Source organism: Streptomyces sp. NPDC055400 (assembly GCF_053644375.1).
On sequence record NZ_JBSHLM010000001.1, the window covers coordinates 632,037 to 686,557 of the forward strand.

Genomic DNA, 54,521 nt, shown 5'->3' on the forward strand with positions numbered 1-54,521 from the left:
ACGAGGCCTGACGCGAGGGTCCAGGACGGGATGCAGTGGGCCATGCCGATCCACAGGGCCACGAAGTTGTAGGTGGTCCAGCGGCGTTCGGCGAGGGGGACGGGGCGCAGGTCGTCGTTGGCGTAGCGGCTGTCGGAGGGGTAGGCGTCGGCGCTGAGGTCGATGCCGCCGCCCGCGGGCAGCGTGGGTGGCGCGGTGTCGGTCATGAGCAGGCCATTCGTTCGGGAGCCGGAGGAGTTGCGGCTCAGTCAGCGGGGAGGTGCGAACGGGCCGTGCGGGTGCGGGCGGTGGGGACCCTGGCGGGGAGGACGGGGTGACGGGGGTGACGGGGTGTACCGAGATGGGGTTCAGGCGTTGCCCACGGGATCGCCTCAGGCGTTCACCGCCGCAATGATGTGCTCCCCGTACGCGTCGATCACCTCCTCCTTCGCGTCGTGCATCGCGTAGAGGGCGAACTGGTCGACGCCGAGGTCCCGCAGGGCGCGCAGCTTCTCGACGTGGTCCTGTGCGGTGCCGATGACGCAGAACCGGTCGACGATCTCGTCCGGTACGAAGGCCGTGTCGGGGTTCCCGGTCCTGCCGTGGTGGGCGTAGTCGTAGCCCTCACGGGCCTTGATGTAGTCGGTGAGTTCGTCGGGGACCATCGAGGAGTGCTCTCCGTACTTGGTGACGAGGTCCGCGACGTGGTTGCCGACCATGCCGCCGAACCAGCGGCACTCCTCGCGCGCGTGGGCGAGGGCCTCGGGCGAGTCGTCGGCGGTGACGTAGGCGGGCGCCGCCACACAGATCTTCACCTCGGACGGGTCGCGGCCCGCGCCGGCGGCCGCGTCCCGCACGGCCTTGATCATGTACTGGGTCAGATACGGGTCGGCGAGCTGGAGGATGAACCCGTCGGCCTCCTCGCCGGCCATCTTCAGGGCCTTGGGCCCGTACGCGGCCATCCAGACCGGCAGTTGGGCACCGTCCCGCACCCACGGGAAACGGATCACCGTCCCGCCGAGGTCGGCCTCTTCGCCCCGGGCGAGCGCCCTGATGACCTTCATGGCCTCGCTGATCCGGGCCAGCGTGTTGGGCTTGCGTCCGGCGACGCGCATCGCGGAGTCGCCGCGGCCGATGCCGCAGACGGTGCGGTTGCCGTACATGTCGTTGAGCGTGGCGAAGGTGGAGGCGGTTACCTCCCAGGTGCGGGTGCCCGGGTTGGTGACCATCGGGCCGACGGTCAGGTGCGACGTCTCGGCCAGGATCCGGCTGTAGATGACGAAGGGTTCCTGCCACAGCACGGCCGAGTCGAAGGTCCACCCGTGGGTGAAGCCCTCGCGCTCGGCGCGCTGCATGAGGGAGACGACGCCGGAGGCCGGGGGGTCGGTCTGGAGGACGAGTCCGAAGTCCATGGGATCCACCACGTTTCTAGTTCAGGTACTGGCAGGCGGAGCGCGCGGTGTACACGCCGTGACCGGCGCGACCCGTGAACTCCCGCTCGGAGATGACGAGTTCACCGCGAGAGAGCACGGTCTCGACGCGGCCGGTGATCCGCTTGCCCTCGTACGCCGAGTAGTCGACGTTCATGTGGTGGGTGTCCGCGGAGACGACCTGCTCGGCATGCGGGTCGTAGATGACGACGTCGGCGTCGGCGCCGGGCGCGATCGTGCCCTTCTTCGGGTAGAGGCCGAACATGCGGGCCGGTGTGGCGCAGGCGATCTCGATCCAGCGGCGGCGCGAGATGTGCCCGTCGACGACGGCCTGGTGCAGGAGGTCCATCCGGTTCTCGACACCGGGCATGCCGTTGGGGATCTTCGAGAAGTCGCCGCGGCCCAGCTCCTTCTGCCCGGTGAAGCAGAAGGGGCAGTGGTCGGTGGAGACGACCTGGAGGTCGTTCGTGCGCAGGCCTCGCCACAGGGCCGCCTGGTGGTCCTTGGGCCGCAGGGGCGTGCTGCACACGTACTTGGCGCCCTCGAAGTCCGGCTCGGCGAGGTTGTCCGTGGACAGGAAGAGGTACTGGGGGCAGGTCTCGCCGAAGACGTTCAGTCCCTCGTCGCGGGCGCGCGCGATCTCGGCGAGCGCCTCCTGTGCCGAGACGTGCACCACGTACAGGGGCGCGCCCGCGACCTGGGCGAGCTTGATGGCGCGGTGGGTCGCCTCGGCTTCGAGGAGCGCCTTCCTGACCTCGCCGTGGTAGCGCGGGTCGGTCTCGCCGCGCTCCAGGGCCTGCTGCACGAGGACGTCGATCGCGATGCCGTTCTCGGCGTGCATCATGATGAGGCCGCCGTTGTCGCCGGCCCGCTGCATGGCGCGCAGGATCTGCCCGTCGTCGGAGTAGAAGACGCCGGGGTAGGCCATGAACTGCTTGAACGACGTGACCCCCTCGGCGACGAGCAGGTCCATCTCCTTGAGCGTCTCGTCGTGCACATCGGAGACGATCATGTGGAAGCCGTAGTCGATCGCGCACTTCCCGTCGGCCTTGGCGTGCCAGGCGTCCAGGCCCTCGCGCAGGGTGTGCCCGACGGACTGGATGGCGAAGTCGACGATGGTGGTCGTGCCGCCCCAGGCCGCCGCCCGGGTGCCCGTCTCGAACGTGTCGGCGGCGAAGGTGCCGCCGAAGGGCATCTCCATGTGGGTGTGAGCGTCGACGCCGCCCGGGATGACGTACTTCTGGCGGGCGTCGATCGTCCGGTCCGCGGTCCAGGATTCCGCGGCGTCGGTGCCGGCCGCGGCGAGGGCGGCGATGCGCCCGTCCTCGATGAGTACGTCGGCGTGGATCTCGTCGGCGGCGGTGACGACGAGTCCGCCGCGGATGACGGTACGGCTGCTGCTCATGCTCCCTCTTCCGTGTCTACGCTGCCTACGGGTTGGTCAGCGGCGTGTACGCGCCCGGGGCGCGGTCGCGGTAGAACTGCCAGCGGTCGCGGACCTCGCGCAGCTTCGCCATGTCGAGGTCACGGACGACGAGTTCGGGCTCCTTGTCGCCCGCCACCTCTCCGACGAACCGGCCTTCCGGGTCGACGAAATAGCTCGTCCCGTAGAAGTCGTTGTCGCCGTACTCCTCCTGGCCGACGCGGTTGATCGCGCCGACGAAGTACTCGTTCGCGACGGCGGACGCCGGCTGTTCCAGCTGCCACAGGTAGCCGGACAGGCCGCGCGAGGTCGCCGACGGGTTGAAGACGATCTGCGCGCCCTCGAGGCCGAGCGCGCGCCAGCCCTCGGGGAAGTGCCGGTCGTAGCAGATGTAGACGCCGATCTTCCCGACGGCCGTGTCGAAGACGGGCCAGCCGGAGTTGCCCGGCCGGAAGTAGAACTTCTCCCAGAATCCCTTCACCTGAGGGATGTGGGTCTTGCGGTACTTGCCGAGGTAGGTGCCGTCGGCGTCGATCACGGCGGCCGTGTTGTAGAGGACGCCGGGCTGCTCCTCCTCGTACATCGGCAGCACGAGGACGATGCCGTGCTCGGCGGCGAGCGCCTGGAAGCGGCGGACGGTGGGGCCGTCGGGGATCGCCTCGGCGTACTCGTAGAACTTCGCGTCCTGCACCTGGCAGAAGTACGGGCCGTAGAACAGCTCCTGGAAGCAGAGGACCTTCGCCCCCTGCGCGGCGGCGTCGCGGACGGCCTGCTCGTGGACCTGGATCATGGACTCTTTGTCGCCCGTCCAGGCGGTCTGGAAGATCGCGGCGCGGATCACGGTGCTCATCGGGGACCTCCGGTCGCTCGGTGTGCCGTGAGCCTAGGAAGTCCGCGCCGCGTACCGGAGTTGCACCGTGTCACGTCTGGAGCCGTACGGCGTTCCACGCTGTCACCCTCTCTGCGCGTCGTGGGCGAGGAGGGCGATGTGGACGGACGCGGCCTGCTCGAAGTCGTCGAGGTCGAGCCCGAGCAGCGACTCGATGGCGTCCAGCCTGCGGTAGAGAGCGGGGCGGCTCATGTGGTGGAGCTGCGCCGTGCGCGACTTGTTGCGCCCGGTCGCGAGGTAGGTGCGCAGCACGGGCAGCAGGCCCGGGTCGTCGGCGTACAGGAGCCCGTCCAGCTCGCGTTCGGCGAAGGCCTGGACGTGCGGGTCGTCGCGCAGGAGCCGCACGAGGCCCCGCAGGCGTACGTCGCGCAGGCGCACGACGGGCGGGACGTCCGGGGTGCCGGCCGCGGCCTGGGCGATGTGCAGGGCCTCGCGCAGCCCGGCGGGCACGTCGTCCCAGGCGGTACAGGGTTCGGCGGCCGCCACGACGACCGGCTCCCCTGCCCCGGTGCGCAGGCGGGCCGCGAAGTGTGCGGTGAGCGGTCCCGGGGCCTGGTCGCGGGCGAGGCTGAGCAGGACGGCGGTGGCCCCGTCCGCGAGTTCGGCGGCGAGTCCCGGCAGCCCCAACAGGCGTAGTGCGCGGTCGAGTTCGGCGGGGTCGCCGTCGCGGACGACGAGCGGGGCGAAGGTGCGACGGTTGACGGGCAGCCCGGCGGCCCTGGCCCGCGGCAGGAGCTGGCGGGCCGGTACGACGCCCGAGACCAGGTCGGTGAGGATGCTCTGCGCCGACTGCTCCTCCCAGGTGCGGGCGGCGCCGCCGAGCATGCGGTGCAGGACGAGGGCCTCGGCGGCGCGTTCGGCGAGGAGCCGTCCGGTGGGGCCGTCGCCCCGGTAGCCGCACAGCACGACGCTGCCCCAGCGCTCGCCGCGCCCGTCGAGGTCGGCGCGGTACCAGTCGGCGCCGTCGGCGCAGCCCGCCCGGCGCGCGATGCGTTCCCAGTCGCGCAGCACGTCGTCCACGGCGGACCGCTCGCCCGCGGTGGCGAGGACGCGATGGGCGAGGTTGGCGACGACGACGGGGCAGCCGCTGTGCGCGGCGACCTCGTCGAGGAGCCGTTGGAGCGGGGCGCCCGCCGTGATGAGTCCGGTCAGCGCGGTGCGGATGCCCTCGGAGAGGCTGACCGCCGCGAACTTCCTTCTCACGAGCCGGGACTGGACCTCCTCCGTGAGTTCGGCGAAGGGGAACGGGCGGTGCAGGACGACCATAGGCAGGCCGTACCGCTCGGCCGCGCGCCGCATGTCCTCGGGCGGTGACGGGAAGGCACGGCCGAGCCCGAGGACGACGGCCGCCGCCTCGGCGCGGTGCAGGGACTTGATGTACTCGGTCCTGGCGTGGGCGTTCCCGGCGAGGAGGACGCCGGTGGTGAGGACCATCTCGCCGCCGCTGAGCATCACCCCGACGTCGGCGGCCTCGGCGACGTGCACCCAGCGCACGGGCCGGTCGAGATGACCGGCCCCCGCGACCACCTCGGGGTCCCCCGCCGCGATTCGCTCCAGGGCGAGTATCTGCCGTACGGACAGGGCGTGTTCGGTGTCGGTGACGGTCATCGGGGCCCCTTCCTCACCACCACTGCCTTCGGCCGGCAGACCCGCTGCCTCGGGCTAACAGACGCTGCGCAGGGCCCGTTCCAAAATGGCCGCGCCCTCTTCCGCCTCGGCGACGGTGAGGGTCATCGGCGGCGCGATGCGCAGCACGCTGGTGTTGTGCCCGCCGCCCTTGCCGACGAGGAGTCCGCCCTCGCGGGCCGCCTCGATCGCGCGCGACGCCGCGTCCGGGTCGGCCTCGTCCGTGCCGGGTTTCACCAGCTCGATGCCGATCATCAGGCCCCGGCCGCGCACTTCTCGTACGCACTCGGTGGTGGCGCCGACGGCCCGCAGCCGCTCGATGAGGAGGCCGCCGACGCGGCGGGCGTTGCCCTGGAGGTCGTGTTCGAGGAGGTAGATGAGGTTGGCGAGGCCGGCGGCCATCGTCACCGGCGAGCCGCCGAACGTCGAAATGGAGTTGGAGTCGAGGCAGTTCATGACCTCGGCGCGCGCGACGACGCCCCCGATGGACATGCCGTTCCCGATGCCCTTGGCGAAGGTGAGGATGTCGGGGGGACCGTTCTGCCCGTGCGCCTGCCAGCCCCAGAAGTGCTCGCCGGTGCGGCCCCAGCCCGTCTGCACCTCGTCGGCGATCCACAGGATGCCGTGCTCCTGCAGCACCTCGCGGAACGCCGCGTACAGGCCGTCGGGCGGCGAGGTGAACCCGCCGACGCCCTGGATGGGTTCGGCGATGAGGGCGGCGACGCCGCGGGTCTGGCCGAGGATGTCGCGCAGGTCGTCGACGCAGGCCTCGATGAACTGGGCGTCGGTCAGCTGGGCGTACGGGCCCCGGCTGCGCACCCCGCCGTGGACGTACAGCGTCTGGAGCGGGGAGAGGCTGGTCGGGGACCAGCCTCGGTTGCCGGTGATGCCGACGGCGGAGAAGGACCGGCCGTGGTAGCTGTTGCGCATCGCGAGGATCTGGTTCGAGCGGCGGTACGCGGTGGCGAGCAGCAGCGCCGTGTCGTTGGCCTCGGTGCCGGAGGTGGTGAAGAAGACGCGGGCGTCCGGGATGCCCGACAACGAGGCCACGCGCTCGGCGAGTTCGACCATCTGCCGGTTGAGGTAGAGGGTCGAGGTGTGGATGATCCGCCCGGCCTGCTCGCTCACCGCCTTGGTCACCTCGGGCAGGGCGTGCGCGGTCATCGTCGTCAGGATCCCGCCGAAGAAGTCGAGGTACTTGTTCCCGGCGGCGTCCCAGACGTGGCGGCCCTCGCCGTGGGTGATCTCGATGGGGCGGTCGTAGTACAGGGCGAGCCAGTCCGGCAGGACGGCGCGGTGACGGGCGTGGAGGTCGGGGGTCATCAAGGTCGCACGGGTCCCTTCGTCGGCTCCTTCGCGAGTGACAGTGCTCATGGCTGCACCAGCCCTTCGTAGGCGTCGGGCCGGCGGTCCCGGTAGAAGGCCCACTGCTGGCGTACCTCGTCGATGAGGCCGAAGTCGAGGTCCCGTACGAGGAGTTCCTCGTCCTTGTCGCTCGCGGCGTCGCCCACGGTCTGCCCGCGGGGGTCGACGAAGTAGCTCGTGCCGTAGAAGTCGTTGTCGCCGTACTCCTCCACGCCGACGCGGTTGATCGCGGCGATGAAGTACTCGTTGGCGACGGCCGCGGCGGGCTGTTCCAGCTGCCACAGGTACCCCGACAGGCCCCGGCTCGTGGCGGACGGGTTGTACACGAGCTGGGCGCCGTTGAGCCCGAGCTGGCGCCAGCCCTCGGGGAAGTGCCGGTCGTAGCAGATGTAGACGCCGACGCGGCCGACGGCGGTCTCGAAGACGGGCCAGCCCAGGTTTCCCGGCTTGAAGTAGTACTTCTCCCAGAAGCCCTTCACCTGCGGGATGTGATGCTTGCGGTACTTGCCGAGGTACGTGCCGTCGGCGTCGATCACGGCCGCGGTGTTGAAGTAGAACCCGGACTGCTCGACCTCGAAGACCGGGACGACGACGACCATTCCGGTCTCGCGGGCCAGCGCCTGCATCCGGGTCACCGTCGGCCCGTCCGGCACGGGTTCGGCCCACCGGTAGTGCTCGGCCTCCTGCACCTGGCAGAAGTAGGGAGCGTTGAAGACCTCCTGGAAGCCGATGATCCGCGCGCCCTGCCGGGCGGCCTCCCGCGCATGTTCCTCATGCTTGGTGATCATGGATTCGGTGTCGCCCGTCCAGGTCGCCTGGACCAGCGCGGCGCGTACGACGTGGGCCATGTGCCGCTCCTTTGCCTGTTGCCCCCGCCGGGGGACGTCAGAGAGCCTCTACGCCCGTAGACAGGCCGTAGAGGGACGAACGTAAGCCTCACCGGCGGCCTTGCCAAGACCATCGCCGTTAACCGGCGGAATCGATCATGTTTCGCACCCGTGCGGGTGAGGAGTGAGCGGGCTACGTGTGGAACCCGGCGACTCTGAGGGCGTGCACGACATCCCAGTACCGCTCGTCAGAAACGCCGCGCGCCGCCTCGACGAGCAGCGGGACGAGGCGGCCCGGGTCGTCGTGCACGCTGCGGGCGGCCTCTTCGGGGGTGCGTACGCGGACGTACGCGTCGAGGAGCGCCCGGGTCTCGCGGTGGCGGCCCTCGCCGGTGAGGCGGAGCACGGACGCGCCGATCTCGGTGGCGGGGCGGGCCACTCCCTGGCGCAGGATGTGCTGGGCGTCTGCGGTGCGCCCCGCGGCGGCGAGCGCGTCGGCGGCGGCCACGAGGAGGTCGGCCGGGAGCGAGGCGGTCTCCCAGAGCAGGGTCGCCCAGTCGGCGCCGAGGCCCGCGCGGCTCAACTCGGCGGCGAGCAGCGGGAATCGGGCGGCGGGCCAGTGGGCGGCCTCGACGAGCACGCCGTGCGCCTCACCGCCGCGGCCCTCGGCGCGCAGCCGCAGGAGGGTGGCGACGCAGGCGGCGGTGGCGCCGCGCGCCTCGCTGTCGAGGCGCTGCGGGGCGGGCGGTGCCGCCTCCTGCCCCTCGGCGGCTCCGGCGAACCGGGCACCGCGCGGGCTCGCGGCGGAGTTTCCCAACGGGCCTTGGGCGGCTGGGGGCGTGGGGTCGACGGTCGGCTGGGTCGCACTGGCGACAGGGTCCTCGGCTTCGTCGAGCATCCCGGCGAAACGAGCGCTGCCACGGGGGCGGCGCTTGCGTTCCTTGGGCGGCCTGGAGCGTCCCGGGGGGTCGGGAGGTGCTGACTGCGGGCGCTGCTGCGGTACGGGGAGGGGTGACGGCGGCGGCGGAGGTGGCCGCCGGTCCAGGTCCGCCATCCTCCGGCGGAGCTCCGCGCAGCGGGCCGTCGCGCGTTCGTGGTCGTCGCGGGCCCAGGCCAGGTCGAGGCGCATCGCCTCGGCCTGTTCGCGCGTGGCGGCCGTGTTCAGGAGCTGGGCCAGCTCCACCTGGCGTTCCGCGGCGTACCGCTGCTCACGGAGCATCACGTCGAGCCGGTCACCGAGCAGATCGCGGCCGCCGGGCCGTGCGTCGAAGGCGGTGAGCGAGGCGCGGTGCAGGGCACGGGCCCGTACGGCCTCTGCCCCTGCTCCTGCGTCCACCTCTGCCTCGTAGGACCCCCCGCCGACGCCCAGATCCTGGAGCAGGGCCTCCACGACATCCCAGGGAGGCACCTCGGCGCCGGTGACGCAGGCCCGCATCCCGTCGGGGTCGCGCTGCCAGAAGATGCCGCACCAGCCGGCGTCCTGGTCGAGCCGGGCCAGCAGGTTCCGCAGGTACACCGCGAACTCCCTGACCTGGTCAGGGAGTTGTTCCACTTCCATCACACGCCGCCCGATCCCTCCGCAGAGTGGAGTCTTCCGGTTCGGAAGAAAACACCCTCCGTGTTTCGAGGGCGCTACGGGCGCTTTTCCGGGGCGGCACCGTCCTCACTCGCCGCAGCTAGACCGTCACCAGCGAGCACCTCGCGACGATCTCGTCCATGGAGAGGCCGAGAGTCCGGGCGAGGGCCGCGACCGTGAAGAACGCGGGCGTGGGCGCCCGGCCGGTCTCGATCTTGCGGAGCGTCTCGGCGGACAGACCCGCGCTCGCGGCGACCTCCACCATGCTCCGCCCGCGCCGGGCCTCGCGCAGCAGGAGACCGAGCCGCTCGCCGCGCTCGCGCTCTTCGGGGGTCAAGGGGGTTCGGACCATGCGTCCAGTCTACTGGCAGAACCCCCATTCAAATACCGGTATTGTAATTGGCATGGTGGAACTCAAGACAGACACATCGATCGACCAGATGCGGGAAGCGGGCCGGGTCGTGGCCCAGGCGCTCGCGGCGGTCCGCGAGAAGGCGGCCGTAGGGGTCTCGCTCCTGGAGCTGGACGCGGTGGCGCACGACGTCCTGCGCGCGGCCGACGCGGGCTCCCCGTTCCTCGGCTACCGCCCGTCGTTCGCCCCGACCCCCTTCCCCGCGGTCCTGTGCGCGTCGGTGAACGACGCGATCGTGCACGGCATCCCCGACGGGTACCTGCTGCGCGACGGCGACCTCCTCTCGGCCGACTTCGGCGCCGAGCTGGGCGGCTGGGCGGGCGACTCGGCGATCAGCTTCACGGTCGGCACGGCCCGCCCCGAGGACCTGCACCTCATCGAGACGGCGGAGCGCGCGCTCGCGGCGGGCATCGCGGCGGCGGTCGTCGGCAACAGGATCGGGGACATCGCCCACGCCGTCGGCAAGGTGTGCCGGGCGGAGGGATATGGCATCCCGGACGGGTTCGGCGGGCACGGCATCGGCCGCAAGATGCACGAGGACCCGCCCGTCCCGAACGAGGGACGGGCGGGCCGGGGCATGCGCCTCAAGCACGGCATGGTGCTCGCGATCGAGCCGATGGTGATCGCCGGCGGCATGGACGACTACTACGCGGCCCCGGACGGCTGGACCCTGCGCACAGGAGACGGCACCCGCGCCGCCCACGCCGAACACACGGTGGCGATCACGGACGCGGGGCCGCGGATCCTTACGGCGCTCTGAGCCGGTCGCCCCGGCTCCGGTTCAGTTGGCCTCGAGGAACTTCTTCGCCAGGGAGTCGCCGGGGGTCACCGCCGCGCGGTGGCTCTCGATCGGGGACGTCTGGTTGTTCTTGAACACGATGTACGTGACGCCGGAGTCCGTGCCGCCGGTCTCCGGGTCCGGGTCGACCCTTCTGTTAGGAAAGTTTCCTTACCTTCGGCCCAAATCTGGCGCCGCCACAGGTACCTGTCAACCCCTCGAATACGCCAAGGGGCCCGCGTTTCCCGCCGGCTGACGTCGATCCCACGTCAGCCGGCGGGACCCACGGGCCCCTCACCGCACGTTCGGTCAGCCGCCGGAGGCGGGCGTCACCACCATCGCCGAGCCGCCGCCGCGCCGCACCTTCTCGGCCGCGGCGAGCCACTTGCCGTTGTTCAGGCGCTGCACGCCCGTCGCCGCGCCGATCTCCGGGTTCTGCTTGAACACGTGGCCGAGCGCCTCCAGGCGCGCTCTCGCCGGCGAGTCCCACAGGCCCGGTTCGAGCTCCGTCGCCGCCGCGTTGCGCTGGCTGGCGCGGGGCGCCGCGATCGCGTCCACCAGGGGCAGCCCGCGGTCGACGAAGCCGGTCAGCGTCTGCAGGACGGTCGTGATGATCGTCGCGCCGCCGGGCGAACCGAGCGCCACCACCGGCTGGTTGTGCCGGTCGAGGACGATCGTCGGGGAGATCGACGAGCGCGGGCGCTTGCCGGGCCCCGGCAGGTTCGGGTCGTGGACCGCGGGGTTGGCCGGCGCGAACGAGAAGTCCGTGAGCTCGTTGTTGAGCAGGAAGCCGCGGCCCGGGACGGTGATGCCGCTGCCGCCCGTCGACTCGATCGTCAGCGTGTACGCGACGACGTTGCCCCACTTGTCGGCGACCGTCAGATGGGTCGTGTTCTCGCCCTCGAAGGTCGTCGGGGCCGCCTTGTCGCCCGGCACACCGCACGTGCCCGGGTGCCGCGGATCCCCGGGCGCCAGCGGGCTCGTCAGGACCGCGTCGTCCTTGATGAGGCACTCCCGCGAGTCGGCGAACCGCTGCGAGAGCAGTTCCTTCGCCGGTACGTCCTCGAAGCCGGGGTCACCGACCCAGCGCCCGCGGTCCGCGAACGCGATCCGGCTCGCCTCGATGTAGCGGTGCAGATACTGCTCCTGCGTGGCCTTCGACAGGTCCGTGCGCTCAAGGATGTTGAGCGCCTCGCCGACGGTCGTACCGCCCGAGGACGACGGCGCCATCGAGTAGACGCCGAGCCCGCGGTACGAGGTCTTCGTCGGGGCCCGGAGCTTCGCCCCGTACGCCTCGAGGTCCTTGACGGACAGCTTGCCGGGCCGCGCGACCCGGCCCGACGCCGGGTCCACGGGCGGCTTGTTCACGGTGCGTACGACGTCTTCGCCGATGTCGCCGCGGTAAATGGCGCCTGCGCCGTCGCGTCCCAACTCCTCGTAGGTGCGGGCGAGATCGGGGTTCTTGAACGTGGAGCCGACCACGGGGAGCGCGCCGCCCGGCAGGAACAGCTTCGCCGTGTCGGGGAAGTCCTTGAACCGCGCCTGGTTCGCCTCGGTCTGGGAGCGGAACGTCGGGTCGACGGTGAACCCGTCCCGCGCCAGCTTCTGCGCGGGCCTCAGGACCGAGCCGAGCCGCTCGCTGCCCCAGGTGTCGAGCGCGGTCTGCCAGGTGGCGGGCGTGCCCGGCGTCCCGACGCTCAGGCCGCTCGTCACCGCGTCGTTGAAGCCGAGGGGCTTGCCGTTCTCCAGGAACAGGCCCGAGTCGGCGGTGAGCGGGGCCGTCTCGCGGCCGTCGATCGTGTGCACCTTGCGGGTCTTCGCGTCGTAGTAGACGAAGTAGCCGCCCCCGCCGACGCCCGCGGAGTACGGCTCGGTGACGCCGAGGGCCGCGGCCGTGGCGACGGCGGCGTCGACCGCGTTGCCGCCCTTGCGCAGGACTTCGATGCCGGCGGCGGACGCGTCCGCGTCGACGCTGGAGACCGCGCCGCCGTAGCCGACGGCGAGCGGCACCTTCTGTGCGGACGCGTCGTGGGCCTCGGACACGGGGGAAGCCGGGGGCGCGGCAGCGCCCACCGTCACCAGCGTGGCCACGACGGCCAGTCCCGAGAGATTCCGCAGACTTCGCGGACCTCGCCGATTCCGCGCAACAGGACGTCTCATCCGTACCTCCAGTCAACAGCCGTCTGCGCAGCGTAACTTCAGTTCCGCGAGCCGTCAGGACCCCCTCGAACAAGGATCCGTCCGCCCGCTAGCATGCGCCCCCATGACTGAAGACGTGCGCAACATCGTCCTCGGCGTGATCGCAGCCGGGATCAGCGCCGCCCTTGGCTGGCTCGCCCGCACCTACTTGTGGAAGCGCAAACTCCGCCGCAGGCAGGCCTTCTTCGGGCTGCCCGACAACTCCGAGTCGCTCCTCGTGGTCAACCGCGACGCGGGCGGCCCCGAGCTGACGGTGAAGCGTCACGACGTCTTCGCTCTGCTCGAACTCTCGGCGATCATCAAGGACTGCGGGGCGCACGCGCAGGTCGTCGCGCACGACACGACCCAGCAGGGCTTCGGGGAACGCACCGAGTTCTGCGTGGGCGGACCGGCGTCGAACCGCCGGATGGCCGCCCATATGCACAGCCTCCTGCCGGGCATCCGCGTCAACACGGACCCGGAGCCCGGCCCCGACCGCGGCGCGTTCGAGATAGGCAGCGAGCGCTACCGCCTGGAGCCGGGGATCACGGAGTACGTGCTGCTCGCCCGGCTGACGGCGGGCCAGGGGCAGGGCTCGCGCCCGGTCTTCCTCTTCTGCGGCCAGCTGCCGGTCACCAACCAGGCGGCCACCCGCTATCTCGCCCGCCACCACGAGCGTCTGGCCCGCAAGCACGGCGGCAACGCGTTCGTGCTCCTTCTGAAGGTCGTCAACTCCCAGGCGTACGGCCCCGACGTGGTCGAACTGGTCGGCGACGTCACCCGCGCCGCCCAGGCGCCGGCTCCCGCGGCCACGCCCCGCGCCTCCTCGCACCGGGCGAAGTGACCCGCCCCTGACCTGCGGCGCGGCGACACCGTTGAACAACAAAACATCGTTACCCGTACGTAACTTACCGACGGGTTACCTACGGTAAGACGCCACGGTTACCGTCGGGTCACTTTGCACTGACACGAGTGAGGAGTGACCCGTGGGACACCCGCGACACCCGCGCAGAGCGCTGCGTACGACCACTGTTGGTGCCGTGTCCGCGACCCTGATCGCCGGGGCGGCGCTGGGCCTGGCCCCCGCCGCGCAGGCGGCGCCGGGGCCGGGCGTGCGCTTCGTCGACATCAGCGGCGCCGGCGGAACGGTCCTGAAGGCCAATGTCGTGGCCCCCTCCGACACCTCGCGCCGATACCCGGTCGTCGTGCTCCCCACGAGCTGGGCCGTACCGCAGGTCGAGTACCTCGCCCAGGCCAAGCAGCTCGCCGACTCCGGCTATGTCGTGGTGAGTTACAACTCACGCGGGTTCTGGCAGTCCGGCGGCGAGATCGAGGTCGGCGGCCCCGAGGACATCGAGGACGCCTCGAAGGTCATCGACTGGGCCCTCGCCAACACCCAGGCCGACCCGGACAAGGTCGGGATGGCGGGCGTCTCCTACGGCGCGGGCATCAGCCTGCTCGCCGCGGGGCACGACCAGCGCATCAAGGCCGTCGCGGCGCTCAGCGGCTGGGGCGACCTGATCGACTCGATCTACTCGGGCCGCACCCAGCACTTCCAGGCCGCCGCCCTGCTCTCCGGCGCCGGCTATCTCACGGGCCGCCCGAGCCCCGAACTCCAGCAGGTCATGAAGGACTTCCTCGGCTCGAACCTGGCCAAGGAGGACGACATGATCGCGTGGGGCAGGAAGCGCTCCCCCGAGACGTACATCGACAGCATCAACAAGAACGGCGCCGCCATCCTGCTCGGCAACGCCTGGGGCGACACCATCTTCCCGCCCAACCAGTACGCGGACTTCTACGAGAAGCTCACCACGCCCAAGCGCCTGGAGTTCCGCCCCGGCGACCACGCCACGGCCGAGGCGACCGGACTGCTCGGGCTGCCCAACGACACGTGGCAGGACACGCACCGCTGGTTCGACCACTACCTCAAGGGCGACGACAACGGCGTCGACCGCGAGCTCCCCGTCCGCATCAAGTCCCGCTCCACCGGCGCGTACGAGAGCTACCCCGACTGGAAGTCGGTCGGCGCGACGAAGAAGAAGATCGCCCTCGCGGGCACGACCACGATCCACACGAACGTCGACTCGGGCGCCAACGGCGGGCTCCTGGAACTGTCGAACATCCTCGACCAGTTCCTGCGGCTGCCCCCGACGGCCTCGGTGCCGCTGCTGCCGCGCCGCTGGGCGGGCGTGTGGCAGTCGGAGAAGTACACATCCGGACAGCATGTGCGCGGGACGGCGAAGCTGCACACCACGCTCACCCCGACCAAGGAGAGCGGAACCCTCGTCGCGTACCTGTACGACGTGGGCCCGCTCGGCCTCGGCAAGCTGGTCAGCAACGCGCCGTACACCTTCCACGGCAAGACACCCGGTGCTCCGTTCGGCGTGGACCTGGAGTTGTTCTCCACGGCCTACGACGTCCCGGCAGGGCACCGGCTCGCCCTGGTCGTCGACACGGTCGACCCGCTCTATATCGAGCACAACCCGACCGGCGCACAGCTGACCTTCTCCTCGCCGAAGGACGACCCGTCATACGTGTCGATCCCCCTGCGCGAGCAGTGATCTCCGGCTGCTGCCGGGCGGGCATGGCCCTGTGGTCTCTGCAAGGAGCCCCTGCTACTGCACCCCCGGCAGCAGCGTCCCCGGTTCGGCCGGGGCGACGTCGGCCGCCTCGACCTTGGGGTTGCGCCGCTGGCGCTTGGACACCCACTGGGCGAACCACGAAAGGAGCATGCACATCCCGATGTAGATCGGAGAGATCACCATCACCACGGGGATGAAGGGCAAATCGTAGTCGAGGTTCGAGGCGATGAGCTTTCCGGCGTGGAGGAACTCCTCGTAGGTGATGAGATAGCCGAGCGAGGTGTCCTTCAGGGCGACCACCAGCTGGCTGATGATGGCGGGCAGCATGGCGCGTACGGCCTGCGGTACGAGGACGTGCGTCATGACCTGGGTCTTGCGCATGCCGAGCGCGAACGCGGCCTCGCCCTGGCCGCGTTCGACGGCGTTGACACCGGAGCGGAAGACCTCGGCCAGCACCGAGCCGTTGTAGAGGGTGAGCCCGGCGACGAGGGCGGGCAGCGGCTGGACCTTCAGCGCCACGAAGATGAAGAAGATCATCACCAGGACGGGCATGGCGCGGAAGAACTCCACGACGAGGGTGGCGAGCCAGCGGACCGGCCGGTGGTCGGACAGGCGCCCCACCGCGAGCACGGTCCCGAGCACGAGCGAGAGCACGGCGGCGATGGCGAACGCCTTCAGCGTGTTGCCGAGCCCCCGCAGGAGCAGCTCCTGGATGCCCTTGTACTCGAACGGCATCCACTTCGTGTACGTGAACTGGTCGGTGTCGAACAGGAGGTAGAAGATCCAGGCGAGCAGGCCGAGCACGATCAGCGTGGAGAGCACCCCGTACATCCGGTGCCGGCGCTCGGTCCTCGGTCCCGGTACGTCGTAGAGAGCGGTGGCGTCGTGGGCGAGAGCCTTCATCGGGGAACCCCCCAGCGCCTCTCGAGCACGTTGAAGATCGCGCTGATGGTGAGGGTGATGATCAGGTAGCCGACGGCGATCCAGACGAAGGTCCAGATGATGTTGTAGCCCAGTTCGCTGAGGGTCTTGTAGGTGCCGAGCAGCTCGGTGACGCTGAACGCGCCCGCGATCGCCGAGTTCTTGGCGAGGGCGATGAGGGTCGAGCCGACCGGCGGGATGACGGACTTGAAGGCCTGCGGGAGCACGACCAGCGACAGCGTCTGGCCGAACGTCATGCCGAGACTGCGGGCCGCCTCGCCCTGCCCCCTGTGGACCGTGTTGATGCCGGAGCGCAGGGCCTCGCAGATGAAGGCGGAGGTGTAGCAGCCGAGGGCGAGGATCGCGAACACCTGGAAGGGCAGGACGATTCCGAAGCGCGGCAGGCCGAGCAGCACCGCGAAGAACAGCAGGGTCAGCGGGGTGTTGCGCAGGACCGTGACCCAGACCGTGCCGAAGAGCCGGAAGGATCCCACGGGCGCGACCCGGAACGAGGCCATCAGGAAGCCGAGGACGAGCGCGAGGACCGAGGCGTAGACGGTGAGTTCGACCGTACCGAGGAACCCCTTGGCGAAGGTGGAGAAATTGCTGGTCAGTACATCCACGAGGCCTCCTCAGCTCGCCGGGTAGCGGTCGATGGGGGGCGGGGTGGGCGCGGGCACGCCGGATTGGCCGAGCGTCGCCTCGAAGGCCCTCTTCCAGTCGCCGTTCTTCTCGCGTGCCTCCAAAGCGTCGTTGAGCGCCATCCGCAGCGCGTTGTCGCTGCGCCGCACACCGATGCCGTACGGCTCCTCGGAGAACGGCTTGCCCACGACCCTGAGTTGGTCGGGCACCTTCGCCGCGAAGCCGATCAGGATCGCGTCGTCGGTGGTGACGGCGTCGACCTGGTAGGTGAGCAGGTTGTCGACGCAGACCGAGTACGTGTCGTACGCGACGAGCGTCGCCTTCGGGTAGTCGGTCTTGATGCGCTGGTAGGGAGTCGAACCGCTCGCCGAGCAGACGCGTTTGCCGGCCAGGTCCTGCGGGCCGTGGATGTCGTTCTCGTCCTTGCGTACCAACAGGTCCTGACCCGCCAGGAAGTACGGGCCCGCGAAGCCGACGAGCTTCTTGCGCATGGCGTTGATGGTGTAGGTGCCGACGTAGTAGTCGATCTGACCGTTCTGCAGGGCGGTTTCGCGGTTGGCCGAGGCGATCGTCTTGAAGTGGATGGTCTTCGGGGGGAAGCCGAGCGAGGCGGACATCATCTTGGCGATCTCGATGTCGAAGCCTGAGAAGAGACCGGTCGCCGGGTCCCTCTCCCCCAGGTACGGCTGGTCCTCCTTGGCGCCGACGATGAAGTAGCCGCGTTTCTTGGCGCGCTCCCAGGTGGGCGAGGAGGGCAGTCGGAAGTCTTTCGCCACTTGGTAGGTGGGCAGCTTGTCGGGGGCCGGGCCCTTGGCCGGCGGGCTGCCCTCCTTGCCGCAGGCGGCGGCCGTGGAGACGGCGAGCAGTGCCGTGAGCGCCGCCAGGGCACGGCACACACGTGTCGGACGGATCATGCGGTGCGCTCCCCGCTCAGTGCTTGAGGATCTTGGAGAGGAAGTCCTTGGCCCGCTCGCTGCGCGGGTTGGTGAAGAAGTCCTCGGGGGTGCGGTCCTCGACGATGCGGCCGTCGGCCATGAACACGACGCGGTTGGCGGCGGAGCGGGCGAAGCCCATCTCGTGGGTGACCACGACCATGGTCATGCCGTCGCGGGCGAGCTGCTGCATCACCTCGAGGACCTCGTTGATCATCTCCGGGTCGAGGGCCGAGGTCGGCTCGTCGAAGAGGAGGGCCTTGGGGTCCATCGCGAGGGCGCGGGCGATGGCCACGCGCTGCTGCTGGCCGCCGGAGAGCTGGGCGGGGTATTTGGCGGCCTGCGAGGCGAGCCCCACCCGGTCAAGGAGTTCCCGGGAGCGCTTGTCGGCCTCGTCCCGCTTGCGGCCCCTGACCTTTATCTGGGCGAGGGAGACGTTCTGCAGGACCGTCTTGTGCGCGAAGAGGTTGAAGGACTGGAAGACCATCCCCACCTCGGCCCTCAGACGGGCGAGGGCCTTGCCCTCCTCCGGAAGCGGTTGCCCGTCGAGCCGGATGTTCCCCGACTGGATCGTCTCGAGCCTGTTGATCGTGCGGCAGAGCGTCGACTTTCCCGACCCCGAGGGGCCGATGACCACCACCACCTCCCCCTTGCCGACAGTGAGGTTGATGTCCTGGAGGACATGCAGCTCCCCGTAGTACTTGTTGACGTCACGCAGCTCGATCAACGGATCGACGGCCATGGCAGACCTGCCCACTCTCAGCTGTGTCGGTCCGCGCAAACTACCCACGTCAATTGGGGACTTGACCGGCGACACGCACGTATGGCCATTAACCGTATTTGCGGTACTACGTCTCCGAGGCCTCGGCATAGAACTGCGAGAGCTCGGGCGCCCCGCTGGTCGCCCATTCGTGGCCCGCGGCGACGACGTCGACCTCGCGGCCGGAGGGGAGCCGCACCACCGGCTGCCCGCTGGGCCAGATCACCCATGTCGCCTCCGGCACCTGGCGGACGAGGACCGTACCGAGGTACAGGCCCGCGTCGTTGCCGAGCCACGGCAGCGCTTCCTCGTCCTCGCGCCAGCGCGGCACCAGTTGGTCCAGCGCCTCCAACGACGCGACGGAGTCGTCCAGTTCCACCCCGGCCTCCTGCGCCTGCGAGCGCAGCAGCTCGCACTCGGAGAGAAGTTCGGCGATCCCCTCGGCCCCGCCGTCACCCTCGGTGAACACGGCCACGCCGAAGGCGGAGCCGTGCTTCCTGCGCCAGTTGTCCAAGAAAGGGATGTTCATACCACTCACCCTGACATCCCCGCAGGCTGTCGCACCACAGGGCGCGCTGAGCTCCATTACGGAGAGTTCGGGCCACGTTCGCACGCGGCTCATTGACGCGAACCTGTCTCCTCTTTAGCTTCATGGCTCACCTGTCACGTCTCATCCACAAGTGGAGGGAGTCGGTCGTGCGCCGACGCGTCTGGGGAACGGCAGCTGTACTGGCGCTCTTTACGGGCTTCGCCCCCACCGCCGTCGCGCAGGCCGCCCCGCACAGACCCGAGCCGCTCCCCCTGGAGCGGCTCTTCGACAACAGGGCGGTCAGCGCCGACGACCGGGCCGCGGAGGCCGACTTCGACGGCTCGGGCAGCTCGCTGTCCGCCGGTGACCTGTCGGCGGCCGGCTGGACTCCCGGGCGCGCCTTGGGTGTTGAGGGCGCCCGCCTCACCTGGCCGCGCACGGCGGCGACCGGGCCCGACAACGTGCGCGCCGACGGCCAGCCCGTCCGCGTGCACGGCCGGGGCGACGCGCTCGCCTTCCTGGTGGCCGGAACGGGCGGCGACGCGGCCGGCAGCGGCACCGTGCGTTACCGGGACGGCTCGCGCTCCACGTACCGCCTCACCGCGCCCGACTGGCGCACGGGCCCGCTCGCCACCAAGTCCGTGGCGCTCCCCCACCGCAACACACCCGGCGGCCAACTCGCCGAGAAGACACGGCTGTACGTCGTCACGGTGCCGGTCGCCAAGGGACGCGAGATCGCCTCCGTGGATCTGCCCCGGGACCCGGGCGCCGCCGATCTGCATGTCTTCGCCCTGTCGGTGCGCTCGCCCGCGCCGGGGTGGACCGGCACCTGGTCGGCGTCCACCGCCGGATACGCGGCCGTCGGACCCTGGGCCGACCGTACGGTGCGGCTCGTCGTGCACACCAGCGCGGGCGGCCCGCGCGTGCGGATCCGGCTCGACAACACGTTCGCGCCTGCGCCGGTGCGGGTCGGGAGCGCGACGGTGGCCGTGCAGGACGCGGGCGCCGGGGCCAGGGGCGAGCCGGTGCCGCTGACGTTCCGGGGCGCGGCGGGTACGGAGATCCCCGCGGGGGCGCAGGCGTTCAGCGACCCGGTGGGCTTCGCTGTGCCGGCCGGCGCGAATCTGCTGGTCAGCTTCCACCTTCCGGAGGCGGTCGCCACGGCGCCGGTGCACAGCCAGGCGATCCAGCGCTCGTACGTGAGCCTGCCGGGCGATCACGCGGCGGAGGCCTCAGCGGCCTCGTACACGTCGACGATCACGTACTGGCCGCTGCTCACCGGTGTCGACGTGAGCGGCGGGCCCGGGTCGGTCGTTCTGCTCGGCGACTCCATCACGGACGGCGTGAAGTCGACGCCGGACGCGAACCACCGCTGGCCCGACGTGCTCTCCACCCGGCTGCGCGAGCAGGACGCGGTGCCGCACTACGGAGTCCTGAACCAGGGGATCTCGGCGAACCGGGTGACGGGCGACCGCTATCCGGGGGACGGCGTCTCCACGGACACGGGCGGGGTGAGCGCGCTGCACCGCCTCGACCGTGACGTGCTGTCCCAGACGTCGGCGCGCACGGTCGTCGTCTTCCAGGGCGTCAACGACGTACGGGCCGGCTTCAGCGGGGCCCAAGTCGTCGCCGGGCTACGGGAGATCGCGGCGCGCGCCCACGCGCGGGGCCTGCGCGTGGTCGGCGCGACGGTCACTCCCTGCGAGGGGGAGACCCTGTGCACGGCCACGGCGGACCGGGAGCGGGAGGTCGTCAACGCGTATGTGCGGGACAGCGGGGGCGACTTCGACGCGGTGGTCGACTTCGACGCCGTGGTGCGCGATCCGGCGCATCCCGCGCGGATGCGGCCCGAGTACGACAGCGGGGATCATCTCCACCCGGGGGACGCGGGGCTCGACGCGATGGCCCGGGCGGTGGATCTGGGGGTGCTGAAGCCGTAGAGCTCCGGACCGGCCCCCTTAAGATCGCAGAGTCCTAGACCTCCAGGTCCACGACCACCGGGGCGTGGTCCGAGGCGCCCTTGCCCTTGCGCTCCTCGCGGTCCACGTACGAGTCCTTCACGGCCCCCGCGAACGCCGCGTTCCCGTAGACGAGGTCGATGCGCATGCCGCGGTTCTTGGGGAAGCCGAGCTGGCGGTAGTCCCAGTAGGTGAAGGGGTGGTCGTACTTCAGGGGCCGCGGGACCACGTCGGACAGGCCCGTCTCACGGAGCGCGGCGAGCGCGGCGCGCTCCGCCGGGGTGACGTGGGTGGCGCCGTCGAAGAGGGAGATGTCCCAGACGTCGTCGTCCGTCGGCGCGACGTTGTAGTCGCCCATCACGGCGAACGGGCGGGAGCCCCCCGCGTCGCCCGCGACGGCCGCCTTGAGCGCCTCGAACCACTGGAGCTTGTACGCGTAGTGCGGGTGGTCCACCTCGCGGCCGTTCGGCACGTACACCGACCAGACGCGCGCCGGGCCGCACGTGGCGGAGATCGCGCGGGGCTCGTGGGCGCCTTCGTAACCGGGGTCGCCGGCCAGGCCGGTCACGACGTCCTCCAGGCCGACGCGGGAGATCAGCGCCACGCCGTTCCACCGCCCGGTCGCGTTCACCGCGGACTCGTAGCCCAGCTCGCGCAGCTCGTCCGCGGGGAACTGCTCGGCCGTGCACTTGGTCTCCTGGACGCACAGCACGTCCGTCCCGGTGTTCTCCAGCCAGGCGAGGAGCCTGGGCAGCCGGGCGGTGATCGAGTTCACATTCCAGGTAGCAATCCGCATGCCCACAACCTACCGGGCGGGTACGACAACGCCCGACGAACCCGGGGCGGCCGCCTGCGGGGTGCGACGGTCGGCACGCGACAGGCAGCACGCAATGGGCAGCGCAATAGGCAGGTTACCTTGCAAGTTTCTCTGTTTGAAAGTTAGCCTGTCGAAGCATCTCCCCCGGATCCGCAAGGAGCGCCCCCCATGCCCGCCACCACCCTCGACGAGCGCACCGCCCTCGTCCTCGTCGACCTCCAGAACGGCATCCTCGGCCTGCCGACCGTCCACCCCGCCGACGGAGTCCTGAAGAACGGGGCCACGCTCGCGGACGCCTTCCGCACCAAGGGCCTGCCCGTCGTGCGGGTCCGCGTCGCCTGGTCCCCCGACGGCGGCGACCTCCCGGTGAGCCGGTCGGCCGCCCCCGGGCTCACCCAGGCGCCGCCCGCCGCGTTCTCCGAGTTCCCGGACGAGCTGGGCCCGCTCGGCGACGACATCGTGATCACCAAGCGGCACTGGGGCGCGTTCACGGGGACGGAGCTGGACCTCCAGCTGCGCCGCCGCCACGTGACGCAGATCGTGCTCGCGGGGATCTCGACCTCGATCGGCGTCGAGTCCACCGCCCGCTCCGCCTTCGAGCTGAGCTACCACCTCACGGTGGTCGAGGACGCGACGACCGACACGGACGCCGCGTCCCACGAGCACAGCTTCGGCAAGATCTTCCCGCGGATCGCGGAACTCGCCACGACCGGAGAGATCGTCGAACTCCTCGGCCGGTAGCGGGAGTTCGCGGCCCGCGGGGGTGCTCAGAGCGTCGCGTACTCCTCCGGCGTCAGCCGCAGGTTGTCCGTCCCGCCGAGCGCCCCGATCTGTCCTTCGTAGATGGGCCAGGCCAGGTCGGTCAGCAGCGCGTCATGGATGTCGTACGCGCGTTGCGGGCCGACCTCGCGGAGGTAGTCGATGACCTCGGCGATCTTGTTCCAGGGGGCCATCACGGGCACGAGGAGCGTCTCGACGGGCTGGTCGGGGACGGTGAACGCGTCGCCGGGGTGGAAGACGCGGCCGTGGTCGATCAGATAGCCGACGTTCGTGATGCGGGGGATGTCCGGGTGGATGACGGCGTGCAGTTCGCCGTGGACCTGGATGTCGAAACCGGCCGCCTCGAACGTGTCGCCGTGCCCGACCGTGTGCACCCGGCCCGGGAACGCCGTCGAGATCTTGTCGGCCACGGACTTCAGGGTCCAGATCTCGGTGGCCGGGTCGGCTTCGAGGGCCACCCGCAGCCGGGCCTCGTTGAAGTGGTCCGGGTGCTCGTGCGTCACGAGGATCGCCTCGGCGCCGACAGCCGCGTCCTCCTCGCAGAAGCCGCCCGGGTCGATGACGAGCGTCCGCCCGTCCTTCTCCAGGCGGACGCAGGCATGGATCTTCTTCGTGAGCTTCATGGGAACCATCCTGCGCTCCCTGCCCGCGTCCGGCCCGTCCCGGCACCCGGTCGTCTACTCCTGCGGCGTGGTCTCCTCGCGGATCACGGCCTGGGCCACCTTGAACGCCGAGTTCGCCGCGGGCACACCACAGTACACGGCGGCCTGGAGCAGCACTTCCTTGATCTCGTCGGCGGTGAGGCCGTTGCGCAGGGCGGCGCGGGTGTGGAAGGCCAGCTCCTCGAGGTGGCCGCCGGCGACGAGCGCGGTGAGCGTGACGCAGCTGCGCATGCGGCGGTCGAGGCCGGGCCGGCTCCAGATCTCGCCCCAGGCGTAGCGGGTGAGGAACTCCTGGAAGTCGCCGGAGAACGCATCCGCCGAGGCCAGCGCCCGGTCCACGTGCGCGTCGCCGAGCACCTCGCGGCGCACCTTGAGACCCATGTCGTGCCGGTCGGGCCGGACCTCCGCCTCGGGCTGGGCCTCCATGGGCCCGATCTCCGCCACGGGGGCGACCGGCGGGGGCGGCGGCGCGAGGACGGGCTTGACGGGGGCGGCGGGGATCGCGTGCTGCCCCGTCTCGTACGCGGGCTGCCAGGCGGTGGAGAAGTGCCGTACGAGCAGGTCGGTGACGGCGGCGGGCTGCTCGACCGGGGCGAGGTGCGAGGCGGCGGGCACGACGGCGAGCCGCGCGTCGGGTATGCCGGCGACGAGTGTGCGCGCCTGGGCGGGGCCCGTCACCTGGTCGTCGGAGCCGACGAGGACGAGCGTGGGGACGCCGATGGAACCCAGCTCGGCCCGTACGTCGAAGGACGCGAGCGCCTCGCAGGCGGCGATGTAGCAGCCCGGGTCGGTGGTGCGCACCATCTGCACGGCCCAGTCGGTGATCGCGGGCTGGGCGGCCGCGAAGCCGCTGGTGAACCAGTGCTCCGGGGACGTGCGGGCGATGGGGTCGAGGCCGTTGCTGCGGACGATCACGCCGCGCTGGCGGAACTCGTCGGCGGTGCCGAAGCGGGGCGAGGCCGCGATCAGCGCGAGGGAGGCCACGCGCTGGGGGTGACGCAGCGCCAGCTCCGCGCCGATCGCGCCGCCCAGCGAGCAGCCCGCGTAGCCGAAGCGGTGCACGCCGAGTTCGTCGAGCGTGGCCAGGAGCCGCGCGGCGAGGTCGGCGACGGAACCGGCCGGGTGGGCGGGGGCTCCGCCGTGCCCGGGCAGGTCGAAACGGAACACCCGCCACTGCCGGGCGAGCTCGGGTACCTGCCGGTCCCACATGTGCCAGGTGGTGCCCAGTGAGGGACCCAAGATCAGGACTGGGGCGTCTTCCGGCCCGTCAAAGCGGTATTGCAGGGTGTTCTTCGGTGTCTCACTCACGCCCTGCACGGTCTCACATCTCACAATTTCTCACACGACTGGGGGACGCCCCGTGCAGGCCCTCCCACGTCGTGGAGGCTTCGCGAAGATCCTCCGTTGTCGGCCGGGAAGGTCAGGCACGACGCCGGCGGGTGAAATTCCGTCAGAGGGAACCGATCGGAACCCATGGTTGACCTTCACCTTGGGGGAGGCCACAGCATCGGTGGGGCCGGGCGATGTGCTCGGCATGAGGAGGAGTGGGCATGGGGCTGCTGACCATCGGAGCGTTCGCGAAGGCGTCGCGGCTGTCACCGAAGGCGCTGCGTCTTTACGACGCGCTCGGCCTGCTGCCCCCGGCTCGCGTCGACCCGGTGACCGGCTACCGCCTCTACGCGCCGGAGCAACTGGATCAGGCCCGACTGGTCGCCTGGCTCCGGCGTCTGGGGATGTCCCTGACCCGCATCCAGCACGTCTGCGCGCTGGAGCCGGGCCCGGCGGCCCAGGAGGTCCGCGCGTTCTGGGCCCAGGTCGAGGCCGACACCGCCGCACGGCGGGACCTGGCCGCCTTCCTCATCAACCACCTGTCCTGGAAGGGCCCTGCCATGTCCCCGACCACCAAGCCCCTGGGAATCCGTTACGCCGCGCTGTCCGACACGGGCCTCGTCCGCGAGAGCAACCAGGACACCGCCTACGCCGGGTCCCGCCTGCTCGCCGTCGCCGACGGCTACGGCAGCCAGGGAGCCCCCGCGAGCGCGGCCGCCGTTGACGCACTCAAGTACCTCGAAACTGACGGCGTCCCGGCGGGCGAGCTCCTCAACGTCCTTGAGGACGCCGTCGAACAGGCCGAGCAGGCCGTGCACGGCGTCGCCGGGACCGGTTCCTCATCCGAGGAGGCCGGCACGACACTCACCGCGATGCTCTGGACCGGATCACAGCTGGCCCTCGTCCACATCGGCGACTCCCGCGTCTACCTCCTGCGCGACGGAGAGCTGTTCCAGATCACGCATGACCACACCATGGTGCAGTCGATGGTCGACGAGGGCCGCCTCACCCCGGAAGAGGCCGCCTCCCACCCCCAGCGGTCGCTGTTGGTACGAGCCCTGGGCCAAGGAGCCGACGCCACCCCCGACCTGCGCCTCCACGACGCCCGGCACGCAGATCGATACCTGCTCTGCTCCGACGGTCTGTCGACCGTCGTGCCGACCGAAGAGATCCGCCGGGTTCTCTCCGAGATCAGTGAGCCCGGGCAAGCGATCCGCGAACTCGTCGCCCTCGCCAACGGCTCCGGCGGTCCCGACAACGCCAGCGGCGTGGTCGCCGACGTCATGGAGCTCCCGCAGTAGCCTCACCGGCGCGGCCCTCAGGGGCGGGCCGCGCTACGGCGTCGTCGTCGACACCACGTACACGAAGGGCTTCGCCGGGTTCTCCCGGTTCACCACGACGTCCAGGGTCGGCTCGGGGTTCTTCTGCTTGTGGGTGAGGCCCCCGTACGGGCCGGGGCCGTCGAAAACCCAGCCGACGACCTTCTGGTTGCGCGGGCTGATGGTGACCTCGTCCTTCTTCAGCTCGGACGAGCTGGTCCCGATGGTCTTCAGGAACTTGTCGAGGCCGGAGTCGGTGGTGCGGAAGCGGACGTAGAGGCGGCTCGTCCTGAGGTTGTTCGTCTCGTAGTACGCGACGCCCTTGGCGGAGGAGACCGGTATCGGCACCTGGTACAGCCGGCGCTGGACCTTGGAGGGCCAGCCGATGGTGAGGCCTGTCGCGGAGTACTTGGCCTCCTTGTCCTTGCCGCTGTTCCGGCTCTGGTTCGCGGAGATCACCAGATAGCCGGCGGGCACGCCGATGAGCAGCACGATCGTGAGCAGCGTCAGCGCGCGGCGGCGGATGACCCTCCGGCGGTTCCCAGGGGGGCGCTGCCCTTCGTCGGGGGACGAGGGCTGGCGTGGCACGGTCATTACTTGGGTCCCTGGGTCTCGCCGGCGGCGCTCGCCGGGCTTTGCGGGCCCAGGCCGAAGCCCTTGCCCTGGTGATAACGCTCGTAGCGCTCGTACCGTTCCACGCGCCGGCGCTTGGCCCGGCGGAAGCGGCGGGCGACGAGCCGTGCGAGGTCCGCGGCGCCGACCATACCGGCCTCGGGGCCGAGCTGGGCGCGGGCGATGCGGGCCTCGGGGCGGTAGCCGCGGCCGGTGAGGTGGCGCTTGAAGGCGTCGCGGGCCGGGCCGATCAGCAGGTCGTCGGCCGCGGAGACGCCGCCGCCGATGACGAAGCAGGAGGGGTCGAGGGCGGCCGCGAGGTTCGCGATGCCGACGCCGAGCCACTGGCCGATGTCCTGGAGCAGCTCGATGCACATGGCGTCGCCCTCGCGGGCGAGTTCGGTGATGAGCGGGCCCGTGATGTCGGAGACGTTGCCCTTGACGCGCTCGATGAGCCCGTACGCGACCGGGGAGTCCGCGGCGGCGAGCTCGCGGGCCTCGCGCACGAGGGCGTTGCCGGAGCTGTACTGCTCCCAGCAGCCGCGGTTGCCGCACGGGCAGCGGTGGCCGCCGGGGACGACCTGCATGTGGCCGAACTCACCGGCGACGCCGAACTTGCCTCGCTTGACCTGGCCGTCCTCCAGGATCGCGCCGCCGATGCCGGTGCCCAGCGTGATCATGACCAAGTGGTCCTCGCCACGGCCCGCGCCGAAGCGCCACTCGGCCCAGGCGGCCGTGTTCGCGTCGTTGTCGACGAGTACGGGGACGGAGAGGCGGCTGGAGATCCGGTCCCGGAGGGGCTCGTTACGCCACGACAGGTGGGGCGCGAACAGGATGCGGTTGCGGTCAGCGTCGACCCAGCCGGCCGCGCCGATGCCGACGGCGTGCACGTCGTGCCGGTCGGAGAGGTCGAGCACCAGCTCCGTGATCGTGTCCTCGACGACCTTGGGGCTCTTGGACTTGTCCGGAGTCTCCGCGCGCAGGGTCTCCAGGATGTTGCCGTCGGCGTCGACGACGCCCGCCATCACCTTCGTGCCGCCGATGTCGATACCGACGGTCGGGACGCGCGGCGCCGTCAGGTGGGAACGGCGCTCACGCGTGCCGACGGTCCGCAGGACGGTGGCTCGTGCGGAGCCGCGGTGGGCGAGGTCGCGGTAGGTGCTCATCGCGCCGATTGTGCCATTTCGCTCGCCGGTCGGGCGTCCCGGTGCGGTGCGGGTCACTTGAGGTGGGCGTCTTGCTACTGCGGGTGCACTTTCGGGTGCCGGTGGCTTGTGGCTGGGCGCGCAGTTCCCCGCGCCCCTACCGGGGCGCGCCTTACGGAGCGCCCCCTACGGAGCGTCCCGGCCCTCCAGTTCGTGGCGCAGGTCGTCCAGTTCGCTGCCGCCTGCCATTTGGCGGGTCAGTTCGTCGAGGGTGATCTCGTCGCGGTCGTAGCTGCCGAACATCGTGCCCCTCTTCAGGAGGACGAAGCGGTTGCCGACAAGGTACGCGTGATGCGGGTTGTGCGTGATCAGGACCACGCCGAGTCCCGCGTCCCGCGCGGCGGCGACGTACTTCAGGACGACGCCGGACTGCTTGACGCCGAGGGCGGCGGTCGGCTCGTCGAGTACGAGGACCTTGGCGCCGAAGTAGACGGCGCGGGCGATCGCCACGCACTGGCGCTCACCGCCCGAGAGGGTGCCGATGGGCTGGTCGACGTCGCGCAGGTCGATGCCCATGCGCAGCAGCTCCGCGTGGGTCGTCCTGCGCATCAGGTCGACGTCCAGCCGCTTGAAGGGCCCGGAGCCCTTCGTCGGCTCGGAGCCGAGGAAGAAGTTCCGCCAGACCGGCATCAGCGGGACGACGGCGAGGTCCTGGTAGACCGTGGCGATTCCGCGGTCGAGGGACTCGCGCGGACTGGCGAGCCGGGTCTCCTCGCCCTCGATGCTGAAGGAGCCGGAGTCGTGCCGGTGCAGACCCGCGATGATCTTGATGAGGGTCGACTTGCCCGCGCCGTTGTCGCCGAGGACACAGGAGATCTCGCCCGCGTGCACGACGAGGGAGACGTCCTCAAGGGCCCGGATGTTGCCGTAGTACTTACTGACGCCATCGAGCTCGACCAGCGCCGTACGCTCTGCGGTCTCGGTCATTTCGTCGCCTCCGCGCGCTTGCGGACCCACGCGTTGAGCAGGGTCGCGAGGAGCAGCATCGCCCCGAGGAAGAACTTGAACCAGTCCGGGTTCCACTCGGCGAACACGATGCCCTTGCTCGTCATGCCGAAGATCAGGGCGCCGATGGCCGCGCCGACCGCGGAACCGTAGCCGCCGGTGATCAGACAGCCGCCGATGACGGCCGCGATGATGTAGATCAGCTCGTTGCCGACGCCCTCGCCGGACTGCACGACGTCGAACGAGAACAGCAGGTGCTGCCCCGAGATCCAGGCGCCGAAGGCGACACCCATGTACAGGCCGATCTTGGTCTTGTTGACCGGGACACCGACGGCGCGCGCCGCGTCCTCGCCGCCGCCGACCGCGTAGATCCAGTTGCCGACGCGGGTGCGCAGCAGGATCCAGGTGGCGACGACGATCAGGGCGAGCCACCACAGGATGGTGATCTTGAAGTCGACGCCGCCGATGGTGAGCGTGGAGGCGAAGACGTCCTTCGCGGAGGAGAAGCCCTCCATGTCGGAGATCGACTTGGTGGAGACGGTGCCGCTGATCAGCTTGGTGAAGCCGAGGTTCATGCCGGTGAGCATCAGGAACGTGCCGAGCGTGATGATGAAGCTCGGTGGGTCCGTGCGCGTCAGCATGACGCCGTTGAACACGCCGATGGCGAGCGTGAACAGGAGCGAGACGCCCACGCCGACCCAGATGTTGGCCGTCATCTGGTAGCTGAACATCGACGAGACCAGCGCGGACGTGGTGACCATGACACCGGCGGAGAGATCGAACTCGCCGCCGATCATCAGCAGGGCCACGGGTACGGCCATGATGCCGATCGTCGACGACGCGTACAGGACCGTGGCGAGGCTCGAGGCCCGCAGGAAGCTGTCCGCGAAGATCGCGAAGAAGAGGAAGACGGCGACGGCGCCGACGACCGAGCCGAGTTCGGGCCGGCCCATGAGCTTGCGCAGCGATGACGTCTTCAGAAGCCGCTCGTCCGTCAGCGGCGGGGTCCCTGGTGCGACGGCGCTCATCGTGTCCCCCGGTTCGTGTACTCCTCGAGCTTGGCCGCCTGGTCCTTGGTGATGATCTGCGGTCCGGTGAGGACCGGCTTGCCGCCCCCGAGGACGTCCGCGTTGTAGCGGTAGAGCCAGAGCAGGTCCACGGCCTCGTAGCCCTGGAGGTAGGGCTGCTGGTCGACGGCGAAGCCGAGTGTGCCGTCCTTCAGGCCGGCGGCGACCTTCTCGTTGAGGTCGAAGGTGTCGATCTCGGCCTTGCTGCCCGCGTCCTGCTTGGCCTTCACGGCGGTGGCGGCGAAGGGCGCGCCGAGCGTGACGACGGAGTCGATGGACTTGTCGGCCTGGAGCTTGGCGCCGATGGAGGACTGGACGTCGGGCATGTTGGTGCCCTCGACGTACAGGTTCTGCATCTGGCCCTTGAAGGTCTCCTTGGCGCCGGCGCAGCGCTGCTCGTGGCCGACGTTGCCCTGCTCGTGCAGGACGCACAGGGCCTTCTTGCGGCCGCGCTTGTTCAGCTCCTCGCCGACGGCCTGGCCCGCGATCGTCTCGTCCTGCCCGATGTGCGTGAGCGCGCCGAACTTCTTGGACTCCTCGGAGCCGGAGTTCACGGTGATCACGGGGATGCCGGCCTTCTCGGCGCGGGCGACGGCGGCCTTCATGGCGTCTGGCTTCGCGAGCGTGACGATCAGGCCGTCGACCTTCTTGTCCACGGCCGCGTCGACGAGCTGGGCCTGCTGCTGCGCCTCGTCGCTGTGCGAGTACAGGAAGTTGATGTTGTCCTTGACCGCGGCCTGCTTGGCGCCGCTCTGGACGATGTCCCAGAAGGTGTCGCCGTCGCCCGAATGGGTCACCATCGCGACGGTCCAGCGCGGGGTGTTCACCGCGGCCTTGCCCTGGGCCGTGGCCGCCTTCCTGGCGTCCTCCGCCCGCTTGCCGCCGGTGCTGCTGCACCCCGCGAGGGTGAGACCGACTGCCCCTGCGAGGGCGATGCTCACCCAGCTCCGAAACCGTGCCACGAGGCCGTGCCCTTCTTGCTGTGCTGCCTGATACACCGGGGCGGGCGGGCCGGCCCCGGGGGGCACTTCTTGGGCCCCGGACGCCTCAGTATCCCCGACCGCACCTCTCGGCCGCCGTGCAGGTCCCGGGGGACGCGCCAGGCTTCCGGCCGGGGGTCCGGGGGTTGTGCCCCGGGCGCACACAGCAGGCACTGGGATCATGCATCCGTTCACCGGGTACCGCGCGCGGTGTACTTCTCGAGCTTCGGCACGTCCTTCTCGGTCACGATCGCGGGGCCCGTCAGGACCGGCTTTCCGCCGCCGATGACGTTGGCGTTGGTGCGGTAGAGCCACAGTTCGTCGACGGCGAGATAGCCCTGCAGGTAGGGCTGCTGGTCGACGGCGAAGCCCACGTCCTTGGCCTTGAGGCTCTTCACCACGGCCGCGTTCAGGTCGAAGGTGTCCACCTCCGCCTCGCTGCCCGCGTCCTGCTTGGCCTTGACGGCGACGGCGGCGGTGGGGGCGCCGAGCGCGACGACCGCGTCGATGTCCTTGGCCGCCTGGAGCTTGGCCTCGACGGACGACTGGGACGCGGGGGCGTTGGTGCCCTCGACGTTGAGGTTCTCGACGGTGCCCTTGAAGGTCTTCCTGACGCCGGCGCAGCGCTGCTCCAGGGAGACGTTGCCCTGTTCGTGGATGACGCAGAGCGCCTTCTTCCTGCCCCGCGCGTTGAGTTCGCTGCCGACGGCCTCGCCGGCCACGGACTCGTCCTGCCCGATGTGGGTGAGCGCGCCGAACCGCTGCGAGAACTCGCCGCCGGAGTTGATCGTGACGACCGGGATCCCGGCGTCCTTCGCCTTGGCGAGTACGGCCTTCATGGCCTCGGGCTTGGCCAGGGTGACGACGATCCCGTCGACCTTCTTGTCGATCGCCGACTGGACCAGCTCGGCCTGGCCCTTGGCCTCTTTGTCGTTCGAGTAGAGGAACTGGACGTTGTCCTTGGCGGCGGCCTGCTTGGCGCCGCTCTGGACGATGTCCCAGAAGGTGTCGCCCTCGCCGGAGTGCGTGACCATCGCGATCTTCAGGCGGGGCGTGCCGGCGGACTTGCCGCCTCCTGAGCCGTCGGCCTTGTCCTCGGAAGTCTTGCCTCCGGAGCTGCTGCATCCGGCCGCGAGTGCGACGACCGCAATGAGGGTTGCTGCCGTGCGGGCTGTGCGCATGGTGTGCCACCTCTCTCCTCGCCGCCCGTGTGCGGCTGGAGGAGTTCTAGCGGTGGGTACCCGGCACCGTCAATGACTTTGTCATAACATTCTTACGGCCGTACGAGGAGCTGGAACTCGAAGGAGTAGCGGGACGCCCGGTATGTGTGTGACCCGAACTCGACGGGCCGGCCGGTGTCGTCGAACGTGGTGCGCTGCATCGTCAGGAGCGGGGCGCCCGCGGGCTCGCCGAGCCGCTCGCCCTCCTCGGCCGTGGCGGCGCGGGCGCCGACGGACTGGCGGGCGCTGTGCAGGGTTATCCCCGCGGCGCGCATCAGCCGGTAGAGCCCGGTCGCCTCCAGCCGCTCGGTGTCGAGCGGGAGCAGCCCGGTGGGCAGGTGGTTGCAGAGGTACGCGACCGGGTCGCCGTGGGTCAGCCGCAGCCGCTCGACCCGGTGCACCTCGTCGCCCTGCGCCACCCCGAGCGCGGCCGCGACCTCGGCGGACGCGGGCACGAGGGTGTTGGCCACAACGCGCGTCTCGGGCTTCTGGCCCGCCGCCTCCAGGTCGTCGTAGAGGCTGCTGAGCTCCAGGGGGCGCTTGACCTGGCTGTGGACGACCTGGGTGCCGACGCCCCGGCGGCGGACGAGGAGGCCCTTGTCGACGAGGGACTGAATGGCCTGGCGCACGGTGGGCCGGGACAGGCCGAGCCGGCCCGCGAGCTCGATCTCGTTGCCGAGCAGGCTGCCGGGGGTCAGGGAGCCGCGCTCGATCGCCGCCTCCAGCTGCTGGGAGAGCTGGAAATAGAGCGGGACCGGACTGCTGCGGTCCACGCTGAGCTGGAGCGACACGGTCGGATCGACTACTGGTTTGGCCACGGGCCGAGCGTAGTCGCAAGGAATGTTGACGGGAAGTCGTGAAGTTCGATTGTCCGGACAAACTTTGGGTCACCTACAGCGCGCAGGTATGCCTTTGACCAGCAATGGAGCATCGAATAGCCCCCTGGGAGTGGTCTCCGAGGGGGCTATTCCGTGACCCGGGGGACAAACGGGGGACAGCGCGTCAGGCGGCGTCTGCGGCCCCATCCGGGGCCATAGAAGGCAAGACGAGGCGTAGGTGGAGGCTGTCTTCGCTGCTCTGATCAGGCTCGTTAGCTTCGGGTGTCGCCTGCTCTGTTTCTGCGGCTGCGACAGGTTCCTGACCGACCACCGTGGTCACTGCGGGCTCCTCTGGGGCGGGCGCCTCAACTGTGTTGCGGCGCGGTACGAGGTCGACGGGTGCGTTGGCTGCTGCCTGCTCGAACTGTGGCATCAGTGAGGTGTAGGTGTCGGCGGTGAGTTGGTAACTGCTGTGGCCGAGTAGGACCTGGATGGCCTTCATGGACAGACCGGCGGCGAGGCTGAGGGATGCGGCGCAGTGTCGTAGGTCGTGGAGTCGGATCGGGGGCATGCCGAGGCGTTTGATGAATCGTTCGAAGGCTTGGGAGACGTTGTTGGGGTGCCAGGGGCTTCCGTCGGCTTGGGTGAAGATCTTGCCGGAGTTGATGTAGGGGCCGCATTTGGTGGGGTTGTCGAGGTGTTTGTGTTCCCATTCGGCGCGTTGGGCTTTCTGTACGTCGCGCCAGGCTCTGAGTAGGGCGAAGGTGGCGTGGTCGAGGGTGAGGGTGCGTTTACCTGCGCGGCTCTTGGGGGTGTCTTCCCATACTTCGTAGGCGGTGTTGGTGGACAGTTGCTCGACGATCCTGGCCACGCCACGGGTCATGTCGACTTCGGTCCAGGGCAGGGCTGTTGCTTCACCACGGCGTGGGGCGCGGAACACCATGAGGTGCCACATGATGTACAGGGGGTGGTCGACTGCGGCGTCGAGGAATTCGCCGGTCTGGTCGGGGGTCCACACCATGACGGGGCTGGGTTTTTTGCCGGTGAGTTTCCAGCGGGCGACGCGTTCGTCTGTCCAGACGAGGGCTTCGGGGCGTTCGTATGTGGGGAGGGTGACGTTCTTCGCCCAGTTCTCGGTGACCAGCTTTTCGGTGACCGCATCGCCGAGGGCTGAGGCGAGGGTGTTCTTGTACTTCCTCTGCGTGGCGGGGCCGGCCTCCTTGCGGGGTTTGGTGCGGGCTTCTTTGAGGGTGGCTTTGGCTGCGTACCAGTGTTGGCGGAGGTGGCGAGGGCGAGGCGCGGGGGCTTGCTTCCATGCTCGGTAGGCGTCGTCGTATTCGTCTTTGGCCTGCTGGGCTGCGATCCGGTTGGCGTTCTTGACCTTGTTGAACGCCCAGATCTCCTTGAACAGCTCCTGGATGTGGCGCTCGCGCAGTTCGCGCATGGTGAGGTGGCCGAGGGCGGGTATGAAGACGCGGTCGATGGAGTCGCGGTAGTCCTCGCGGGTGCCGCGTTTGAGGTCAACTCGCTTGTCGAGCCAGCGGTTGAGGTAGGCGGCGACGGTCTCCTTGGAGTCGACGTCGATGCCGTCGTTGGCTTCGTCCCAGAGTTTCTGTGCTGCTTCCTGGGCCTTCTTGGAGGTGGGGAAGCCGCCCTTGCGGGGCCGGCGGCGTTCCCCTCCGGGGCCGTCGGGGAGGTTGAGGTAGTAGTACCAGGAGCCGTGGTCGCGTTTTTTCAACTGCGGGCATGTGGAGCCGAGTTCTCGGACCTTGGGTGTGCCGCTCGTATTGAGGATCGGCTGGCCGTTGTTGTCGAGTTTTGGCTCGGTGCACTTGCACCGGCGGTAGGTACTGCCGTTGAACACGTGGGGTCCCCTGGTTTGGACTGGATCATCCTTACGTGCCCTGATCTTGCTGTAGCGAAAGAGGCGCTTCCTTGGCCGTCGTATGCTTCCGGTCAGGTGGCGCGGGGAAGAGGGATGTGACCACCTATGACCTCATCTGTGACTGCTCCTGCTGCGCCTGCCCGTACGCGGGGTGGGATGTCGGTGGAGGAGCTGCGGTCGTTGCCGGCGGCGGTCAGTGTGGCGACGGCTGCGCGGGCGTTCGGGATCGGGACCGATAAAGCGTATGCGTTGATCAAGGCGGAGCGGTTCCCGGCGAAGACGATCCCTGTGGGTGAGACGCAGAAGGTTGCGACGGTGAGCTTGTGGGAGGCGTTGGGGGTGTCTGCGTGAGGTGATGCGGTGCGCCCTATGGGCTCGGCTCGCTGTCCTGCTGGGGCGGCTGGTCGGGCCCTTTTCTGCTGGTCAAGGGCGATCGGCGCGCATTTTTGGTTGACGTTGTTTACACCTCAATGGTTGCAGTGACGTGTGCCACACGCCAACTCTGTGTTGGCCTCCTGACGTGCGCAAACGCCTCTCCATGTGTGCACTTGCAGAGCCTCGCAGCCGTACGATCCATGCGCGGCAGATATCGTGACCTATTACGGAGCTAAGCGATCGCTAATGGGCAGGCGGTCAGGCTCCCGATGGAACGGAGACTCATGGCACGGCTGTCCGGCTACCAGAGCCGAGGGGTGCTGAACCTCGGGGAGGCCGCCGCCCTGCGCCAGGCCGCCTCCCGGCTCCTCGCCGGGCAGAACCGGGCGGAGACGTGCCGCTGGTTGAACCGTGGGGGCTCTCGTACAACGCGTGGCAACGAGTGGGCTCCCGAAGTCCTGGTCCGGGTGCTGAGCCACCCGCGCATGGCCGGTCTGGACAAGGACGGCAATGAGATTGAGGACTTCGGCTCGACGGTCCTGACGCCGGATGAATACCGGCGCCTGCTCGCGCTGTTCGCCGAGCAAAAGAGCCAACGGCCTGAAGCGCGCGAGGCTTTCGAGTACTTGCTGAGCGAGGGCGGGGCGGAGTGCGGCAGCTGTACGCACGCAATGACGGGGACACGGGTGACCGGCGATGCCGATCCGTCCTACCGTTGCCCGCCGCCGCGGGTGCGGCAGCCGTCGTGTGGGCGGGTCAGGATGAATGCCGACCGGCTCGAAAATTCGGTGGCCGAGGAGGTGCTTGCTGAACTGCTGCGGCCCGGAGCGCAGGAGCGTCTGGCACGGCTGTTGGCGGACATCCGGGCCGAAGCTGCCCGCCTCAAGGAGCACATCGCCGGGGCCGAGGCACGGTTCAAGGAGTTGGGCGGCATGCGTGACGTGCTGGTGCCGGCTGCGTACGCCGCCGCGGAGAAGGCAACGAAGGATGATCTGCGTCAGTCCCGTATCCGGCTCCGGTACTTGGAGCAGATGACGGATCTCCCGATCGAGGGAGTCACGAACCTGGTGGAGTGGTGGAATTCGGCTCCGCGGTCCTCGCAGCGCGCGCTGGTGTGCGTGGAGATCGTCAAGGTGCGGGTACTGCCGGTGGGTCGTGGCAAGCACCGTGATCCGAGTGAGCGGGTTCAGATCGACTGGCGCCAGCCCAGCCTGTAGGACCGAACTGAACACGATTGAGGCCTTCGCAGCGGCGCCGCGAAGGCCTCGATCGTTTGTGGGGTACCGCAGGCTCGGCCTTGGAGGGGTCGGCCAGACGCTCGGATGCTCCGGTCAGGTCGCCAGGGCGTGGGCCTCGTCTGCGGGGACGACGCACATGAACCGCTGGCTGTAGTCGCTGAGCGGTGCGTAGGCGCGGAAGACGACTTCAAACTCTTCGTCACCGTGGCCGGGCAGGTAGATCCAGCGTCGGTCGCCGTCGGGGTGGGTGACGGTGGTCAGGTCTTCTTCGAGGATCCTGCGCGCCACCTTGTCGCGCTCCTTGATCTCGGCAATGACTTCGGCCAGGCGCTTGTGGTCCGGATGCGCACGGGCTCTCAGACGCAGCTGTGAAGCCATCGGTTTGGCCCAGTCTTCTTCCCAGTTGATGAGCTGGAGGCGGGCTTCGGGGAAGGCGAGAGCCCAGATCATGACGTTGACGCCGTGCTTCATCCACGGCCAGTCGCGTTCGCTTGCCGCGTTGTAGAGGAGGACGTCCCAGGCGAAGTCGGATATGTAGGCCGGCCACGGCTGGATGCGAATGAGGGCGGCCGTGGAGGGGTCCAGGTTCGAGGCGTCCGGCCGGTAGAACAGCGGGGGTTCCTGGTTTGTGGCGTACACGAAGAGGGTGTGGCGCTGGGCGGGATCGAGGTCGAGTATGCGCACGATGCGCTGCAGCCACTCCGCTGACGGGTTTGTGGCCCTGCCGTGTTCGAGATCGCGGACCCAGGTCGTGGAGACTCCGGTGAGCTGGGCGAACTCGACCTGCTTGATCCCGAGTTTGACCCTGGGGCCGAACCGTGCGGTGAAGCCCGGTACCTGGTTGGGGTCGCGCTGGGCGCGCCACATCTTCAGGAGCTGGCCGAGCGGGGGCAGAGCTGCCGACATCCGTGCATTCCTCAATCTTTGGCAGGTAAAGGTATAGGAAAGACTTAGGGGACCCTAACGCTTTCGTGATAGATCGCGAACTTCGCCACCTGTCGCTTACCTCACATGAAACATGCGCATATACGGACATACGCGGTCACGTTGGGGGCGCAGCATCAGTGCGGGTGGCGCAACTGGGGGTTGCGGCCAGTTCGAGCCATGCCGCAGTGACCGAGGAAACTGACCACTCGGTGCAAAGTAAAGGGGTCTTAACGCGCTCCTAACGGAATGTTCTAGACAACTCGTCCAATGGTTCGGCGTGACCCGCCGCACCCACGGGCGGCCCTGCTCCGACGAGTCCCAAGAGGTGACACCCCCTATGAGCCGCAGCGTCTTCATCACCGGCGGTAACCGAGGCATCGGTTTCGAGATAGCCAAGGCCATGACGGAGGACGGGGACAGGGTCGCCATCACCTACAGGTCCGGCGAACCTCCTGCCAGGCACGGGCTGCTGGCCGTGCAATGCGACATCACCGACCCCGAGCAGGTCGAGATCGCGTTCAAGCGGATCGAGGCCGAGCACGGTCCGGTCGAGGTCCTGGTGGCGAACGCCGGGATCACCCGAGACGGGCTGCTGCTACGCATGTCGGCGGAAGACTTCACCGACGTCATCGACACCAACCTCACTGCCGCGTTCCGCGTCGCCAAGCGCGCCAGCCGCGCCATGCTGCGCGCTCGCTCCGGCCGCCTGATCTTCATCTCCTCGGCCGTCGCGATGCTCGGCGAGGCGGGGCAGTCCAACTACTCCGCATCCAAGGCCGGGTTGATCGGGTTCTCCCGCTCCCTGGCGCGTGAACTCGGCTCGCGCGGCATCACCTCCAATGTCGTCGCACCGGGCCTCACCTCCACCGACATGACCGCGGCCCTCACCGAAGACCGAACCAAGGCGCTCCTGGCCCAGATCCCGCTCGGGAAGGCTGCACGCCCCGAAGACATCGCGGCTGCCGTGCGCTTCCTCGCCAGCGACGCGGCGTCGTACATCACCGGCGCGGTCCTGCCCGTCGACGGCGGAGTGGGCATGGGCCACTGACCCCTGCCGGCTCCGGGCACCCGGGCAGCGAGCCGTCGGATACGGCTGAGGGAGGCACCGGGCCTTGGGGGCTGGCGGCTGCGCCGCATGGGGCAGCCGCCATCGTGCAGGACCGGACACGGGACCGGTCCTGACGTTACGAGGGGGCCGAAGTGATTGATGCGCAGCGCATCGTGGCGCTCGCGAAACTGCCCAGTCCGAAAGGAACGGGCACTGACCAGAACAACGATGTTGAGATCGTCCGCATACTCAGCGGCCTGCACTACGAACCGGACCGGGCTGCTCGGCCGGTCTTGTGGAGCCAGGGCCTGTGTGCGGTTCAGCCGCTGACGACGAGCGAGGGTGGGGCGTTGATCGCAGCCGAGGACGCCGTGCGGGTCTGCGCGGTCTGCCCGATCCGCCAGGACTGCCACACCGCGGTTACAGCGGGTGCGCCGATTGAGGTCCGGCGGTGGCGTGAGCGGGCGGACGGGGGCGGCCGGCCGCTCACGCAGTAGAAGACGAGTCGCGCCTGTGGGCGCCGGGTAACTCCCCGGCGCCCACAGGCGTTTTCGCAGCTCAGGAACCACAACAGGTGCGTGGTCGAGGTCACTTCCCGGGAGGTATGCGGGGAATGGACACCCTCTCCTTAAAGAGTAGAATTAACTTACAAGGTGAGGGCAGGAAACCACACCAACTACCTCTTGGAGTCCCAGTGCAGCGCGTCGTGAAGATGTCCCAGGTCCACCGCAACCCGCGCCAGCCGCGCGAGTACTTCGACCAGGACGCGCTGAACGAACTGGCCCAGTCCATCGACACGTACGGCCTCATGCAGGCCATCGAGGTCCGCGCCGACAACGAGCAGGGCGGCTACGAGATCGTCGCCGGCGAGCGCCGCTGGCGCGCCCACCAGATCCTCGGCCGCACCAAGATCCGCGTCACCATCACCTCGGAGAAGAGCGAACTCCAGCGGTTCAAGCGGTCCATGTCGGAGAACGTCACCCGCGAGGACATGACGCCGTTCGAGGAAGCTCACGGCTACCAGCGGATCCTCGACGAGGAGGAGGGCGCGACCATCGAGTCCGTGGCCGCCGACTTCGCCAAGACCACCACCTACGTCAAGCTGCGCCTCGCCCTCCTCGACCTGCGCATCGAAGTCCAGGAGCTCGTGCAGGACGGTAAGATCGGCACGCAGGCAGCCGTGCAGATAGCCGCGCTCAACCTCGCCAACCAGGGCTCCGTCCTCTCTAAGTTCGTGCGCGGCGAGTTCGCCTCGGACAATGAGATCGTGCACTTTGCCTACGCGATGAAGCAGCAGCAGGACCAGGCCGTGCTGTTGATCGTCGAGGAGATGACGGAGGAGCAGCGCACCGAGCGCGCCGCTGCACAGAAGAAGACCCGCACGACGCTCGACAAGATCGAGCAGGTCCGTGGGCTGCTCGACGAGATTGCCCGCACCGAGCCGATGAAGCTCGCCGAGACGCTCGACACGCAGGTCGGGGCACGGCTGGAGCAGCTCGACCGGGTCGCCGAATCGCTGACCAAGGCGCGCTTCCAGCTCAAGCAGGCCAAGGCGCACGCCGAGGCCAAGGCGCTGGTGACGGTCAACCCGGAGGCCGAGGCGGACAGCAACGTCGAGCAGACGGACGACGCGGAGCGCGAGCCCGTCGCGGTCTGACAGCCGCAGTTGCCGGGTGCGCGGGCGAGTCCCGCCCACGCACCCGATCCACGCAGGGCCCGGACGCACCGACCGGCCCCTCCATCCCTTCGCCACACCCCCAGGAGACAGCTCCGTCATGCGCTACACCGCGCCCCTCACCCCCGCCCAGGCCGAGCAGCTCGGCAAGGACGTCGGCATGATCGTCGCCTTCGCCGCCAAGGCCCTCAACCACACGCACGGCGTGGACATCGACCGCCTCATGAACGCCTTCACGTCCTCGAATCCCTGGACGTCACCGCTGCCCGCTACTTGAAAGCCCTCGAGGACGGACACCAGCCGGGAGAGGTCGCACGCCGGGCCGGTTCCGCTCTCGTCCTCGACTGGGCAGACGCGGTCCTCGAAGCCAGCGGAACACGGCAGCCGGACACTCTGTCAGCCCCGGCCACCGAGTCGACGCAGTGAGTACCGAGGCCAGCAAGGATTGGACGGCCATGCGCCGTGCCGACTTCGATGGAGCGGCCCCCAACCAACTGCCGGTACCAGCAGGCCAGGTACGGATCCCGGCCATTCCCGATCGGTTCGGCACCACAGCTCTGTTCGGCGAACCGGCTCCCACTCCGCCGTCTTACCGGGAGCAGACCACCAATCTGAGCGACGTCGACAGCCAGGGTGGACTCTTTTAGAGATCATCTCAATTTGGCGATCAGGGCGGGGCTCGGTGAACGTCAGTCCAGGGGATCGGGCCAGTCGTTGGCAGGCAGCAGATCACGCAGTCGTGCCGTTTTGGCGCGGCCCAGGATCACTTCCGTGTCCAGGCTGGTCGGATCGATCTGGCGTATGAACTCTCGACAGCGGCCGCATGGAGGGAGAACGTGCAAGGCGCCCTCGGGGCTTCGCCATACGGCGACCACCTTCGCAATCCGGTACTCGCGTGCGGTGACCATGGCGGCGATGGCAGCGTGCTCAGCGCAGAAGCCGGTACCCGATCCGGTGTCGATGCACACGCCTGAGTACGTACGGCCAGCGGTCGTGACCAAGGTGGCGCCCACGTCGCCGAACAGCCGATCACCTACCCTGTGCGGATTCAGCACGGCCTGGGCGGCGGCGATCAGTTCGTCATTCGATGCAGAACTCACTTGGCGAAGTTCCCTTGTCTCGGGGCTAGTCTGCGGTAGCAGATGAGGGTGCAGGCAATGCTGGCGAAGGCCAGGAACCGGGTGTGGCTCGCCCGCCGGCGGCTGCCGACCCCCTGATCCCGGTGTACCTCGGCGTGTGGATCTTCCTCACCGTGGCGCGGATCCGGCCCTTGAGCGGCCTGACGGCATGGTGGGGCGGCTTCCTTGAGGGCTTGGGGACGCCGCGCGCACGCAAGCCCATGAAGTGGCGCACGGTGTGGCGAATGACCCGGTTGGGCCGCCCACCAATCCTCTGAATGGCGGCCAGTTCCGGCTGAGAAGGATCCGCAGCTCCCCGCTCAGGCGGCTCGATGAGCCGATACGCACCCCGGGCGGCGCGACAGGGCTCCTTCGCATAATTGGCGATGAAGTTGGGATCCCGCAGGTGGCGCTGGAGTTCCAAGAGGCTCTGTTCACTGCGCAGTCCGGGCCCCACATCAGGTGGGGTCGAGCAGAAGCCCCATGTAGTACTCGTTGACCGGCTCGCCATCGACTGTGAGGGCGTTTCTCCGCAGGCCTTCGATCTGGTAGCCACACTTCAAGTAGGTTGAGAGCACGGCGGTTGCGCTCCATGACGGGCAGTTCCAGTCGGCGCAGCCTCCGGATCCGGGCTTGGTCGCGGGCGGCGGTGATCAGCGCCGATCCCGATTCCCTGGCCTGCGTGCGGGGCAGCAACGCCGATGACCAGATGTCCTGTTGCGCGGGCGCGGGCGTACGGAGCGATCCCGACGTCTACGTATCCGGCTGCTGCGCCGTTGTTGAACGCGATCAGGGTGTAGGACGGGTTCGCATTGTCGGTCAGCCGGGTGCGAAGCCGTTCCGCGTCGGGCTCGCGCTCGCCGGGTTCGAGGAGCATGTACTGCGACTCCTGGTCCAAGGCGAGCTGTAGTTGGAGCAGGGCTTCCGCGTCCTGTGGCCCCGCGGGTCGGCGTTCCAAGTCCATGGCCGGACATCATGGCCTGCCGGTTGTCTGCCGCGCCAGGCTGACGTCGTGCCGGGCAAGTCGGCCGTGATCGAGGTCACTTCGGGGAGCTGGACACCGCTACAGTGAAGAGTAGAATTCACCTATAAGGGTTGAGGGTGGGAAGGCCCCGGCCATAAGCAGCGAGGAGCATCGTGTTCACCACCCCGACCGCAGTGGACGCCTACGAAGTCCTCGGCGCCACCGCCCCCGAGTGCAACGAGTGCGAAGGATCAGGGGTGATGACCTACTGTCACGGCCCGTACGAGCGGGAGCGGGAATGCGATCACTGTCACGGCTTCGGTCGCCGCCTCCCCTGCCCGCACTGCGCCGACGGCACGCAGCCCGGAACAGGCGACACCTGCCCGACCTGCGACGGGTACGCCTCACTCCATTAACCCCAGATAGGTCCCAACTAATAAGGAGCCAGATTGTGAATCTCGGAGATTCCCTCGCCCACGAGGCGCTGACCACAGGAACGCGCGCCACGCAGTCGGCAGCACCACCCGGGGCAACCCGTCTGGCCATCACCCTGCCCAGCGGCGGCATCCAGCACTTCGAGCGACCCGCTGCCGGCACCCCCGAGGACTGGCGCGCCACCGACTTCGAGGACACCGGCGCAGGCTGCTCTTTCGATGAGCCCGTCGCTGCCGAATGGGGCCGCGGCCTGGACGCCCTCGCCTCCGCAAGCACCCTCTGACCAGCAAGGAGACACGCTGATGAGCCTCGCAATGCGCACCGCCGTCACCCCCGTCAAGCCTGTCCCCGAGGGCAAGCTCCGACTGTTCGGGCAGGTGGTCAACCATGCCGCCGACCCGCTCACCGGCGAGGAACTCAACATGGTTCGCTGGGACGGCGCACTGAAGGCCCTGCCGTACTACGACGACGAGCTCGCTATCGTCGACTGAGCACACACCCGATCTTAAATAGGTCGCGATAAAAAGTCGTGCTAGGTTCGTGATCGTTGTCGAGCCCAGGCACGGCCCGACCACCACCCGACTTCCGGACGGGCAGCGACCCCCCGCGCCCCGCCCGCCCGGAACGGCTCGTCAGATACGAGCCACCCCCTGGGCCGGGACCCGCACCCCACTGCGAGTCCCGGCCCACCCATGGAGACCCAGATGCCTGCTGGAACAACCGGATGCGACGACGACCTCTACGAAGCCCTCATCGCCGAGCGATACGGACGGCCGATGAGCGAACTCCTCCAGGAACAGACCCGGCACCCGCTGCCGGAACTCCTCAAGGAACGGCACCGTCGCCCCACACCCACACACCCTCAGCCAATAGGGATGCCGGACCCCGAAGCCGCCGCGCACAGGGCCGCCCTCGAGGAGGCCATCGCTCCCAGGCCGCGCCGGAGGATCGCGTGACCGAGGAACAGTTCCGCCGGCACGTACGCCATCTCGCCGCCCTGCGCGGCTGGACCCTCGCCTACCACACGCACAACTCGCATAGGTCTGACGCCGGATGGCCCGACGAGGTCTACGGCCACCCCAAGGCCAAGCGGACTCTGTTCGTCGAGTTCAAGTCCGACACCGGGCGCATACGAACCGCCCAGCGCGAATGGCTGCGCCACCTCGCCGACTGCGGGTACGAAGCGGCCCTCTGGCGGCCCAGAGACCTCGCAGCGATCGTTCAGATCCTCGCCCCCGACGGACCCCGCGCCCACCTTCCCGATAACTTCTGACAGGACACACGACTTCCCGTGCTCGACCGCACCAACCGCCACTCCGACGTCCCGCCTGCCCCCGGCTCCATGTGGTGCAACTCCTGCGACAGCTGGTTCAACGTCATCACCAACACCTGCCGCTGCAACAACCGCTGACCTCATCGAAGAAGATCCTCGTGAACGCCTCTGATCGCGCAGCCGAACCTGCACGCACCGCACCCGCCCCGTCGGCCCGCGTCCAGAGCGCGCCCACGGACACGGACGCTTTGGACGAGATCGCCCACCTGGCCAACGTCCTCTGCGACCACCTCGCAGACGACCAGTGGCGCACCGCTGTTCAGATCCGTCACCTCGCCGAGACCGCCAGCCTGAGCACCGGAGCCTGTTGATGCACGCCCGCTTCGAAGCCCTGCCCGCCCAGCGCCGCAGCCAAGAGGCGTACGACACCGCGGAAGCTCTGCGCGGGCGGCCAGGCGAGTGGGCGCACGTCGACGGCCATCCCAACCTCAACCGGGCTACCAACCAAGGCCACCGCATCCGTACCGGCAAGCACGCCGCGTTCCGCCCTGCGGGGGCGTACGAGGCCCAGACACGCAGCACCAGAGACGGCGCCGACGTCTACGCCCGTTACGTCGGCGCACCCGCCGAGCAGGAGCCCGAAGACCAGTCGTGACCGCTCCCTTCCCCTACGGGTGCGGACAACGCACATGACAGTGCTACGGAAGGTGTGCCTGCGATGCGGCGCCCACGACGGCCATGCCGTCGAGCGTGGTGATCGCGCACGAAGGGACTCCGTCGTGCAGCAGGCTGACCGGCAGAGCATCGTCGCCGGCCAGCACCGCGGACGAGCGTGCTGGAGCCGGTGAAGGGCTCCATCGACGCGATGCGGCGCGAGGACCTGGACGCGCCGCCGAAGCAGAAGCACACGATCCCGCGGATCATGGAGCGTCTGGCCGCCAAGCACGACTTCGGGCTGGCTCGCCCCACCACCGTCTACGACTACGTCGCGAAGCGGCGCCCCCAGATCAAGGCGGAGGCCCTGGAGGGCCGCCGGCATCTGGAGGGCGTGGTCCCGCAGGCGAAACGTCCCGGCGAGGAAGCGGAGGTCGACTTCGCGGACTTCTGGCTGGACCTGGCCGGCCAGCGCGCCGGATCACCTTTCGCTGCACGCTCATCCAGACCGGCACCGAGTCCTATCGCTTCCAGGCCACCCAGGAATCCCTCTCCGAGACAGCGAAATGACGGCTGAACTATCCTGACAACTGGCCTCCAGCCTTCGCCAGAGCTCCCTACACTCTCGTGTCCATGACCGCGATCGAGGATCTTGAACTCATCCAGCAACTGGCTGACACAGCCGACGGCATCTCCGCGAAGTACTTCGCCGCCGGCGCCGTGCCAACGCAGACCAAAGCCGACGGCAGTCCGGTCACCCAGGCCGATCGCGAGGTCGAGCAGGCCCTCCGTGACCAGCTCCGGGGCAACCGGCCCGGCGACCTCGTCATCGGCGAGGAACTCGGCAGCCACGGGACCGCATCACGGCGTTGGATCCTCGATCCGATCGATGGAACAGCCAACTTCTCGGCTGGCCGCCCCCAGTGGAGCACTCTCCTCGCGGTCGAAACGAACGGCGAGGTGGTCACCGGCATGATCTCCGCGCCGGCGCTTCGGCGACGCTGGTGGGCGAGTCGCTCAGCCGGGGCGTGGACCAGTTCAGCCGCCGGTGAAGACTGGGGGCCTCGTGAACCGTTGGCCGTCAGCTCGATCGCGACACTCGACAGGACGACAACCGCCATCTGGCCGCTCGCCTCGTGGGTGCCGCCACAGCGCGCCGCAGCAGGTCGGCACCTGGTCGAGCTCAGCGCGAACGGCGGCCCGCTGTCGGACTGGGCCGATGCCTGCCACGGGGCCATGCTGGTTGCCGCCGGAGTGGTAGACGCCTTCTTCCACATGGCCGCCGACCCCTGGGACATCGCCGCCGCCGTTCCAATCGTCGAGGAGGCGGGAGGGATGTTCAGCGATCTGGACGGCGGTCGCAGCCTCACAACGCGCGCGGCCATCTACACCAACGGCCGCGTTCACTCCCAGGTTCTGGACGCGTTGCAGTCCACTGCAGCGGAGTCGTGACGGGCAAGTCACCGTCAGGAGCGGGCCCCCTGATCGCGTCTTGTCAGGGAGGCGACCCCAGGGCCCGCCCCCACACGCTATCGGCCGCGCTTGCGTGCGCGGCCCCGGACACCCCGTCCCGGCGGTGAGGGTCACTCGATCAGCGGCTCCCGTTCTCGTCGGAGATCACGCGGCACTTCCGAGTACATCGCCGCCACGAACGGCCAACCCTGGCTCCCGACGCCAGCAGAGAAGTGGTCCTCATACGACCCGACGAAATCACCACGGGGCGGTGCGCAGCTGTGCACCGGTATGGCGAGGCCACTGCCGGGGACCTCGTCGCCCAACGTCGTCAACGTGTGCCACTGCTGGCGCAGTTCGTCGGCCCTCTCCTCGCCGTGGTCACCCATGGGTGTCACTCCCTCCGGTCAGTGATCTTGAGCATCCCGTATATTCGTGCTGTCTGACCTCCTTTCAGGAGATCCCGGCTCGGTGTGATCGGTAGGGTTCAGTGGCGGTCGTGGGCTTCTCTGCGCTGTTCAACGGGCGTTCAGGGGCCATTCGCCGGGCGGGATGGGCGCAAGGCCTTGGGCGTCATGTATGGCCTCGTCGACGCCGCAGGCGCTGCAGATGACGCGGTCCTTGGCCTGGGTTAGGCGCGAGGGGGCGGGGCGGTCTTCGAGCGGGCCGGTGCAGCGGGGGCAGGCGGCTGGCATCAGGGCTCCGGGTGTTCGCGGGCCGCGGCCAGGATGCGCGCCGCGGTGCGGGTGCTGACCCGAACACGCTGCATGGCCTGCGACCGCGAGTATCAGCGCGAAGACCTTGATCGCGATGATCGAGGACATCTGTCCTCTTGCACCCCCCAGCCGGACCTTGTTCGCCCCGGCTACGAGCATGCGGATCACGACAGTGGTGCCCGCCGCTTCCTCCTCATGCACGGCCTGAGCAAGTACACGGAGACGGGTGTCATCGGATACCCCTCTCTTGCCACCGCGGAGAAGGGCAAGCGAGTGCTGGACGGGTTGACCTCGAGTTTCCGCGACCATCTCGCCGCACTGGCCGAGGAATAGCTGCCGGCCCAGTACCAACCCGCCGGACGCGGGTGTGGGGACGGCCATCGCGCGGCCATCCCCACACCCGCATCAGAGGCCTACAGGGTCGGCCAGAAGTTCCACCCAGCGATACCCGCCAAGACGGATCCGCTCATGAAGATCACAGGTGAGGCGTACACCGACAGCAGGGTGCGTCGCCCGTACTTGACCTCCAGGCCGGGGCCGAAGTTGATCTGCAGCCCCGGGTCCGGGGGTGACTGCTCGCCTTTGGTTGTGCCATGGTTGGTGGCCACGAGTTGTCCCATCTTTGAGCACGCCACAGCCTTCCCGGCCTCGGAAACCCTGAAGGCGGCGGCGCGACACTCGAGTCCCCTCGGGTATGAGGAGACACAAAAGGGCCCCACCGTGCACGGCACGGTGGGGCCCACTTTGATGTCGAAGACGCTACCGAACGTCAGCGGTCAGGACAAGCCGATCATGCAGATCCGTGGATCTACTGCCGGGCTACTTCAGGGTTCTGCCGGATCATCAGGCCTCTAGGCCGCAACGCGAACGGCGAAGGGTTCGTGCGCTGGTGGCTTGTTCAGCGGTAGCGACGGGGAATTGGCGCGGCCCACAGTCACAGGGCGGAATCTCCGAGCAGCCCGTCCGGGGGTTGCCGCCGGTGCCGGTCGGGGTCGTAGATCGCTGTGAGGAACGGTGTGGCACCGAGGGCGTAGAAGCCGTACTCGAGTTGCTGGTACCACGGCCGCTCGCTCTCCAACTCCTTTGCCACCTGGACTGTGATGCTGCCGTTCCTTTTCTGGCTGTCTGCCATGACGACGAACGATGCGCCCTGGTCTGCGGGGTCGGATGGGTTCATGAGCACGGTGAAGTCCCAGGTCTCGGCCCCGGGGACGTTTGCGCCAGCATCAAGTCGGCGAAGTACGAAGGTGGGTTGCCGATGCAGCACGCTGGACTGGACGCGTATCGCGATGTCCTTGCGTCGTAGGGTCCGCCAAGGGGGCTCGGGGCGCGTGTGGTGAAGATCCGAGAAGAGTTGGTTTCGCAGCTCGGAGTACTCGGCTGCCGCACTGGCGAGTGCACGCGTGTCCTCAGCGAGCTGACGCTGTGTGTCACAACTGTCGAGCAGTTGGCGGAGAGAGTCGAGCCTGTCGCGTATCCATGGTCTCAGGAAGCGATCAAGGCCCCTCATCCTGTACGCGTCTTCGGCGGCCTCCGCAACGAGCAGCGTGCCTTGGCACAGAGCTGCGCGCTTCGCAGCGAGATCCATACGTCCTCCCCGGTTCAGTCCCATCGCTCCGCGATCAGTCTGGCAGGGCGTCGCGGGTGATCACCTAGGCTCAGTGGTGGGCGTGGGGCTGGAGACCCGTGCCCTCTGCCGCCCCCCGCATTCCGGCCTCGCTCTCGGAGCTGGCCGTCCCGGTCGACGAACTGGCCCCGTACCACCGCAACCCGCGCACAGGCGATCTCGACTCCATCACCGAGTCGCTGGCCGTCAACGGCCAGTACCGGCCGATCGTCGTCAATCGCGGCAGCCAGACCGGGCGTCCGAACGAGATCCTCGCCGGCAACCACACCTTCAAGGCCGCGAAGCAGCTCGGCTGGACCGACATCGCGGTCACCTGGCTCGATGTCGACGACGAAGCCGCGGCGAAGATCGTCATCGTCGACAACCGCACCAGTGACCTTGCCGGGTACGACAGCGTGCTCCTCGCGGACATCCTCACGAAACTCCCCGACCTTCAGGGCACCGGCTACGGCCAGGACCAGCTCGATGAGCTGCTGGATGAGACTGCGCTGCCCGCGCCGATCGAGCTGACCTCCGACGGCGCAGATACTGGGGCGGCGGCAACGGTGGACTATCTGCAGTGGGGGTACATGCAGTGGTCCTCCACCCGCGTCCGCATCACGCAGGCCGAGGTGGAACTGCTCGACGCGCTCTACAAGCGGTTCGTCGACGACCACGACTCCGACATGGGCTTCGGCTGGCACGTCCTCAACGACGAGCACCGCGCCGAAGAGGGAGCGGCCGCGTGAACTCCCTCGACGTACGGTTCGAGCCTGCGTACCCACTGGCCAAGCTGCGGCCGGCGGACTACAACCCGCGGCGCCTCTCGGAAGAGTCGTTCGTACGGCTGCAAGGCTCACTGCGCCGTCACGGCGTCGTGAAGCCTGTGATCCTCAACGCGGACGGGACCCTGGTCGCAGGTCACCAGAGGACCAAGGGCTTGAAGGCGATCGGGCAGACCACTACGCCCGCGATGATCCTGCCGCAGAAGGTCCGCCTCCAGGACGAGATCAAGTTCAACCTCCTGCACAACCGCGTCGAGACCGACTCGTCCGTCGTGTACGCGGAGCCGGGACCGATCGGTCAGTGGTGCTGGATTCCTTGGCAGACCATCGAAGTTGAGGAGTCGAGTAACCTTCCCTTCCAGCAGGCGATCGGCTTCATGACCGCAGCCCACGGGCCGTGGGGCTCGGTGGTCATCGACGATCAGGGCCGCATCGTCCTGAACGCGGAGTACGCGGCCGTCGCGAAGACTCAACGCTTCGACATCCTCGCCTGGACCTGTGCCTCTTTCGATGCCGGCCAGCTCGTGGAGGACCTTACTGGCGAGTACGGCGTGTATGACTGGACTGGCCTCGAAGAGCAGGCGCCGGTGTGGAACCAGCACATCGTGCAGCCGAACCGGCTACGCGAGCACTCCTCGAAGGCGAAGGCGGACAAGGTCCGCTACAAGTCCGAGGTGTGGGAGCGCCTCGTACTGCCGTGGCTGACGACCTCGGACCGGGTGGTGGACTTCGGTGCCGGGCACGGTGACTACGCACGGCACCTTCGCGGCAAGGGCTACAAGATCCATGACTACGAGCCGTATCGCACCCTGAAGGGCAAGTACGCCGTCGACATCCGCACGATCGTCGGCCAGATCCGCAGCATCGAACGCGAGTTGAAGGAGAACGGGCTCTACGAGGTTGTGGTCCTCGACTCCGTCATCAACGCCACCACGTCCCTCGACTACCAGCACTGGGTTCTCACCACCGTCAACGCGCTCTGCGCCGCCGACGGGAAAGTCTGCATCGGGACCCGCAACTTGGAGCGGGAGTTGGCGTACGAGAACTCCGAGCACTCCATCAGCCGCGACTCCACCCGGCTATCCTTCCTCGACAGCGAGAACGTCGACATGCGGTTCGTGCGCGGCAAGTGGCAGCGCATCCGCTACCACACCCCCGAGTCCCTCCTCGGCCTGCTGTCTCGGTACTTCGAGGACGTGCAGATCAGCGACACCACCAGGGCCACTGTCAAGGCCGTATGCCGACGCCCCCGAGCTCTACCTCTGGATGAATACCGGCAGGCATTTTCGGAAGAATTCAATATGCCCTATCCCAACGAATTCCGACACAATAAACACAATGAACTTTCGGCAATTCTGCTAGAATTGATCGAGGATAGGAATTCCAATTTGGAGGGGTAAAGGATGGAATTGGGGGCGGACCCGAGCCGGGTTCGCATAGATATCGAAGCACGGGCCAGCTACCGCATCATGTGGCTGGCCGGCATCCGTGAACTCAACCTGACACAGCACTGCCTCAAGACATTCGGAGAATGCGACCGCCCGTACATCAACACCCATCAACGCAGGCAGACGCTTCACCTCTCCGCAGCGAATCCGCCAGTCGCCTGGTATTTGTGTGCGCTACCCATCCCCTGGGACTGGTCCCGCAACGCACACTTGGCATTCGAGCACGCACCCGGCGAAACCTGGGAGGGCGACACCCTCGCACCTGGCCTCGGGGTGCAACTGACCAACGCTCGCCCCCTCCTCGGCTGGGGCGAGCACTCAGTCCCTCCAGATGCACCGAGTCGAAGTTCCAAACGGCACCGGACCTGCCGGAACTGGCAGTTCGCATGGTGGTTGCGCCAGAACCGCGAGATCCCTAACGCGTCACCTCCGCATCTTGAGGACTCCACGGGTGCGGCAGAGCAACTGACCTTGGACTGACGCCTGCGGCTGCCCTCTGCCGAGGGCAGCCGCGTCCCATCGCGTTGGTCGAGGAATTGCCCTTAGGGGCTGGCAGTCCGTTTGGGGCGGGCTGTTGGCGAGGTGGCCCGGCGTAGGCGTCGGTCGCTTTAAAGGCTCGATGGCGGTGGAGCTGGGCTTCAATATTGGAGAACCCAGCTCCTCGCTCGTGTCAGTGAGTTTTCGCGTACGCCTCGCGGACTGAGGCCGGTACGCGACCGCGATCGCTGACTTCGTAGCCGTTCTCCTTGGCCCAAGCCCGGATAGCCGACGAGTCTTCCTTGCTGCCCGTCGCCGCCTTGGCCTTCCCCGTGGGCTTTGCTCCGCCTCGAATCCTGCGGGCGCCGCCAGCCTGGAGGTACGGGTTCAAGACCTCAAGGAGCTTCTCGTAGTTCTCATCTACGAGGTCGATCTCCACGCCAGCCCCGTCAATGAGAATGCTGTGCGTAGAGATATCCGACGACTCCTCGCCGGTCAAGTCATCCACATATGTCGTAATTACCTTCTGTGCCATACGAGGGATTCTACGGCCACCTGAACCCCGAAATGTCCATGATCGCCAAAGATCGATAGCAGAGGACCACAACCGTGCAGGCAACGCTGCCGAGTACCTGCTTGTCCTGCGCATTACGGCTGCGGCCCGCGGTGCGCGGGGACGTCTGCCTGGCTCGTGAATGAGCGACAGGCGAACACCGCCGCTCGGCAAAAATCCCGCCGCAAGGGTAGGCGCCGCTGCTAGCATTCACCGCATGATCGCGCCTTCGTCCCGAATCGAGATGATGCCCCGCCAGCGGGGCTGCTGATACCGGACGCGCGTTTCCGAGGCCCCGAGACGGGGCCTCGACCTGTTTACAGACTCGGAGCTCCGCCTCGCAACTGGAGGTTCCGATGACCGCACCACGGCAATACATCACCACGACGATCCCGTACGTCAACGCCCGCCCCCACTTGGGCTTTGCCCTGGAACTGGTGCAGGCCGACGTCCTTGCCCGTCACCGCCGCCACCGCGGCGATGATGTTCGGTTCCTCAGCGGAACCGACGACAACTCTCTCAAGAACGTCCTGGCCGCCGAGGCCGAAGGCATCAACGTCCAGACCCTCGTCGACCGCAACGCCGAGGCGTTCGCCGCACTGCGGGAACCGTTGGCGCTCTCGTTCGACGATTTCATCCGCACCAGCCGCGACCCGCGCCATCGCATCGGCGTGGAGCGGCTGTGGCGCCGGTGCGCCGAGTCCGGTGACCTGTACCGCAAGCACTACGAAGGCCGGTACTGCGTGGGCTGCGAGCAGTTCTACACCCCTGCCGACCTCGTCGACGGCCGCTGTAGCGAGCACGGCACCGAACCCCAACTGGTCGCCGAGGAAAACTGGTTCTTCCGGCTGTCCCGCTACGCCAACACCCTGCACGAACTGATCTCCATCGGAACCCTGCGGATCGAACCAGCTGCTCGGCGCAACGAAGTCCTCGCTCTCATCGCCAGCGGGCTGCACGACTTCTCTATCTCCCGTTCCCACACCCGAGCCCGCGGCTGGGGCATCCCTGTACCGGGCGATCCAGGCCAGGTCGTCTACGTGTGGTGGGACGCGCTCGGCAACTACGTCACCAGCCTCGGATACGGCGAAAGCGACGAGGCCTACCAACGGTGGTGGGTACAGAGCGAGCGGCGCATCCACCTCGTCGGCAAGGGGGTGGTGCGCTTCCACGCCGTGTACTGGCCGGCCATGCTCCTCTCCGCGGGGCTGCCGCTGCCCACCGACATCCTGGTCCACGACTACCTCACCGTCGACGGACGCAAGATCAGCAAGTCCAGCGGCAGCACCGTCGACCCTGCAGATCTCGTCGACGAGTTCGACACGGACGCGGTGCGCTGGTGGCTCCTGCGGGAAGTCCCCCGAGTCGGTGACGCCGACTTCACCCGGGAGCGGCTCATCGCCCGCGCCAACGCCGACCTGGCGGGCGGCTTCGGCAACCTCGTCAACCGGGTCGTAACCATGATCCACCGCTACCGGCAGGGCCACGTACCCCTGGCCCGTGTCAACGCTCCGGCCACCGATCCTTTGACCACCGCCGCCCGCGACGTCCCGGCCCATATCGATGCGGCCCTGTCCGACTTTGACTTCCGCCGGGCCGCAGCCGCGGTTTGGAGGATCGTGGAGGAGGCCAACCGCTGTATCGACAACACCCGCCCTTGGGAGTTGTCCAAGGCCGAGCAGGGCGGGGATCTTGCGGCCGGGGAACATCTCGACACGGTCCTCGCCGCCCTCGTTCAGGCATGCCGCGTACTGGGCGACCAGTTGCTGCCATTCCTCCCAGATACCGCCTCCCGGATCGCCGAGCAGTGCGCAGAGATCAATGGGAGCCTCCCTCCTGCCAGCCCGCTGTTCCCTCGCATTGCGGAGGGCAGCGCATAGACCCTGGACGTCAGGGCGTCCGGCGAGGGCCGACCGGAGCAGTTGACGCTCGGGTGATCTCCCGATTCGACCCGGGGTCGCCGAAGAGACCAGCGGCCCCGCCCGTCGGCTTCGGTCAGACTCTCCACCGACGATGCGCATACGGGTCGCTCACGCGCCACAGACCGTGCCTCGCGATCAACCTCGCCCCTGAAGCAGGTAGGCCATCAGCGCGCCGGCCACATCGGGGCCGAAGCCCTGGCCGCGCGCCTCAGGAATGAGGAGGACGTCAATGCCCCCGTCTTTCCCGCCTGCGCACGAGTACTGCGCGTACCCCACGGGTCCGCTGCCAGCCAGCACAAGGAACGACTCAACCTGTGGCCGAAGGCGCCCCACGTACTTGGCAGCTACCTCATCTCGGGCCAGTGGCGTGCCTCCCCAGTGCTCAACGAAGGCGGCACTGGCGAACCAGCCCGCCAGCAGGTCAAGATCCTCCTCCCCAACGGGGACAAGGCGTGTCAGTTCCCCTTCGATCGACATCGCGGCGGGCATCCGGCAACTCCTGATTTCGAGAGAGAACACGAAGGGACGTGCCCACCGTAGGCGCCCCAGTGGTCGCAACCTTCCGTTAGGAGGTCCTTAGACGAGTGCCACCCATCACTATCGAACATGCGTTCTCCGGGAGGCGCCTACTCATCACCCCGCCATCGCCCCGTCGAGGCCTCGCCTTGTACCTCACACGAGGCCATCGGCGTACGAACCGATGTGTAATCGGACGGGCACGAGCCAACGGCATGCATCTGGGTCGACGCCGCGTGGAGGTGGGCGACCATTCGTACATGGCACGCGCACCAAGACGGTGTCGTCGTACTCCAGGTGCACCTGACCGGTGGCGCTCCAGGTGGTAAGCGCACCTACGGGTGGGGGCCTGGCGTACTTCGGCCCATCCTGGGCATCGCGCGACTGGCTTCCGTCGCTAATCGAAGTGGAGACCCGGCGCCGCTGATGGCCAGGGCAGGCGCGATTGTGGTCTTGTGAACCGGCAGGCCAGCGCGGTTCGCAGCTGAGTCAGGGATCATGGACAGTAGGCGCGGGGCCCAGGGAGTTGTTTCATGGGCCGCCCCAACCGCGCCACCCGGGCTGCCATCACCCAGCGCCGTGCCGACGCGATTGATCTGAAGCTCGCCGGCGTCGACTGGCTGACCATTGGCCGGAAGCTGGCCGCCGATCCGGCTGTCAACACGGATGGTTTCGCGTATCCGCAGGGGTACGGCATCGACAAGTACAAGCGCGGCCAGGAACCTCCCACCGACAAGCGGCTGATCGAACTCGCCTGCAAGGACGTCTCCAAGGCACTCGTCGAGCGCACCACCGCCCTGGACACCAATGCCGATGAGCTGCGGCAACTCATGGTGGAGCGACTCGAGCGACTCTTCTTCGGCGTCTATCGTGCCGCGATCCGCAACGGCGAC

At 68.7% G+C, this 54,521-nt stretch carries 59 protein-coding genes and 2 pseudogenes (2 of these 61 cut by a window edge); 27 read left to right on the top strand and 34 right to left on the bottom strand.

What is annotated here, in order from left to right; genetic code table 11:
• The 9 genes from ACWIGU_RS02675 to ACWIGU_RS02715 all read right to left on the bottom strand — a co-directional run.
• Nucleotides 1–206 carry the 5' end (the start) of an NCS1 family nucleobase:cation symporter-1 gene (locus tag ACWIGU_RS02675; RefSeq protein ID WP_454396641.1) on the bottom strand. The gene continues 1,315 nt to the left of window position 1, outside the view, so 206 of the gene's 1,521 nt are visible here — the first part of the coding sequence; the start codon lies at nt 204–206; its stop codon lies beyond the left edge, outside the window.
• Nucleotides 207–371: 165 nt separating this feature from the next.
• A complete protein-coding gene (locus tag ACWIGU_RS02680; RefSeq protein WP_454396643.1) occupies nt 372–1,391 on the bottom strand; it encodes a TIGR03842 family LLM class F420-dependent oxidoreductase in 1,020 nt (339 codons plus the stop codon).
• 16 nt (nt 1,392–1,407) lie between these two features.
• On the bottom strand, nt 1,408–2,814 hold the full coding sequence (gene hydA, locus ACWIGU_RS02685) for a dihydropyrimidinase (RefSeq protein WP_356271885.1): 1,407 nt from the start codon (nt 2,812–2,814) through the stop codon (nt 1,408–1,410).
• A gap of 25 nt (nt 2,815–2,839) precedes the next feature.
• Entirely contained in the window at nt 2,840–3,682 is an 843-nt protein-coding gene (locus ACWIGU_RS02690; protein ID WP_328542080.1) for a nitrilase-related carbon-nitrogen hydrolase, read from the bottom strand.
• 102 nt (nt 3,683–3,784) lie between these two features.
• Nucleotides 3,785–5,329 (bottom strand): PucR family transcriptional regulator, encoded by a 1,545-nt coding sequence (locus ACWIGU_RS02695; RefSeq protein WP_454396646.1) that lies wholly within the window; start codon nt 5,327–5,329, stop codon nt 3,785–3,787.
• Nucleotides 5,330–5,383: 54 nt separating this feature from the next.
• Nucleotides 5,384–6,670, bottom strand: a complete 1,287-nt coding sequence (locus tag ACWIGU_RS02700) for an aspartate aminotransferase family protein (protein ID WP_454397255.1) — start codon at nt 6,668–6,670, stop codon at nt 5,384–5,386.
• 47 nt (nt 6,671–6,717) lie between these two features.
• A complete protein-coding gene (locus tag ACWIGU_RS02705; RefSeq protein WP_100591488.1) occupies nt 6,718–7,560 on the bottom strand; it encodes a nitrilase-related carbon-nitrogen hydrolase in 843 nt (280 codons plus the stop codon).
• A 172-nt stretch (nt 7,561–7,732) separates the two neighbouring features.
• A complete protein-coding gene (locus tag ACWIGU_RS02710; protein ID WP_454397257.1) occupies nt 7,733–9,097 on the bottom strand; it encodes a hypothetical protein in 1,365 nt (454 codons plus the stop codon).
• A gap of 118 nt (nt 9,098–9,215) precedes the next feature.
• Entirely contained in the window at nt 9,216–9,467 is a 252-nt protein-coding gene (locus tag ACWIGU_RS02715) for a helix-turn-helix domain-containing protein (RefSeq protein WP_454396648.1), read from the bottom strand.
• A gap of 52 nt (nt 9,468–9,519) precedes the next feature.
• On the opposite strand from ACWIGU_RS02715, the gene map reads away from it, so the two are divergent.
• Nucleotides 9,520–10,287: a type I methionyl aminopeptidase gene (map, locus tag ACWIGU_RS02720; RefSeq protein ID WP_454396650.1), complete on the top strand. Its 768-nt coding sequence runs from the start codon at nt 9,520–9,522 to the stop codon at nt 10,285–10,287.
• Between the two features lie 21 nt (nt 10,288–10,308).
• On the opposite strand, the pseudogene ACWIGU_RS02725 reads toward map, so the two are convergent.
• Both ACWIGU_RS02725 and ggt read right to left on the bottom strand, forming a co-directional pair.
• Nucleotides 10,309–10,455, bottom strand: a pseudogene (locus tag ACWIGU_RS02725) (glycoside hydrolase family 75 protein); the annotation flags it as partial.
• A 159-nt stretch (nt 10,456–10,614) separates the two neighbouring features.
• A complete protein-coding gene (ggt, locus tag ACWIGU_RS02730; RefSeq protein ID WP_454396652.1) occupies nt 10,615–12,465 on the bottom strand; it encodes a gamma-glutamyltransferase in 1,851 nt (616 codons plus the stop codon).
• Between the two features lie 103 nt (nt 12,466–12,568).
• Between ggt and ACWIGU_RS02735 the strand changes: the two genes are divergently transcribed.
• On the top strand, nt 12,569–13,327 hold the full coding sequence (locus ACWIGU_RS02735) for a hypothetical protein (RefSeq protein ID WP_454396654.1): 759 nt from the start codon (nt 12,569–12,571) through the stop codon (nt 13,325–13,327).
• Between the two features lie 142 nt (nt 13,328–13,469).
• Complete coding sequence (locus ACWIGU_RS02740; RefSeq protein WP_454396656.1) at nt 13,470–15,044, top strand: alpha/beta fold hydrolase; 1,575 nt, start codon at nt 13,470–13,472, stop codon at nt 15,042–15,044.
• A gap of 54 nt (nt 15,045–15,098) precedes the next feature.
• Here ACWIGU_RS02740 and ACWIGU_RS02745 read toward each other — a convergent pair whose 3' ends face one another.
• From ACWIGU_RS02745 to ACWIGU_RS02765, 5 genes are all read right to left on the bottom strand, one after another.
• Nucleotides 15,099–15,968, bottom strand: coding sequence for an amino acid ABC transporter permease (locus ACWIGU_RS02745; RefSeq protein WP_454396658.1), 870 nt, complete (start codon nt 15,966–15,968; stop codon nt 15,099–15,101).
• A complete protein-coding gene (locus ACWIGU_RS02750; RefSeq protein ID WP_454396660.1) occupies nt 15,965–16,609 on the bottom strand; it encodes an amino acid ABC transporter permease in 645 nt (214 codons plus the stop codon). Before ACWIGU_RS02750 ends, ACWIGU_RS02745 begins: the two co-directional genes overlap by 4 nt.
• 9 nt (nt 16,610–16,618) lie before the next feature.
• The gene (locus tag ACWIGU_RS02755) at nt 16,619–17,542 is read right to left on the bottom strand and encodes a glutamate ABC transporter substrate-binding protein (RefSeq protein ID WP_454396662.1); all 924 of its coding nucleotides are present in this window, start codon (nt 17,540–17,542) and stop codon (nt 16,619–16,621) included.
• Nucleotides 17,543–17,558: 16 nt separating this feature from the next.
• Nucleotides 17,559–18,302, bottom strand: coding sequence for an amino acid ABC transporter ATP-binding protein (locus ACWIGU_RS02760; RefSeq protein ID WP_454396664.1), 744 nt, complete (start codon nt 18,300–18,302; stop codon nt 17,559–17,561).
• A gap of 106 nt (nt 18,303–18,408) precedes the next feature.
• Nucleotides 18,409–18,849, bottom strand: coding sequence for a DUF6278 family protein (locus tag ACWIGU_RS02765; protein ID WP_454396666.1), 441 nt, complete (start codon nt 18,847–18,849; stop codon nt 18,409–18,411).
• A 122-nt stretch (nt 18,850–18,971) separates the two neighbouring features.
• On the opposite strand from ACWIGU_RS02765, the gene ACWIGU_RS02770 reads away from it, so the two are divergent.
• Nucleotides 18,972–20,789, top strand: a complete 1,818-nt coding sequence (locus tag ACWIGU_RS02770) for an SGNH/GDSL hydrolase family protein (RefSeq protein ID WP_454396668.1) — start codon at nt 18,972–18,974, stop codon at nt 20,787–20,789.
• A gap of 34 nt (nt 20,790–20,823) precedes the next feature.
• Here the strand turns inward: ACWIGU_RS02770 and ACWIGU_RS02775 are convergent, their stop codons facing one another.
• Nucleotides 20,824–21,603: an exodeoxyribonuclease III gene (locus ACWIGU_RS02775; protein ID WP_454396670.1), complete on the bottom strand. Its 780-nt coding sequence runs from the start codon at nt 21,601–21,603 to the stop codon at nt 20,824–20,826.
• Between the two features lie 189 nt (nt 21,604–21,792).
• On the opposite strand from ACWIGU_RS02775, the gene ACWIGU_RS02780 reads away from it, so the two are divergent.
• Nucleotides 21,793–22,365 carry an isochorismatase family protein gene (locus ACWIGU_RS02780; protein WP_454396672.1) on the top strand — a complete coding sequence of 191 codons (573 nt, stop codon included), beginning with the start codon at nt 21,793–21,795 and terminating at the stop codon, nt 22,363–22,365.
• 26 nt (nt 22,366–22,391) lie between these two features.
• Here the strand turns inward: ACWIGU_RS02780 and ACWIGU_RS02785 are convergent, their stop codons facing one another.
• Nucleotides 22,392–23,027: an MBL fold metallo-hydrolase gene (locus ACWIGU_RS02785; RefSeq protein ID WP_356271916.1), complete on the bottom strand. Its 636-nt coding sequence runs from the start codon at nt 23,025–23,027 to the stop codon at nt 22,392–22,394.
• 54 nt (nt 23,028–23,081) lie between these two features.
• A complete protein-coding gene (gene pcaDC, locus ACWIGU_RS02790) occupies nt 23,082–24,374 on the bottom strand; it encodes a bifunctional 3-oxoadipate enol-lactonase/4-carboxymuconolactone decarboxylase PcaDC (RefSeq protein ID WP_454396675.1) in 1,293 nt (430 codons plus the stop codon).
• A 242-nt stretch (nt 24,375–24,616) separates the two neighbouring features.
• Here pcaDC and ACWIGU_RS02795 point away from each other — a divergent pair, with 242 nt between their 5' ends.
• Nucleotides 24,617–25,696 carry a MerR family transcriptional regulator gene (locus ACWIGU_RS02795; protein ID WP_454396677.1) on the top strand — a complete coding sequence of 360 codons (1,080 nt, stop codon included), beginning with the start codon at nt 24,617–24,619 and terminating at the stop codon, nt 25,694–25,696.
• A gap of 33 nt (nt 25,697–25,729) precedes the next feature.
• Here the strand turns inward: ACWIGU_RS02795 and ACWIGU_RS02800 are convergent, their stop codons facing one another.
• From ACWIGU_RS02800 to ACWIGU_RS02835, 8 genes are all read right to left on the bottom strand, one after another.
• Complete coding sequence (locus tag ACWIGU_RS02800) at nt 25,730–26,308, bottom strand: sugar kinase (RefSeq protein ID WP_454396679.1); 579 nt, start codon at nt 26,306–26,308, stop codon at nt 25,730–25,732.
• Nucleotides 26,308–27,492: an ROK family glucokinase gene (locus ACWIGU_RS02805; RefSeq protein ID WP_454396681.1), complete on the bottom strand. Its 1,185-nt coding sequence runs from the start codon at nt 27,490–27,492 to the stop codon at nt 26,308–26,310. Before ACWIGU_RS02805 ends, ACWIGU_RS02800 begins: the two co-directional genes overlap by 1 nt.
• Nucleotides 27,493–27,657: 165 nt before the next feature.
• Nucleotides 27,658–28,458, bottom strand: coding sequence for an ATP-binding cassette domain-containing protein (locus ACWIGU_RS02810; protein WP_454396683.1), 801 nt, complete (start codon nt 28,456–28,458; stop codon nt 27,658–27,660).
• A complete protein-coding gene (locus ACWIGU_RS02815; protein WP_454396685.1) occupies nt 28,455–29,504 on the bottom strand; it encodes an ABC transporter permease in 1,050 nt (349 codons plus the stop codon). Before ACWIGU_RS02815 ends, ACWIGU_RS02810 begins: the two co-directional genes overlap by 4 nt.
• A complete protein-coding gene (locus tag ACWIGU_RS02820; protein WP_454396687.1) occupies nt 29,501–30,505 on the bottom strand; it encodes a sugar ABC transporter substrate-binding protein in 1,005 nt (334 codons plus the stop codon). The genes ACWIGU_RS02815 and ACWIGU_RS02820 overlap by 4 nt, the downstream gene beginning before the upstream one ends.
• Before the next feature lie 209 nt (nt 30,506–30,714).
• Entirely contained in the window at nt 30,715–31,704 is a 990-nt protein-coding gene (locus ACWIGU_RS02825) for a sugar ABC transporter substrate-binding protein (protein WP_454396689.1), read from the bottom strand.
• A gap of 92 nt (nt 31,705–31,796) precedes the next feature.
• A complete protein-coding gene (locus tag ACWIGU_RS02830) occupies nt 31,797–32,534 on the bottom strand; it encodes a GntR family transcriptional regulator (RefSeq protein ID WP_454397259.1) in 738 nt (245 codons plus the stop codon).
• A 211-nt stretch (nt 32,535–32,745) separates the two neighbouring features.
• A complete protein-coding gene (locus tag ACWIGU_RS02835; protein ID WP_454396691.1) occupies nt 32,746–34,425 on the bottom strand; it encodes a tyrosine-type recombinase/integrase in 1,680 nt (559 codons plus the stop codon).
• 177 nt (nt 34,426–34,602) lie between these two features.
• Here ACWIGU_RS02835 and ACWIGU_RS02840 point away from each other — a divergent pair, with 177 nt between their 5' ends.
• Both ACWIGU_RS02840 and ACWIGU_RS02845 read left to right on the top strand, forming a co-directional pair.
• Nucleotides 34,603–34,797 (top strand): DNA-binding protein, encoded by a 195-nt coding sequence (locus ACWIGU_RS02840; RefSeq protein WP_454396693.1) that lies wholly within the window; start codon nt 34,603–34,605, stop codon nt 34,795–34,797.
• A gap of 308 nt (nt 34,798–35,105) precedes the next feature.
• A complete protein-coding gene (locus tag ACWIGU_RS02845; RefSeq protein ID WP_454396695.1) occupies nt 35,106–36,038 on the top strand; it encodes a recombinase family protein in 933 nt (310 codons plus the stop codon).
• A gap of 114 nt (nt 36,039–36,152) precedes the next feature.
• Here ACWIGU_RS02845 and ACWIGU_RS02850 read toward each other — a convergent pair whose 3' ends face one another.
• Nucleotides 36,153–36,965 (bottom strand): MmyB family transcriptional regulator, encoded by an 813-nt coding sequence (locus ACWIGU_RS02850; protein WP_454396697.1) that lies wholly within the window; start codon nt 36,963–36,965, stop codon nt 36,153–36,155.
• Nucleotides 36,966–37,323: 358 nt separating this feature from the next.
• Between ACWIGU_RS02850 and fabG the strand changes: the two genes are divergently transcribed.
• The 4 genes from fabG to ACWIGU_RS02870 all read left to right on the top strand — a co-directional run bounded on the left by fabG (nt 37,324) and on the right by ACWIGU_RS02870 (nt 39,986).
• Complete coding sequence (gene fabG / locus ACWIGU_RS02855) at nt 37,324–38,034, top strand: 3-oxoacyl-ACP reductase FabG (RefSeq protein ID WP_454396699.1); 711 nt, start codon at nt 37,324–37,326, stop codon at nt 38,032–38,034.
• A gap of 152 nt (nt 38,035–38,186) precedes the next feature.
• Nucleotides 38,187–38,531 (top strand): hypothetical protein, encoded by a 345-nt coding sequence (locus ACWIGU_RS02860; protein WP_454396701.1) that lies wholly within the window; start codon nt 38,187–38,189, stop codon nt 38,529–38,531.
• 197 nt (nt 38,532–38,728) lie between these two features.
• Nucleotides 38,729–39,691 (top strand): ParB/RepB/Spo0J family partition protein, encoded by a 963-nt coding sequence (locus ACWIGU_RS02865; RefSeq protein WP_454396703.1) that lies wholly within the window; start codon nt 38,729–38,731, stop codon nt 39,689–39,691.
• Nucleotides 39,692–39,809: 118 nt separating this feature from the next.
• On the top strand, nt 39,810–39,986 hold the full coding sequence (locus tag ACWIGU_RS02870) for a hypothetical protein (protein WP_454396705.1): 177 nt from the start codon (nt 39,810–39,812) through the stop codon (nt 39,984–39,986).
• A 412-nt stretch (nt 39,987–40,398) separates the two neighbouring features.
• Here ACWIGU_RS02870 and ACWIGU_RS02875 read toward each other — a convergent pair whose 3' ends face one another.
• Entirely contained in the window at nt 40,399–40,809 is a 411-nt protein-coding gene (locus ACWIGU_RS02875) for a cytidine deaminase family protein (protein WP_454396707.1), read from the bottom strand.
• A 69-nt stretch (nt 40,810–40,878) separates the two neighbouring features.
• Between ACWIGU_RS02875 and ACWIGU_RS02880 the strand changes: the two are divergent.
• From ACWIGU_RS02880 to ACWIGU_RS02925, 10 genes and pseudogenes are all read left to right on the top strand, one after another.
• A pseudogene (locus ACWIGU_RS02880) lies at nt 40,879–41,105 on the top strand (glycosyltransferase family 2 protein); the annotation flags it as partial.
• 314 nt (nt 41,106–41,419) lie between these two features.
• The gene (locus ACWIGU_RS02885) at nt 41,420–41,737 is read left to right on the top strand and encodes a hypothetical protein (protein WP_454396709.1); all 318 of its coding nucleotides are present in this window, start codon (nt 41,420–41,422) and stop codon (nt 41,735–41,737) included.
• A 505-nt stretch (nt 41,738–42,242) separates the two neighbouring features.
• A complete protein-coding gene (locus ACWIGU_RS02890) occupies nt 42,243–42,509 on the top strand; it encodes a hypothetical protein (RefSeq protein ID WP_454396711.1) in 267 nt (88 codons plus the stop codon).
• 19 nt (nt 42,510–42,528) lie between these two features.
• Nucleotides 42,529–42,717 carry a hypothetical protein gene (locus ACWIGU_RS02895; RefSeq protein ID WP_454396714.1) on the top strand — a complete coding sequence of 63 codons (189 nt, stop codon included), beginning with the start codon at nt 42,529–42,531 and terminating at the stop codon, nt 42,715–42,717.
• Nucleotides 42,718–42,930: 213 nt separating this feature from the next.
• Nucleotides 42,931–43,182 carry a hypothetical protein gene (locus ACWIGU_RS02900; RefSeq protein ID WP_454396716.1) on the top strand — a complete coding sequence of 84 codons (252 nt, stop codon included), beginning with the start codon at nt 42,931–42,933 and terminating at the stop codon, nt 43,180–43,182.
• On the top strand, nt 43,179–43,499 hold the full coding sequence (locus ACWIGU_RS02905; RefSeq protein WP_454396717.1) for a VRR-NUC domain-containing protein: 321 nt from the start codon (nt 43,179–43,181) through the stop codon (nt 43,497–43,499). The genes ACWIGU_RS02900 and ACWIGU_RS02905 overlap by 4 nt, the downstream gene beginning before the upstream one ends.
• A gap of 158 nt (nt 43,500–43,657) precedes the next feature.
• Nucleotides 43,658–43,870 carry a hypothetical protein gene (locus tag ACWIGU_RS02910; RefSeq protein ID WP_454396719.1) on the top strand — a complete coding sequence of 71 codons (213 nt, stop codon included), beginning with the start codon at nt 43,658–43,660 and terminating at the stop codon, nt 43,868–43,870.
• Nucleotides 43,870–44,154 (top strand): hypothetical protein, encoded by a 285-nt coding sequence (locus ACWIGU_RS02915; RefSeq protein WP_454396721.1) that lies wholly within the window; start codon nt 43,870–43,872, stop codon nt 44,152–44,154. The genes ACWIGU_RS02910 and ACWIGU_RS02915 overlap by 1 nt, the downstream gene beginning before the upstream one ends.
• Before the next feature lie 177 nt (nt 44,155–44,331).
• Nucleotides 44,332–44,730: a hypothetical protein gene (locus ACWIGU_RS02920; protein WP_454396723.1), complete on the top strand. Its 399-nt coding sequence runs from the start codon at nt 44,332–44,334 to the stop codon at nt 44,728–44,730.
• Between the two features lie 56 nt (nt 44,731–44,786).
• Complete coding sequence (locus ACWIGU_RS02925; protein ID WP_454396725.1) at nt 44,787–45,605, top strand: inositol monophosphatase family protein; 819 nt, start codon at nt 44,787–44,789, stop codon at nt 45,603–45,605.
• A gap of 131 nt (nt 45,606–45,736) precedes the next feature.
• Here the strand turns inward: ACWIGU_RS02925 and ACWIGU_RS02930 are convergent, their stop codons facing one another.
• On the bottom strand, nt 45,737–45,994 hold the full coding sequence (locus tag ACWIGU_RS02930) for a hypothetical protein (RefSeq protein ID WP_454396727.1): 258 nt from the start codon (nt 45,992–45,994) through the stop codon (nt 45,737–45,739).
• A 351-nt stretch (nt 45,995–46,345) separates the two neighbouring features.
• Between ACWIGU_RS02930 and ACWIGU_RS02935 the strand changes: the two genes are divergently transcribed.
• Nucleotides 46,346–46,654 (top strand): hypothetical protein, encoded by a 309-nt coding sequence (locus tag ACWIGU_RS02935; RefSeq protein ID WP_454396729.1) that lies wholly within the window; start codon nt 46,346–46,348, stop codon nt 46,652–46,654.
• 80 nt (nt 46,655–46,734) lie between these two features.
• Here the strand turns inward: ACWIGU_RS02935 and ACWIGU_RS02940 are convergent, their stop codons facing one another.
• Both ACWIGU_RS02940 and ACWIGU_RS02945 read right to left on the bottom strand, forming a co-directional pair.
• On the bottom strand, nt 46,735–46,929 hold the full coding sequence (locus tag ACWIGU_RS02940; RefSeq protein WP_454396731.1) for a hypothetical protein: 195 nt from the start codon (nt 46,927–46,929) through the stop codon (nt 46,735–46,737).
• A gap of 326 nt (nt 46,930–47,255) precedes the next feature.
• A complete protein-coding gene (locus ACWIGU_RS02945) occupies nt 47,256–47,909 on the bottom strand; it encodes a hypothetical protein (RefSeq protein WP_454396733.1) in 654 nt (217 codons plus the stop codon).
• Nucleotides 47,910–48,007: 98 nt separating this feature from the next.
• On the opposite strand from ACWIGU_RS02945, the gene ACWIGU_RS02950 reads away from it, so the two are divergent.
• Both ACWIGU_RS02950 and ACWIGU_RS02955 read left to right on the top strand, forming a co-directional pair.
• Complete coding sequence (locus tag ACWIGU_RS02950) at nt 48,008–48,676, top strand: ParB/RepB/Spo0J family partition protein (protein ID WP_454396735.1); 669 nt, start codon at nt 48,008–48,010, stop codon at nt 48,674–48,676.
• Complete coding sequence (locus ACWIGU_RS02955) at nt 48,673–50,112, top strand: methyltransferase domain-containing protein (protein ID WP_454396737.1); 1,440 nt, start codon at nt 48,673–48,675, stop codon at nt 50,110–50,112. The genes ACWIGU_RS02950 and ACWIGU_RS02955 overlap by 4 nt, the downstream gene beginning before the upstream one ends.
• A gap of 718 nt (nt 50,113–50,830) precedes the next feature.
• Here the strand turns inward: ACWIGU_RS02955 and ACWIGU_RS02960 are convergent.
• The gene (locus ACWIGU_RS02960) at nt 50,831–51,172 is read right to left on the bottom strand and encodes a histone-like nucleoid-structuring protein Lsr2 (protein WP_454396739.1); all 342 of its coding nucleotides are present in this window, start codon (nt 51,170–51,172) and stop codon (nt 50,831–50,833) included.
• Between the two features lie 374 nt (nt 51,173–51,546).
• On the opposite strand from ACWIGU_RS02960, the gene ACWIGU_RS02965 reads away from it, so the two are divergent.
• Nucleotides 51,547–53,070, top strand: a complete 1,524-nt coding sequence (locus ACWIGU_RS02965; protein WP_454396741.1) for a methionine--tRNA ligase — start codon at nt 51,547–51,549, stop codon at nt 53,068–53,070.
• Between the two features lie 177 nt (nt 53,071–53,247).
• Here ACWIGU_RS02965 and ACWIGU_RS02970 read toward each other — a convergent pair whose 3' ends face one another.
• Nucleotides 53,248–53,601 carry a GNAT family N-acetyltransferase gene (locus ACWIGU_RS02970; RefSeq protein WP_454396743.1) on the bottom strand — a complete coding sequence of 118 codons (354 nt, stop codon included), beginning with the start codon at nt 53,599–53,601 and terminating at the stop codon, nt 53,248–53,250.
• Nucleotides 53,602–54,161: 560 nt separating this feature from the next.
• Here ACWIGU_RS02970 and ACWIGU_RS02975 point away from each other — a divergent pair.
• Nucleotides 54,162–54,521 carry the 5' portion of a hypothetical protein gene (locus ACWIGU_RS02975; RefSeq protein WP_454396745.1) on the top strand. The gene runs 192 nt beyond the window's last position, so only the first 360 of its 552 coding nucleotides appear in the window; it begins with the start codon at nt 54,162–54,164; its stop codon lies beyond the right edge, outside the window.

Bases quoted from the DNA above. Each gene is read 5' to 3' on its own strand.
- ACWIGU_RS02695 (WP_454396646.1), bottom strand. From the start codon at position 5,329: ATGACCGTCACCGACACCGAACACGCCCTGTCCGTACGGCAGATACTC.
- ACWIGU_RS02795 (WP_454396677.1), top strand. From the start codon at position 24,617: ATGGGGCTGCTGACCATCGGAGCGTTCGCGAAGGCGTCGCGGCTGTCA.
- ACWIGU_RS02945 (WP_454396733.1), bottom strand. From the start codon at position 47,909: ATGGATCTCGCTGCGAAGCGCGCAGCTCTGTGCCAAGGCACGCTGCTC.
- ACWIGU_RS02850 (WP_454396697.1), bottom strand. From the start codon at position 36,965: ATGTCGGCAGCTCTGCCCCCGCTCGGCCAGCTCCTGAAGATGTGGCGC.
- ACWIGU_RS02760 (WP_454396664.1), bottom strand. From the start codon at position 18,302: ATGGCCGTCGATCCGTTGATCGAGCTGCGTGACGTCAACAAGTACTAC.
- hydA (WP_356271885.1), bottom strand. From the start codon at position 2,814: ATGAGCAGCAGCCGTACCGTCATCCGCGGCGGACTCGTCGTCACCGCC.
- ACWIGU_RS02785 (WP_356271916.1), bottom strand. From the start codon at position 23,027: ATGAAGCTCACGAAGAAGATCCATGCCTGCGTCCGCCTGGAGAAGGAC.
- ACWIGU_RS02780 (WP_454396672.1), top strand. From the start codon at position 21,793: ATGCCCGCCACCACCCTCGACGAGCGCACCGCCCTCGTCCTCGTCGAC.
- ACWIGU_RS02840 (WP_454396693.1), top strand. From the start codon at position 34,603: ATGTCGGTGGAGGAGCTGCGGTCGTTGCCGGCGGCGGTCAGTGTGGCG.
- ACWIGU_RS02705 (WP_100591488.1), bottom strand. From the start codon at position 7,560: ATGGCCCACGTCGTACGCGCCGCGCTGGTCCAGGCGACCTGGACGGGC.
- ACWIGU_RS02915 (WP_454396721.1), top strand. From the start codon at position 43,870: ATGCACGCCCGCTTCGAAGCCCTGCCCGCCCAGCGCCGCAGCCAAGAG.
- ACWIGU_RS02960 (WP_454396739.1), bottom strand. From the start codon at position 51,172: ATGGCACAGAAGGTAATTACGACATATGTGGATGACTTGACCGGCGAG.
- ACWIGU_RS02885 (WP_454396709.1), top strand. From the start codon at position 41,420: ATGACGGGCAGTTCCAGTCGGCGCAGCCTCCGGATCCGGGCTTGGTCG.
- ACWIGU_RS02900 (WP_454396716.1), top strand. From the start codon at position 42,931: ATGCCTGCTGGAACAACCGGATGCGACGACGACCTCTACGAAGCCCTC.
- ACWIGU_RS02970 (WP_454396743.1), bottom strand. From the start codon at position 53,601: ATGCCCGCCGCGATGTCGATCGAAGGGGAACTGACACGCCTTGTCCCC.
- ACWIGU_RS02810 (WP_454396683.1), bottom strand. From the start codon at position 28,458: ATGACCGAGACCGCAGAGCGTACGGCGCTGGTCGAGCTCGATGGCGTC.
- ACWIGU_RS02745 (WP_454396658.1), bottom strand. From the start codon at position 15,968: ATGAAGGCTCTCGCCCACGACGCCACCGCTCTCTACGACGTACCGGGA.
- ACWIGU_RS02690 (WP_328542080.1), bottom strand. From the start codon at position 3,682: ATGAGCACCGTGATCCGCGCCGCGATCTTCCAGACCGCCTGGACGGGC.
- ACWIGU_RS02815 (WP_454396685.1), bottom strand. From the start codon at position 29,504: ATGAGCGCCGTCGCACCAGGGACCCCGCCGCTGACGGACGAGCGGCTT.
- ACWIGU_RS02870 (WP_454396705.1), top strand. From the start codon at position 39,810: ATGCGCTACACCGCGCCCCTCACCCCCGCCCAGGCCGAGCAGCTCGGC.
- ACWIGU_RS02925 (WP_454396725.1), top strand. From the start codon at position 44,787: ATGACCGCGATCGAGGATCTTGAACTCATCCAGCAACTGGCTGACACA.
- ACWIGU_RS02930 (WP_454396727.1), bottom strand. From the start codon at position 45,994: ATGGGTGACCACGGCGAGGAGAGGGCCGACGAACTGCGCCAGCAGTGG.
- map (WP_454396650.1), top strand. From the start codon at position 9,520: ATGGTGGAACTCAAGACAGACACATCGATCGACCAGATGCGGGAAGCG.
- ACWIGU_RS02700 (WP_454397255.1), bottom strand. From the start codon at position 6,670: ATGACCCCCGACCTCCACGCCCGTCACCGCGCCGTCCTGCCGGACTGG.
- ggt (WP_454396652.1), bottom strand. From the start codon at position 12,465: ATGAGACGTCCTGTTGCGCGGAATCGGCGAGGTCCGCGAAGTCTGCGG.
- ACWIGU_RS02965 (WP_454396741.1), top strand. From the start codon at position 51,547: ATGACCGCACCACGGCAATACATCACCACGACGATCCCGTACGTCAAC.
- ACWIGU_RS02845 (WP_454396695.1), top strand. From the start codon at position 35,106: ATGGCACGGCTGTCCGGCTACCAGAGCCGAGGGGTGCTGAACCTCGGG.
- ACWIGU_RS02680 (WP_454396643.1), bottom strand. From the start codon at position 1,391: ATGGACTTCGGACTCGTCCTCCAGACCGACCCCCCGGCCTCCGGCGTC.
- ACWIGU_RS02770 (WP_454396668.1), top strand. From the start codon at position 18,972: ATGGCTCACCTGTCACGTCTCATCCACAAGTGGAGGGAGTCGGTCGTG.
- ACWIGU_RS02800 (WP_454396679.1), bottom strand. From the start codon at position 26,308: ATGACCGTGCCACGCCAGCCCTCGTCCCCCGACGAAGGGCAGCGCCCC.
- ACWIGU_RS02775 (WP_454396670.1), bottom strand. From the start codon at position 21,603: ATGCGGATTGCTACCTGGAATGTGAACTCGATCACCGCCCGGCTGCCC.
- ACWIGU_RS02715 (WP_454396648.1), bottom strand. From the start codon at position 9,467: ATGGTCCGAACCCCCTTGACCCCCGAAGAGCGCGAGCGCGGCGAGCGG.
- ACWIGU_RS02805 (WP_454396681.1), bottom strand. From the start codon at position 27,492: ATGAGCACCTACCGCGACCTCGCCCACCGCGGCTCCGCACGAGCCACC.
- ACWIGU_RS02735 (WP_454396654.1), top strand. From the start codon at position 12,569: ATGACTGAAGACGTGCGCAACATCGTCCTCGGCGTGATCGCAGCCGGG.
- fabG (WP_454396699.1), top strand. From the start codon at position 37,324: ATGAGCCGCAGCGTCTTCATCACCGGCGGTAACCGAGGCATCGGTTTC.
- ACWIGU_RS02710 (WP_454397257.1), bottom strand. From the start codon at position 9,097: ATGGAAGTGGAACAACTCCCTGACCAGGTCAGGGAGTTCGCGGTGTAC.
- ACWIGU_RS02825 (WP_454396689.1), bottom strand. From the start codon at position 31,704: ATGCGCACAGCCCGCACGGCAGCAACCCTCATTGCGGTCGTCGCACTC.
- ACWIGU_RS02755 (WP_454396662.1), bottom strand. From the start codon at position 17,542: ATGATCCGTCCGACACGTGTGTGCCGTGCCCTGGCGGCGCTCACGGCA.
- ACWIGU_RS02765 (WP_454396666.1), bottom strand. From the start codon at position 18,849: ATGAACATCCCTTTCTTGGACAACTGGCGCAGGAAGCACGGCTCCGCC.
- ACWIGU_RS02895 (WP_454396714.1), top strand. From the start codon at position 42,529: ATGAGCCTCGCAATGCGCACCGCCGTCACCCCCGTCAAGCCTGTCCCC.